Origin of the sequence: Candidatus Clostridium eludens (assembly GCF_045310515.1) — a bacterium.
GTDB classification, from domain to species: Bacteria; Bacillota; Clostridia; order Clostridiales; family Clostridiaceae; genus Clostridium_B; species Clostridium_B eludens.
This window is the reverse complement of record NZ_JBJHZX010000001.1, coordinates 115,344-173,014: the sequence shown is the minus strand read 5'-3', so window position 1 is coordinate 173,014 and position 57,671 is coordinate 115,344. Positions and strand designations below refer to the sequence as shown.

General features: G+C 30.2%; 50 protein-coding genes, 1 pseudogene and 2 riboswitches (2 of these 53 cut by a window edge). Of the genes and pseudogenes, 43 read left to right on the top strand and 8 right to left on the bottom strand.

The window, feature by feature from the left end; genetic code table 11:
• A protein-coding gene (locus ACJDU8_RS00725) for an AraC family transcriptional regulator (protein WP_406790240.1) crosses the window boundary here: on the bottom strand, positions 1 to 100 show its 5' portion. It extends 752 nt beyond the left edge of the window; the window shows 100 of its 852 coding nt (coding positions 1–100); it begins with the start codon at positions 98 to 100; its stop codon lies off the left edge, out of view.
• Between the two features lie 134 nt (positions 101 to 234).
• Between ACJDU8_RS00725 and ACJDU8_RS00720 the strand changes: the two genes are divergently transcribed.
• The 6 genes from ACJDU8_RS00720 (at position 235) to ACJDU8_RS00695 (ending at position 7,388) form a co-directional block, all read left to right on the top strand.
• On the top strand, positions 235 to 1,509 hold the full coding sequence (locus tag ACJDU8_RS00720) for a dicarboxylate/amino acid:cation symporter (protein WP_406790239.1): 1,275 nt from the start codon (positions 235 to 237) through the stop codon (positions 1,507 to 1,509).
• 432 nt (positions 1,510 to 1,941) lie between these two features.
• Complete coding sequence (locus tag ACJDU8_RS00715; protein ID WP_406790238.1) at positions 1,942 to 3,618, top strand: formate--tetrahydrofolate ligase; 1,677 nt, start codon at positions 1,942 to 1,944, stop codon at positions 3,616 to 3,618.
• Positions 3,619 to 3,638: 20 nt separating this feature from the next.
• Positions 3,639 to 4,271, top strand: a complete 633-nt coding sequence (locus ACJDU8_RS00710; RefSeq protein WP_406790237.1) for a cyclodeaminase/cyclohydrolase family protein — start codon at positions 3,639 to 3,641, stop codon at positions 4,269 to 4,271.
• An 87-nt stretch (positions 4,272 to 4,358) separates the two neighbouring features.
• Positions 4,359 to 5,213, top strand: a complete 855-nt coding sequence (locus ACJDU8_RS00705) for a bifunctional 5,10-methylenetetrahydrofolate dehydrogenase/5,10-methenyltetrahydrofolate cyclohydrolase (protein ID WP_406790236.1) — start codon at positions 4,359 to 4,361, stop codon at positions 5,211 to 5,213.
• A gap of 205 nt (positions 5,214 to 5,418) precedes the next feature.
• Positions 5,419 to 6,681, top strand: coding sequence for an NAD(P)/FAD-dependent oxidoreductase (locus ACJDU8_RS00700; RefSeq protein ID WP_406790235.1), 1,263 nt, complete (start codon positions 5,419 to 5,421; stop codon positions 6,679 to 6,681).
• Positions 6,682 to 6,767: 86 nt separating this feature from the next.
• Complete coding sequence (locus tag ACJDU8_RS00695; RefSeq protein ID WP_406790234.1) at positions 6,768 to 7,388, top strand: DUF1836 domain-containing protein; 621 nt, start codon at positions 6,768 to 6,770, stop codon at positions 7,386 to 7,388.
• Positions 7,389 to 7,447: 59 nt separating this feature from the next.
• On the opposite strand, the gene ACJDU8_RS00690 is transcribed toward ACJDU8_RS00695, so the two are convergent.
• Positions 7,448 to 8,080, bottom strand: coding sequence for a RusA family crossover junction endodeoxyribonuclease (locus ACJDU8_RS00690; protein WP_406790233.1), 633 nt, complete (start codon positions 8,078 to 8,080; stop codon positions 7,448 to 7,450).
• A 155-nt stretch (positions 8,081 to 8,235) separates the two neighbouring features.
• On the opposite strand from ACJDU8_RS00690, the gene tsaD reads away from it, so the two are divergent.
• The 6 genes from tsaD (at position 8,236) to ACJDU8_RS00660 (ending at position 18,710) form a co-directional block, all read left to right on the top strand.
• A complete protein-coding gene (gene tsaD / locus ACJDU8_RS00685) occupies positions 8,236 to 9,261 on the top strand; it encodes a tRNA (adenosine(37)-N6)-threonylcarbamoyltransferase complex transferase subunit TsaD (protein WP_406790232.1) in 1,026 nt (341 codons plus the stop codon).
• 474 nt (positions 9,262 to 9,735) lie between these two features.
• Positions 9,736 to 13,185, top strand: coding sequence for a pyruvate carboxylase (locus ACJDU8_RS00680; protein WP_406790231.1), 3,450 nt, complete (start codon positions 9,736 to 9,738; stop codon positions 13,183 to 13,185).
• Between the two features lie 307 nt (positions 13,186 to 13,492).
• Positions 13,493 to 14,347 carry a patatin-like phospholipase family protein gene (locus tag ACJDU8_RS00675; RefSeq protein ID WP_406790230.1) on the top strand — a complete coding sequence of 285 codons (855 nt, stop codon included), beginning with the start codon at positions 13,493 to 13,495 and terminating at the stop codon, positions 14,345 to 14,347.
• 171 nt (positions 14,348 to 14,518) lie between these two features.
• Positions 14,519 to 17,440: an insulinase family protein gene (locus tag ACJDU8_RS00670; protein WP_406790229.1), complete on the top strand. Its 2,922-nt coding sequence runs from the start codon at positions 14,519 to 14,521 to the stop codon at positions 17,438 to 17,440.
• A gap of 140 nt (positions 17,441 to 17,580) precedes the next feature.
• Complete coding sequence (locus ACJDU8_RS00665) at positions 17,581 to 17,871, top strand: thiamine-binding protein (RefSeq protein WP_406790228.1); 291 nt, start codon at positions 17,581 to 17,583, stop codon at positions 17,869 to 17,871.
• Between the two features lie 359 nt (positions 17,872 to 18,230).
• Entirely contained in the window at positions 18,231 to 18,710 is a 480-nt protein-coding gene (locus ACJDU8_RS00660; protein WP_406790227.1) for a response regulator, read from the top strand.
• 83 nt (positions 18,711 to 18,793) lie between these two features.
• Here the strand turns inward: ACJDU8_RS00660 and abc-f are convergent, their stop codons facing one another.
• A complete protein-coding gene (abc-f, locus tag ACJDU8_RS00655; protein WP_406790226.1) occupies positions 18,794 to 20,704 on the bottom strand; it encodes a ribosomal protection-like ABC-F family protein in 1,911 nt (636 codons plus the stop codon).
• A gap of 268 nt (positions 20,705 to 20,972) precedes the next feature.
• On the opposite strand from abc-f, the gene ACJDU8_RS00650 reads away from it, so the two are divergent.
• From ACJDU8_RS00650 to ACJDU8_RS00515, 28 genes and pseudogenes are all read left to right on the top strand, one after another.
• Positions 20,973 to 21,605, top strand: coding sequence for a redox-sensing transcriptional repressor Rex (locus tag ACJDU8_RS00650; protein ID WP_406790225.1), 633 nt, complete (start codon positions 20,973 to 20,975; stop codon positions 21,603 to 21,605).
• Between the two features lie 215 nt (positions 21,606 to 21,820).
• Positions 21,821 to 22,600 (top strand): short-chain-enoyl-CoA hydratase, encoded by a 780-nt coding sequence (locus ACJDU8_RS00645; protein WP_406790224.1) that lies wholly within the window; start codon positions 21,821 to 21,823, stop codon positions 22,598 to 22,600.
• A gap of 187 nt (positions 22,601 to 22,787) precedes the next feature.
• Entirely contained in the window at positions 22,788 to 23,927 is a 1,140-nt protein-coding gene (locus ACJDU8_RS00640) for an acyl-CoA dehydrogenase (RefSeq protein WP_406790223.1), read from the top strand.
• A 16-nt stretch (positions 23,928 to 23,943) separates the two neighbouring features.
• On the top strand, positions 23,944 to 24,723 hold the full coding sequence (locus ACJDU8_RS00635; protein ID WP_406790222.1) for an electron transfer flavoprotein subunit beta: 780 nt from the start codon (positions 23,944 to 23,946) through the stop codon (positions 24,721 to 24,723).
• Between the two features lie 19 nt (positions 24,724 to 24,742).
• Positions 24,743 to 25,747, top strand: coding sequence for an electron transfer flavoprotein subunit alpha/FixB family protein (locus ACJDU8_RS00630; RefSeq protein WP_406790221.1), 1,005 nt, complete (start codon positions 24,743 to 24,745; stop codon positions 25,745 to 25,747).
• Between the two features lie 199 nt (positions 25,748 to 25,946).
• Entirely contained in the window at positions 25,947 to 26,789 is an 843-nt protein-coding gene (locus ACJDU8_RS00625) for a 3-hydroxybutyryl-CoA dehydrogenase (protein ID WP_406790356.1), read from the top strand.
• Positions 26,790 to 27,139: 350 nt separating this feature from the next.
• A complete protein-coding gene (locus ACJDU8_RS00620) occupies positions 27,140 to 28,033 on the top strand; it encodes a sulfide/dihydroorotate dehydrogenase-like FAD/NAD-binding protein (RefSeq protein ID WP_406790220.1) in 894 nt (297 codons plus the stop codon).
• Positions 28,033 to 29,424, top strand: a complete 1,392-nt coding sequence (gene gltA / locus ACJDU8_RS00615) for an NADPH-dependent glutamate synthase (RefSeq protein ID WP_406790219.1) — start codon at positions 28,033 to 28,035, stop codon at positions 29,422 to 29,424. The genes ACJDU8_RS00620 and gltA overlap by 1 nt, the downstream gene beginning before the upstream one ends.
• 108 nt (positions 29,425 to 29,532) lie before the next feature.
• A complete protein-coding gene (locus ACJDU8_RS00610; RefSeq protein ID WP_406790218.1) occupies positions 29,533 to 30,441 on the top strand; it encodes a DNA-3-methyladenine glycosylase family protein in 909 nt (302 codons plus the stop codon).
• A gap of 130 nt (positions 30,442 to 30,571) precedes the next feature.
• Entirely contained in the window at positions 30,572 to 31,291 is a 720-nt protein-coding gene (locus ACJDU8_RS00605) for a TVP38/TMEM64 family protein (protein ID WP_406790217.1), read from the top strand.
• Positions 31,292 to 31,633: 342 nt separating this feature from the next.
• Positions 31,634 to 31,918 carry a co-chaperone GroES gene (gene groES, locus ACJDU8_RS00600; RefSeq protein ID WP_406790216.1) on the top strand — a complete coding sequence of 95 codons (285 nt, stop codon included), beginning with the start codon at positions 31,634 to 31,636 and terminating at the stop codon, positions 31,916 to 31,918.
• A gap of 70 nt (positions 31,919 to 31,988) precedes the next feature.
• Positions 31,989 to 33,620, top strand: coding sequence for a chaperonin GroEL (gene groL, locus ACJDU8_RS00595; RefSeq protein WP_406790215.1), 1,632 nt, complete (start codon positions 31,989 to 31,991; stop codon positions 33,618 to 33,620).
• Between the two features lie 160 nt (positions 33,621 to 33,780).
• A riboswitch (purine riboswitch) is annotated at positions 33,781 to 33,878 on the top strand.
• A gap of 97 nt (positions 33,879 to 33,975) precedes the next feature.
• Complete coding sequence (gene guaB, locus ACJDU8_RS00590; RefSeq protein ID WP_406790214.1) at positions 33,976 to 35,430, top strand: IMP dehydrogenase; 1,455 nt, start codon at positions 33,976 to 33,978, stop codon at positions 35,428 to 35,430.
• Between the two features lie 252 nt (positions 35,431 to 35,682).
• Entirely contained in the window at positions 35,683 to 37,215 is a 1,533-nt protein-coding gene (gene guaA, locus ACJDU8_RS00585) for a glutamine-hydrolyzing GMP synthase (protein WP_406790213.1), read from the top strand.
• 272 nt (positions 37,216 to 37,487) lie between these two features.
• Positions 37,488 to 37,820 (top strand): cupin domain-containing protein, encoded by a 333-nt coding sequence (locus ACJDU8_RS00580; RefSeq protein ID WP_406790212.1) that lies wholly within the window; start codon positions 37,488 to 37,490, stop codon positions 37,818 to 37,820.
• 87 nt (positions 37,821 to 37,907) lie between these two features.
• On the top strand, positions 37,908 to 38,495 hold the full coding sequence (locus ACJDU8_RS00575; RefSeq protein ID WP_406790211.1) for a GrpB family protein: 588 nt from the start codon (positions 37,908 to 37,910) through the stop codon (positions 38,493 to 38,495).
• A 149-nt stretch (positions 38,496 to 38,644) separates the two neighbouring features.
• Positions 38,645 to 39,133 (top strand): GNAT family N-acetyltransferase, encoded by a 489-nt coding sequence (locus tag ACJDU8_RS00570; RefSeq protein WP_406790210.1) that lies wholly within the window; start codon positions 38,645 to 38,647, stop codon positions 39,131 to 39,133.
• 189 nt (positions 39,134 to 39,322) lie between these two features.
• Positions 39,323 to 39,454: pseudogene (locus ACJDU8_RS00565) on the top strand (GNAT family N-acetyltransferase); the annotation flags it as partial.
• A 146-nt stretch (positions 39,455 to 39,600) separates the two neighbouring features.
• Positions 39,601 to 39,906, top strand: a complete 306-nt coding sequence (locus tag ACJDU8_RS00560) for a carboxymuconolactone decarboxylase family protein (RefSeq protein WP_406790209.1) — start codon at positions 39,601 to 39,603, stop codon at positions 39,904 to 39,906.
• 76 nt (positions 39,907 to 39,982) lie between these two features.
• On the top strand, positions 39,983 to 40,687 hold the full coding sequence (locus ACJDU8_RS00555) for an alpha/beta hydrolase (RefSeq protein ID WP_406790208.1): 705 nt from the start codon (positions 39,983 to 39,985) through the stop codon (positions 40,685 to 40,687).
• Positions 40,688 to 40,971: 284 nt separating this feature from the next.
• Positions 40,972 to 41,367, top strand: coding sequence for a hypothetical protein (locus tag ACJDU8_RS00550; RefSeq protein ID WP_406790207.1), 396 nt, complete (start codon positions 40,972 to 40,974; stop codon positions 41,365 to 41,367).
• 934 nt (positions 41,368 to 42,301) lie between these two features.
• Positions 42,302 to 43,138 carry a hypothetical protein gene (locus ACJDU8_RS00545; protein ID WP_406790206.1) on the top strand — a complete coding sequence of 279 codons (837 nt, stop codon included), beginning with the start codon at positions 42,302 to 42,304 and terminating at the stop codon, positions 43,136 to 43,138.
• A 773-nt stretch (positions 43,139 to 43,911) separates the two neighbouring features.
• Positions 43,912 to 44,712: a hypothetical protein gene (locus tag ACJDU8_RS00540; protein ID WP_406790205.1), complete on the top strand. Its 801-nt coding sequence runs from the start codon at positions 43,912 to 43,914 to the stop codon at positions 44,710 to 44,712.
• A gap of 13 nt (positions 44,713 to 44,725) precedes the next feature.
• Complete coding sequence (locus ACJDU8_RS00535; RefSeq protein WP_406790204.1) at positions 44,726 to 45,367, top strand: ABC transporter ATP-binding protein; 642 nt, start codon at positions 44,726 to 44,728, stop codon at positions 45,365 to 45,367.
• Positions 45,368 to 45,870: 503 nt separating this feature from the next.
• Positions 45,871 to 46,002 (top strand): hypothetical protein, encoded by a 132-nt coding sequence (locus ACJDU8_RS00530; protein ID WP_406790203.1) that lies wholly within the window; start codon positions 45,871 to 45,873, stop codon positions 46,000 to 46,002.
• A 363-nt stretch (positions 46,003 to 46,365) separates the two neighbouring features.
• A complete protein-coding gene (locus ACJDU8_RS00525; protein ID WP_406790202.1) occupies positions 46,366 to 47,097 on the top strand; it encodes a hypothetical protein in 732 nt (243 codons plus the stop codon).
• Positions 47,098 to 48,273: 1,176 nt separating this feature from the next.
• Complete coding sequence (locus tag ACJDU8_RS00520; protein ID WP_406790201.1) at positions 48,274 to 49,086, top strand: hypothetical protein; 813 nt, start codon at positions 48,274 to 48,276, stop codon at positions 49,084 to 49,086.
• Positions 49,087 to 49,206: 120 nt separating this feature from the next.
• Positions 49,207 to 49,287, top strand: a riboswitch (ZMP/ZTP riboswitch).
• Positions 49,288 to 49,336: 49 nt separating this feature from the next.
• Entirely contained in the window at positions 49,337 to 50,512 is a 1,176-nt protein-coding gene (locus ACJDU8_RS00515; RefSeq protein ID WP_406790200.1) for a phosphoribosylaminoimidazolecarboxamide formyltransferase, read from the top strand.
• A 389-nt stretch (positions 50,513 to 50,901) separates the two neighbouring features.
• Here ACJDU8_RS00515 and ACJDU8_RS00510 read toward each other — a convergent pair whose 3' ends face one another.
• From ACJDU8_RS00510 to ACJDU8_RS00490, 5 genes are all read right to left on the bottom strand, one after another.
• Complete coding sequence (locus ACJDU8_RS00510; RefSeq protein ID WP_406790199.1) at positions 50,902 to 51,189, bottom strand: hypothetical protein; 288 nt, start codon at positions 51,187 to 51,189, stop codon at positions 50,902 to 50,904.
• A gap of 265 nt (positions 51,190 to 51,454) precedes the next feature.
• On the bottom strand, positions 51,455 to 52,432 hold the full coding sequence (locus ACJDU8_RS00505) for a hypothetical protein (RefSeq protein WP_406790198.1): 978 nt from the start codon (positions 52,430 to 52,432) through the stop codon (positions 51,455 to 51,457).
• Position 52,433: 1 nt separating this feature from the next.
• Positions 52,434 to 53,444 carry a hypothetical protein gene (locus ACJDU8_RS00500; protein ID WP_406790197.1) on the bottom strand — a complete coding sequence of 337 codons (1,011 nt, stop codon included), beginning with the start codon at positions 53,442 to 53,444 and terminating at the stop codon, positions 52,434 to 52,436.
• Positions 53,425 to 54,321, bottom strand: a complete 897-nt coding sequence (locus ACJDU8_RS00495; protein WP_406790196.1) for an ABC transporter ATP-binding protein — start codon at positions 54,319 to 54,321, stop codon at positions 53,425 to 53,427. The genes ACJDU8_RS00500 and ACJDU8_RS00495 overlap by 20 nt, the downstream gene beginning before the upstream one ends.
• A gap of 11 nt (positions 54,322 to 54,332) precedes the next feature.
• Positions 54,333 to 54,740 carry a GntR family transcriptional regulator gene (locus ACJDU8_RS00490; protein ID WP_406790195.1) on the bottom strand — a complete coding sequence of 136 codons (408 nt, stop codon included), beginning with the start codon at positions 54,738 to 54,740 and terminating at the stop codon, positions 54,333 to 54,335.
• 181 nt (positions 54,741 to 54,921) lie between these two features.
• On the opposite strand from ACJDU8_RS00490, the gene ACJDU8_RS00485 reads away from it, so the two are divergent.
• The 3 genes from ACJDU8_RS00485 to ACJDU8_RS00475 all read left to right on the top strand — a co-directional run.
• Positions 54,922 to 55,623, top strand: a complete 702-nt coding sequence (locus ACJDU8_RS00485; protein ID WP_406790194.1) for a response regulator transcription factor — start codon at positions 54,922 to 54,924, stop codon at positions 55,621 to 55,623.
• Positions 55,613 to 57,058 carry a sensor histidine kinase gene (locus ACJDU8_RS00480; RefSeq protein ID WP_406790355.1) on the top strand — a complete coding sequence of 482 codons (1,446 nt, stop codon included), beginning with the start codon at positions 55,613 to 55,615 and terminating at the stop codon, positions 57,056 to 57,058. The genes ACJDU8_RS00485 and ACJDU8_RS00480 overlap by 11 nt, the downstream gene beginning before the upstream one ends.
• An 85-nt stretch (positions 57,059 to 57,143) precedes the next feature.
• Positions 57,144 to 57,671, top strand: partial view of a hypothetical protein gene (locus tag ACJDU8_RS00475; protein WP_406790193.1) — the 5' end (the start) only. The gene runs 828 nt beyond the window's last position; 528 of the gene's 1,356 nt are visible here — the first part of the coding sequence; the start codon lies at positions 57,144 to 57,146; its stop codon lies beyond the right edge, outside the window.

The following is a 57,671-nucleotide window of genomic DNA, read 5'->3' as shown; positions in this document are numbered from 1 at the left end:
GGAATTCAAAGTTCATATCTTTTTTGTCTTTTAAATAAAATATTTGAAAGTCATTTTTTAAATAACCTCTTTTTATTTTTAAAACTTTATTTTCTTCCATTAATAATATACCTCAACATGAATATAGATATATATTAGAGCATTTTTTACAATGTTTCAAGCATTTTTAGCAATAAAAATGGTAAAAAATTAGAATATAATAGTTAGTAGATAATGTAATTGGGGGTAGTGAAAATGAAAGATTTTCTTAGAGCATATAGGTTTTCTATAGTGTTATTGGGTTCAATAATTTTAGGTGCAATTTTAGGTATTTGTCTTGGGAGTAAGGCATTGGTGCTAAAACCTTTTGGAGACTTGTTCTTAAATTTAATGTTTATGATAATAATACCGCTAGTATTTTTTAGTGTTACTTCAGCTATAGCTAATATGAAAGGTATGAAGAGATTTGGTAAAATTATAGCAAGTACATTTATAGTATTCTTGTGTACGGCACTTGCAGCTTCTGTAATAGGTATAATAGGTGCTTTTATAGTAAATCCTGCAAGAGGTATAGATTATATGGCATTAAAACAAATTGTATCTGGAGGTACTGATTCAGTACAACAAGTTAAACAGGTTGGGATCTTGCAGCAACTTGTAAATACTATTACTGTTTCAGAGTTTATATCTTTGTTTTCTAAAAGTAATATGCTGCAGTTGATTGTATTTTCCATACTCTTTGGGATTTCTACGGCAGCACTTGGAGAAAAGGGGGAACCTGTAACTAAATTTTTTACGGCAGCATCTAGTGTAATGATGAAGATGGTTGAAATAGTAATGTATTATGCTCCTATAGGTCTTGGATGTTATTTTGCTGCAGTAATAGGAGAACTGGGACCCAAAATATTACAGGGTTATTTGAGAGCATTTATTCTTTATATAATTATATCTGTTATTTATTATTTTGGTTTCTTCACTTTATATGCTTTTTTATCTGGAGGAAAACATACAATTAAGCTATTTTGGAAAAATGCCGTAGTTCCCACCATTACAGCACTTGCTACTTGTTCTAGTGCTGCAAGCATTCCTGTTAACTTAGAGTTTACAAAGAAGATGGGCGTTCCAAAGGATGTAGCAGAAACAGTAATTCCACTTGGAGCAAATGTTCATAAAGATGGTTCTGTAATTGGCGGGGTTATTAAAATTGTTTTCTTGTTCGGACTATTTGGTAAAGACATGACAAATGTATCATGTATATCATCTATAATTTTTGTATCGTTTTTAGTGGGAGCTGTAATGGCAGCTATCCCAAGCGGCGGTATGATTGGTGAAATGCTTATATTAAGTATATATGGCTTTCCGCAAGAATTGCTGCCTATAGTTGCAGTTATAAGTGTTATTATAGATGCACCAGCCACTGTATTAAATTCCACAGGAAACACAGTATGCAGTATGATGATATCAAGGCTTGTAGAAGGAAAAGGATGGATTCGTGATAAAGCAAATAGTGTAACAAGTTCTAAATATTAAATTAAGATATTTTAAGGTTCAGATGAAGGAAAGCGTTTTTTATGACCAAATTCTATCTGAACCTTAGAATATCTTGAGAAATATATTAAATAAACTATATTTTTTGCAAGCTATTTAGTAATATGTTAATATATAAAATATATTTTGGATAACCAAATATTTATTATAAATATTTGGTTGTAGTATCGTTAAGATTTTAACATTTCTTTATCCGATCGCTACCACTGCTAACACCCCCATCTTCTATCAAAGTGGGGGATAAGCACTGCTACGCGCCTGGATAAGTTCTTCTAAGGTTCAGCTGGAGAAAAGCAGTTCTCATAAGCAAACTCCACCTGAACCTAAGAATCACTTGATACATATTTTAAGAATCCTAAATAATAGGAGCGGTTAAAAACAATAAAAGAAAAAGTAGAGATGGGGGTACTTTAAATGGAGTTTAAATCAGATATTCAAATAGCACAAGAATGCAGCATGGAGAATATAAAAGATATTGCAAAGAAATTAAATATTTCTGAAGATGATATTGAATTATACGGAAAATATAAGGCTAAAGTGGATTATAATCTTTTAAAGACTACTAAGGGTAAAAATGGAAAGCTTATACTATGTACAGCTATAAATCCAACACCTGCCGGAGAAGGGAAAACCACTACATCAATAGGTGTGGCGGATGCACTTGCAAGGCTTAATAAATCTGTTGTTGTTGCACTCAGGGAGCCTTCCATGGGACCTGTATTTGGAATAAAGGGTGGCGCTGCTGGTGGAGGATATGCACAAGTAGTACCTATGGAGGATATAAATTTACATTTTACAGGAGATATACATGCTATGACTGCTGCTAATAATTTGCTGGCAGCTCTGGTAGATAATCATATATATCAGGGAAATAAGTTGAACATGGATCCAAGGAGAGTTGTTTGGAGAAGATGTGTAGATATGAATGACAGACAACTCAGGTTTGTAATTGATGGACTGGGTGGAAAAGTTAATGGAATACCACGAGAAGATGGCTTTGATATAACAGTTGCTTCAGAAATAATGGCTATATTTTGTTTATCAACAGATATAAATGACTTGAAAGAAAGACTTTCTAAAATAGTTGTAGGGTATACTACAGAAGGTAATCCGGTAACGGCTCATGACTTAAAGGCTGAAGGAGCTATGGCGGCACTTCTTAAAGATGCATTGAAACCTAATTTAGTTCAGACCCTTGAAGGAACGCCAGCATTTGTACATGGAGGCCCTTTTGCGAATATAGCTCATGGATGTAATTCAATAATGGCTACTAAAATGGCACTGCATTTTGGTGATTATGTAGTTACAGAGGCAGGATTTGGTGCTGACCTTGGTGCGGAAAAATTCTTGGATATTAAATGCAGAATGGCAGGATTAAAACCAGATGCAATAATAATAGTTGCTACAGTGAGGGCTTTAAAATACAATGGCGGAGTATCAAAGACTGAGTTAAATAATGAAAACTTGGAGGCTCTTGAAAAAGGTATTCCAAATCTATTAAAGCATGTTGAAAATATAACCAAGGTATTTAAATTACCTGCAGTAGTGGCATTAAATGCATTTCCAACAGATACAAAAGCTGAACTTAAGCTGGTAGAAGATAAATGCAGAGAATTTGAAGTGAATGTAAGGTTATCGGAAGTTTGGGCAAAGGGCGGTGAAGGCGGAATAGAAGTTGTTAAGGAGGTACTCAGGCTAATAGATGAGGATAAAAATGATTTTGAATTTGCCTATGATGAAAAATTGCCAATTAGAGATAAGATAAGAACCATAGCTCAAAGAATATATGGTGCTGATGATGTTAATTTTACAAGCCAGGCAGAGAAAGAAATTGATGAATTAGAAAGATTGGGTTTTGGAAAAACCCCGGTGTGTATAGCAAAGACTCAATATTCTTTAACGGATGATCAAAATAAACTTGGAAGGCCAACAGGATTTAAAATTACAGTAAGACAAGTTACAGTTTCTGCTGGAGCAGGTTTTGTAGTTGCAATAACCGGTTCAATAATGAAGATGCCAGGACTTCCGAAGGTTCCTGCAGCTGAAAAAATAGATGTAGATGAAAATGGTGTAATAAGTGGATTATTTTAAGTATTTTCAGGAGGAGTAGCATGAAGCTAGCAGATAAAAGTTGTATTGATTTTGTAGAAGTTCTTGGGTCAAAAGCTGCAGTTCCAGGTGGAGGAAGTGCAGCGGCTCTTGTAGGATCTATAGGAATGGCACTTGGGAGCATGGCTTGCAATCTTACTATAGGAAAGAAGAAATATGAGGAGTATGAAAAAAAATTAGAATCTATATTGAAAAAGACTTATGAGCTGCAGGAAAAACTTTTGAATATGGCTGATGAAGATGCAAAATGTTTTCTTCCCCTTTCTAGGGCATACGGAATGCCAAAATATACAGAACAGGAGAAAAGACTAAAGGAAGAAACTTTGGAGAAGTGTTTAAAAGATGCGTGTGAAGTTCCTGTAAATATTATTAGGCAAGCCTATAATGCAATTAAACTTCATGAAGCTTTAGTGGATAATTGTTCAAAACTTGTGATAAGCGATGTAGGAGTGGGTGTCCAGTGTCTAAGAGCTTCAATTATTGCAGCAGAACTAAACGTGATAATCAACATAAATTCCATAAAGGATGCGGAGTATGTTGAGAAGATAAAATCAGAAATAAAACCTTTAGTTGAAGAAGGTATTGAAGTTGCAGATAAAGTGTACAGTAAGGTGGTACAGATACTTTCTAAATAAGAATGTTGTATTTTTATTATTAATATATTTGTATGTGAATTGTAATTTATTGTGCAGTGAATTTTAAATATGAAGGAGAGTATAAGTGTGGGGCGAATAATTAAAGGTAAACCTGTGGCAGATGCTATAACTGAGACTTTGATTAAAGAAGTAAGTAATTTGAAAATACAGGGTGTTATTCCTAACGTTGTTATAATAAGGGTTGGAGCAAAGGGAAATGACCTTGCTTATGAAAAGGGAATATTAAAAATATGTAGTAAAATTGGAATAAAGGTATATGTTAAAGAATTGCCGGAGGATGTATCACAAAATCAATTTATTCAGGAATTAAAGAAGTTCAATGAAGATAAAAGTGTAAATGGGATAATGGTATTTAGACCTTTACCAGAACACTTAGATGAAAGTATTATAAAATATATAATTGAACCTGAAAAAGATGTAGATTGTTTCAATCCTATAAATTTAGCTAAGATAATGTCAGAAGATAATACTGGTTTTGCACCTTGTACGCCCTGTGCAGTTATGGAAATACTGAAGTATTACAATATTTCTATAGAAGGAAAGCTTTCTGTAGTGATTGGAAGGAGTATGGTAGTTGGAAAGCCAATGTCAATGTTGCTTTTAAATAAAAATTCCACAGTTACAATATGCCATTCAAAAACTGTTGATTTATCAAAAGTTTGTTCCCAGGCAGATATATTGATAGTAGGCATAGGAAAAGCTAAAATGATAGATTCAAGGTATATTAAGGATGGAGCTGTAGTTATAGATGTAGGAATAAATGTAGACGAATATGGAAATCTATATGGAGATGTAGATATGGAAAGCTGTGAATTAAAGGATCCGGTTATAACGCCAGTTCCAGGGGGAGTAGGATCAGTCACTTCTTCTATATTGGCACAACATATTGTAAAAGCGTGTAGACATCAAAACAACTTATAGAAATTAAAAAAGTATTATATGTGCTAAAGAGAGTCAAATTTTGAGATATTAGTCTTAAATAGACTCTTTTTTAAATATTAGTTTTTTTAGCATAAAATATGATAAAGTAATATATGGTGTGGAATTTTTTTGATTACTATATAAGCAAACTCCACATAAATCTAAGGATCACTTGATAAATTTAGAATGATTGGAGGTTATATATATGCAAAAGTATGATGTAGTAATAATAGGCGGAGGACCGGCAGGGCTCGCAGCAGCTATAACCGCCAAAGAAGAAGGTATAGATAATATATTAATACTTGAAAGGGAGAACCAGCTGGGAGGAATATTAAATCAATGTATTCATAACGGATTTGGATTTCATATCTTTAAAGAAGAACTGACAGGTCCAGAATATGCCGGAAAATTTATTGACAAAGTAAAATATATGAAAATTCCATATAAATTAAATACTACGGTATTTAATTTAAGTAGAAATAAGATTATAACTGCTGTAAATGAGGAAGACGGTATAATTCAGATAAAAGCTAAAGCTATAATTTTATCTACGGGCTGTAGGGAGAGACCCTGGGGTACTATGAATATACCAGGAAGCAGATGTGCGGGTATATTTACGGCAGGTTCTGCCCAGAAATTTATAAACCTAGAAGGGTATATGCCCGGAAAAGAAATTGTAATACTGGGTTCTGGAGATATAGCGCTCATAGTGGCCAGGAGAGTTACATTAGAAGGTGGAAAAGTTAAAGCAGTAATAGAGAGGCAGCCCTATTCCAGTGGACTTAAAAGAAATATAATACAGTGTCTGGATGATTTTAAAATTCCTTTGAAATTAAATCATACTATAATAGATATAAAGGGAAAGGACAGGGTAGAAGGAGTAACTGTCATTCAGGTAGACAGAAACAGGAGAACTATTAGAGGTACTGAGGAATATATTCCTTGCGATACTTTACTTTTATCTGTAGGATTATTTCCAGAGAATGAACTTCCAAGAAGTGCTGGGGTGAGGTTATCCAATATAACTGGGGGGCCTGTAGTAGATGAGAGTTTAGCTACCAATGTAGATGGAATGTTTGCATGCGGTAATGTACTTCATGTCCACGATTTAGTTGACAATGTTACTTTAGAAAGTATAAATGCAGGGAAAAATGCAGTAAAGTATGTAAAAGGTAAAAAGTTTAATGGAAATAAAATAAAAGTTTTAGCTCTTGATGGAGTTAAGTATACAGTTCCACAGTATATAAATGCTGAAAACGTAGAAAAAACAATAAATATTATGTTTAGGGTTGCAAATGTATTTAAAGATAGGTTTATATCAGTATATTTTGATGGCATTAGAGAGATACACCTTAAAAAGAAAATACTTACTCCAGCAGAGATGGAAGAAGTTAAATTTAATAAGGAGATATTGGAAAAATACCCAAACTGTAAACAAATAACAATAAAGGTACAGAGAGAATATTGAAGGAAACTTTTTAATATATTGGAGTGTGTTATAATACTAACAATGAAAGCTGATCTATACTTGTGGTGAAACTAGGAGGATATTGTATGGATGAAAATACACTGGAAAAATTGATAGGGGAGTTTGGTGATTTTACACAGTTAAAACTTGAGAATATACCAGATATAGATTTATATATGGATCAGGTTACTACCCTTATTGAAGAAAAGTTAGGATATTTAAAAAGGAAAGAAGGAGAAAGTACTCTTACTAAAACTATGATAAATAATTATACTAAATCAGGAATACTTATGCCTCCTAAAAAGAAAAAATATTCTAAACAGCATATTATATTAATTATATTGACATATTATTTAAAACAAATTTTATCTATAAGTGATATAGAAAGATTATTTTCTCCCATAGTAAAATCTATACTGGCAGGAGAAGATCATAAAGAAGATTTAAATAATATATATGAAAACTTTTTAAAAATAGAGAAATGTGAAGTGCAAAATTTTACAAAGGATTTTCAGTATAAAATTGGAATGTTCAATGATTTAAGCATAGAAGATGATAGCAAAGAGCCAGGGATTGAAGCTAAACCCCAATTTAAAGGGGAAGAGGATGTGGCTCAGCTTATAATAATTGTGATTATGTTAATTGTAAAGGCCAATATAGAAAAGAAAATGGCAGAGAAGATAATTGATAGTTTTTTCACAAAATAGAAATATACATAAATTTTTTCACATAACATGGAAGCAAATCTATGTATATTTTTATGCAGTTATTTGAATAGTTTGTTAAAACATTGCTTACAAATTATGGTTTTGCCTTTATTTGCGGATATTGTATCATCTTGATGTACTGTTTTTCCGCAAATTTCACATTTGGTTTTAATATGTTGTCCACTAAAATTTAATACTTTTTTTGGACTTTTAAGTTTGTCTTTCTTGTTGGGAGGTGATGAGTAATTTATAGGTTCTTCTATTATATCATTTTCTGAAATTTTATATTCTATATTATAAGAACTTTCCCCAAATAGTTCCAATTCGAATCTGGGGTTATTTTTATCATAAAATTCTTCTATAATTATTTTGCGTATTTGAGCATCATTTACTATTAATCCGCTTTTTTCAACTCCGTCAAATATACTTTTCGTTATATTATTTGTATCAGGGTGCCTTTTTGCACTTTTATAATATACTTTCAGCAGAGCTATTAAAGATTCAGATATAACTATTCCAGGATTTTGATTTCTGCATTCATAGGCTATTTGTTCTTCATATAAAGCATATCTATCGTGGTACTTTCCAGAATTGTAAGGTAATATAGCTCTTCCACGTATGTTGAATAATTTAAAATTTGATTTTGATATAGGGGAACCGTTAATAACTATTTTTGCATAAGGTTTATTCATTTTTTTATCTCCAGTATTATTAATTAGTTATTTAATAATAAATATATCATAATTTCATTTGTTATGGGTGGGGGATTTTAATGTATTAACTTGTGTTTTTAAGAAACTAATACTAAAATAAGTACAGTTAGATAACATAGAAAGGTAAAAAGGTTATGGATAAAGATGTAAAAATACTCGCTATTGAAAGCAGCTGTGACGAAACTTCTGCAGCTATAGTAGTTAATGGTAGAGATGTATTGTCTAATATAATATCTTCGCAAATAGATACTCATAAAAAATTTGGAGGGGTAGTACCAGAGGTAGCTTCAAGAAAGCATATAGAAGTTATAAGTATAGTAGTACAACAAGCTTTAGAAGAAGCTAGAATAACATTTAAAGATATAGATGCAATAGGAGTTACTTATGGTCCTGGACTTGTAGGTGCACTTCTTGTAGGACTTCAATATGCAAAGGCATTGGCTTATGCCTTGAATAAACCTTTAATAGGAGTAAATCATATAGAAGGCCATATAAGTGCAAATTTTATACAGTATAAGAGTTTAAAACCACCTTTTGTATGCCTAGTAGTATCTGGAGGACACACTTATTTAGTGTATATGAAGGATTATGGAAAATTTGAAGTGCTAGGTCAAACCAGGGATGATGCGGCAGGAGAAGCATATGATAAAGTTGCAAGAGCTATTGGTCTTGGATATCCAGGGGGACCTAAAGTTGATAAAATAGCTAGGCAAGGGAATCCAGATTCCATTAAGTTTCCAAGGGCAAATTTTCATGATAACAATTCATTGGATTTTTCTTTTAGCGGGTTAAAATCAGCAGTACTTAATTATTTAAATCAAAAAGAAATGAAAAAAGAGCATATAAATAAGGCTGATGTAGCAGCGTCTTTTCAGAAAGCTGTAGTTACTTTCCTGGCAGATAATGCATTTAGGGCATGTAAATTAAAGAATGTAAATAAAATAGCTGTGGCAGGTGGGGTGGCTTCCAATACATGTCTTAGGGAAACCTTTAAAAATCAAGGAAACAAAAATAAGGTGGAGGTTTTATTTCCTGAGCCTGTACTTTGTACCGATAATGCGGCTATGATAGGAAGTGCAGCTTATTTTGAGTATATAAGGGGAAATACAAGTTCTTTAACTTTAAATGCTATTCCAAATTTAAAGTTAGGAGAAAGATAATATGCAAATACTGTAGCTTTATTGCAAGATTTATATTAAAATAATTCAAGAAAAAGTAACATATATCACATTAAATTTAATGTGATATATGTTATTATTATAATAATATTTTAATATAATATAATATAGAGTAGCATAATTGTTATATATAATACACTATTTACAAAAGCTATTATAAGATATATAATAATTTGTGTTGAGATTGATTTTTTATATGAAAAGAAGTTGCAAATGTTACTTTGATTTATAACTTTAGGCAGTAAGGAATAAAACTATAAGTTTGCTTAAGTATAATGCAGTATGTATAACACAGGGACATTTTGGAGTAATTAGTTATAATTAATATATGCAAGGATAAAAAAAATAAAATTCAATTGAAATAATTTTAATACTTATATATAATAGTACTATATTGTCTAAATTTAATACTAGCTGTTAATAAATATGCAAAATATATATTTTTTATAAGAGGGGATGATGGACTTGGCAAGTAAGTTTAAGAGAGTTCTTGTAGCCAATAGAGGAGAAATTGCCATAAGAATATTTAGAGCATGTGAAGAATTAGGAATTACTACTGTTGCCATATATTCAAAGGAAGACAAGAGAGCTTTATTTAGAACTAAGGCAGATGAATCTTATCTGTTAAATAGTGAGAAAGGCCCTATTGAAGCATATTTGGATATTGATGAAATAATAAATATAGCTCTAACTAAAAACGTTGATGCAATACATCCAGGATATGGATTTTTAGCAGAAAATCCTGAACTAGCGAGAAAGTGTGAACAAGCAGGTATCGAATTTATAGGACCTACTTCATCTATGATGGAAATGCTTGGAGACAAGATAAAATCAAAAATTGTTGCTAAAAAGGCACAGGTGCCTACAATACCGGGAATACAGGAACCTATAAGAACAGAAGAACAGGCTTTAGAATTTGCTAAATATTGTGGATATCCTGTTATGGTTAAAGCAGCTGCTGGCGGCGGCGGCAGAGGAATGAGAATAGTAAGGGAAGAAAAAGATCTTTTAGAATCCTATAATAGCGCTAAAAGTGAATCTAAAAAAGCATTTGGATCAGAAGATATATTTATTGAAAAGTATATTGAAAGTCCAAAGCACATAGAAGTTCAGATTCTTGGAGACAAACATGGAAATGTGATTCATTTATATGAAAGAGACTGTTCTATACAAAGAAGGCATCAGAAGGTAATAGAATTCACACCATCTATAGCGTTATCAGATGAAAAAAGAAAAGAGATATGTGAAGATGCATTGAAGATTGCAAGAACTGTAGGATATAGAAGTGCAGGTACTTTGGAATTTTTAGTAGATAAACATGGAAATCACTATTTTATAGAAATGAATACCAGAATTCAGGTAGAGCATACAGTAACCGAAATGGTTACTGGAATAGATTTAGTTCAAGGCCAAATACTTGTTGCTGAAGGGTACGAGCTTGGTTCTAAAGAAATAGGAATAAAATCTCAAGATGACATAAAGCTGAATGGATACGCTATTCAGTGTAGAATTACCACAGAAGATCCATTAAATAATTTTGCTCCAGATACTGGAAGAATTGATATGTATAGAACTGGTTCTGGTTTTGGTATAAGACTTGACGGAGGTAATGGATTTACAGGAGCTGTTATAAGCCCTTATTATGACAGTTTGCTGGTAAAAAATATATCATGGGCAAGAACCTTTGAAGATGCTATAAGAAAGTCAGTACGTTCTATAAAGGAAACTATTATATCTGGAGTAAAAACTAATAGTGATTTTATAATTAATGTGTTAAAACATGAAAGATTTATTAAAGGAGAATGCGACACTAATTTTATTGCAGATACTCCAGAGCTATTTAATATAACTCCGAAGCTTGATGCAGAGCTTAGTATAATGAAATACATAGGAGAAAAGGTAGTAAATGAAACCCGTGGGAAAAAGCCATCATTTAATGTACCGGTGGTTCCTAAGGTAGATGTAAGCCTTAAGTCAAAAGGTACAAAACAGATATTAGATGAACAAGGTCCAGAAGGACTAGTTAAGTGGATAAAATCCCAGAATAAGCTTTTGATTACAGATACTACTATGAGAGATGCTCATCAATCCCTTATGGCAACTAGAGTTAGAACTAGAGATATGATGAAAATAGCAGATGCTCAGTCAGTTTTAGCTGGCGACTTGTTTTCCATGGAAATGTGGGGAGGAGCAACTTTTGACGTAGCATATAGATTCTTAAAAGAATGTCCATGGGAGAGACTTGAAAAGCTTAGAGAAAAAGTACCTAATGTATTATTCCAAATGCTTTTAAGAGGAGCTAATGCAGTAGGATATAAGAATTATTCAGATAATGTTATAAGAGATTATATAACAGAATCTGCAAAATCCGGTATTGATGTATTTAGAATATTTGACTCATTAAATTGGCTAAAAGGAATGGAAGTTGCTATAGATCAGGTATTAAAAGAAGGTAAAATAGCAGAGGCATGTATGTGCTATACAGGAGATATACTTGACAGCAGTAAAACTAAGTATAATTTAAAATATTATGTAAATTTAGCTAAGGAAATAGAAAAGACTGGAACTCATATTTTAGGAATAAAAGACATGTCTGCATTATTAAAACCTTATGCAGCATATGAACTTATAAAGGCTCTTAAAGACGAAATATCTATACCAATACACCTTCATACTCATGATACAACAGGTAATGGAGTGGCAACTATACTTATGGCAGCTCAAGCAGGAGTGGATGTAGTGGATCTTGCATTTAATAGTATGTCAGGACTTACAAGCCAGCCTGCATTAAATTCTGTGGTAGCAGCATTACAAAATACAGAAAGAGATACTGGTCTTAATCCAGATAATCTTCAAAAATTAGCTAATTATTGGGAAGATGTAAGGCCTGTATATAGTCAATTTGAATCCGGTCTTAAATCTAGTACTGCAGAAATATACAAATACGAAATTCCAGGGGGGCAGTATTCTAACTTGAAACCTCAAGTTGAAAGTTTTGGGCTTGGTGATAGATTTGAGGACATAAAAGAAATGTATAAAAAAGTAAATGCCTTGGTAGGAGATATAGTTAAGGTTACCCCTTCTTCTAAAATGGTAGGAGATTTAGCTATATTTATGGTGCAGAATAACTTAGATGAAAATACTATATATGAAAAAGGAAAAAGTTTGAATTTCCCTGATTCTACAGTTTCATATTTCCAAGGCATGATGGGCCAACCTATGGGAGGATTGCCTGAGAAATTACAAAAATTAGTATTAAAGGGAGAGGAACCTCTAAATGGAAGGCCAGGAGAATTTCTTCCACCTGAGGATTTTGAAAAGATAGAAGAATATTTAACTAAAAAGTTTAAGAGAAAGTTTAATAAGAAAGAACTTTTAAGTTATGCTCTTTATTCTGATGTATTTGAGAATTATTTGAAATTTATAAACGAATATGGCGATCTTAGCCGTATGGAAAGTGATGTATTTTTCTATGGACTTACTGAAGGAGAAATGTGTGAAGTTGAAATAGGTGACGGAAAGAGCTTATTTATGCAGCTGCTTGACATTACCAAAGTTAATTCTGAAGGATGCAGGTTCTTGGTATTTGAGGTTAATGGAAATAAGAGGGACATACAGGTAAAAGATAAGTTAGCTTTCGCTGGGGGGGCTGCAGTTCAGGAAAGTGCAGCAGTTATGGCTGATGAAGACAATGAAAAAGAGATAGGAGCAAGTATACCTGGGAGTGTTATTAAAGTAATTGCAAAAGCAGGAGATGAAATTGAAGAAGGACAGACTTTAATTGTAATAGAAGCAATGAAGATGGAAACTAACGTTACTTCAACTGTTTCGGGTGTTGTTGAAGGAGTTTTTGTAAAAGAAGGTCAAAGAGTTAAAACTGGTGAACTTTTAGTTAAATTAAAATAGTATTGTGACTTGATTATGTAAATAGAGTGCTGTTAAAAATTTTTCCAATTGAGAAGTTTCTAACGGCGCTCTTTTTTATTTTTTGTAAGATGTCTTATATATTTTCTATAAAGTTTAACTTTGGCATAACTTCACTAACTTAACTAGTTATGTTAAAATATATTAACAATAAAAGTTTCATAATAAAGGATATTTGATCATCAAGTTATTTTGTTATACTAAAAATGGTTATTTTAATATAATTATAGATAAGATAAAATTTTTGATCTGAGGATATAAAATTATTGTTAAACGAGGTGGAGAATACATGGAAGATATAGGTTTGGTTTTAGAAGGAGGAGGTATGCGAGGATTATATACTGCGGGAGTGCTAGACTTTTTCATGGAAAAAAATTTATATTTTCCATATGTTATAGGAGTTTCCATGGGAGCCTGCAATGCATCCTCATATATTTCAAGACAAAAGGGTAGAAATAAGAATATAAATATTAATTACGTAGGCGATCCTAGATATTTAAGCTATAGAAACTTAATATTGAAAAAGAGCATATTTGGAACAGATTTTATATTTGATGAGTTAGCAAATAGGTTAGAAATATTCGATATGGATTCTTTTAACAGGGCCAAGGAGAAATTCGTGGTGACTGTTACGGATTGTGACAATGGTAAACCAGTATATTTCGAAAAAAGTGAATGTGAGAATAAAGATATATTTGATGTCATAAAAGCTTCTATTAGTCTTCCCTTTATGGCCCCTATGGTAAAGTTCAGAGGATTGAATTTATTAGATGGAGGGGTTTCAGATCCAATACCTATAAAGAAGTCTATAAAAGACGGAAATAATAAAAATGTAATTATCTTAACTAGGAATAAGGGTTATGTAAAAAGGTCTTTTAAGATGAAATTTTTGGCACGAAGAATATATTCCAAGCATAAAGGCCTGGTAAATGCTATGTTTGATAGATATAAAAAGTATAATAATACTTTGTCATATATAGATAAATTAGAGGAGGAAGGCAAGGCATTTGTTATGAGACCTGAAGAAAGTTTAAAGGTTAGAAGAATAGAAAGGAATAAAAATAAGCTTGTAGAATTATACAATCAGGGGTATAAAGAAGCATCACAGTGTTATGATAAATTAAAAGAATGGATTAAACAATAAAAGTAAATTATATAATATAACTATAGTTTTAACTTCTTAAATTAATGATTATTTTAAGTTTTGATGTTTAAATAAATGCACATAAATATTTCATAGTTTTGTAAAGAAGTAATAAAAACTTTAGTTAATAATAATACTGCAATATATAAAATTATAGGAGAGAATTTAAATATGGATTTAGGAAAAATATACAGTGGTTTTAAACTATTAAAGAAAAAAAATATAGAGGAAATAAACTCTATAGGAATGCTTTTTCAACATGAAAAAAGTGGTGCCAGATTATTTTATTTGCAAAATGAAGATGATAACAAAGTATTTTCAATAAGCTTTAGGACTCCACCAGATGACAGTACAGGAGTTCCACATATACTTGAACATTCTGTATTATGTGGTTCTAGAAAATTTCCGGTGAAAGAGCCTTTTGTGGAATTGGTAAAGGGTTCCCTTAACACTTTTCTAAATGCAATGACTTTTCCTGATAAAACTATGTACCCTGTAGCTAGTGTGAACCATAAAGATTTTTTAAATCTTATGGATGTATATTTAGATGCAACTTTTTATCCTAATATATATAAGTATCCAGAAATTATGATGCAGGAAGGATGGCATTATGAGCTGGATAGTAAAGATAAGGAAATAACTTATAAAGGGGTAGTTTATAATGAGATGAAGGGAGCTTTTTCATCTCCAGAATCTATATTGTTTAGGAAAATATCAGAATCCCTATATCCAGATACCCAGTATGGTGTGGAATCTGGGGGAGATCCAGATATAATACCGGAGCTAACCCAACAGCAGTTTTTAACATTTCATAGTAAATATTATCATCCGTCTAATAGCTATATATATTTATATGGAGATATGGATATACTGGAGAAACTGGAATTTATAGATAGAGAGTATTTAAGTAATTTTAGCAAAAGATCTGTGGATTCTATAATATTAGAGCAAACTCCTTTTGATTCCCAGAGAGAAATGCTGATAAAGTATCCAATTTCAAGCGCTGAGAAAGAAGAAGATAAAACTTTTTTGAGTATCAATTATTCAATAGGGAAAGTTGTAGATAACGAACTATACTTAGCCTTTGATATACTGGAACATTTACTTTTAGAAACACCTTCTTCTCCACTTAAAAAAGCTTTAATTAATGCCAATATAGGAAAAGATGTATTTGGAGTATTTGAAGCTAGTATGCTTCAACCTATATTCGGAATAGTAGTTAAAAATTCCAATGAGAGTGAGAAGAATAAGTTTAAAGAATTGGTGGAAAAGACTTTAAAGGATATTGTAAATAATGGCATTGATAAAAAATTGGTGGAGGCCTCTATAAATATAAAGGAATTTCAGCTCAGAGAGGCGGATTATAAAGGATATCCTAAAGGATTAATATATGGAATGAAGTGTATGGACAGTTGGTTATATGATGAAGAACCATGGGTACATCTTACTTATGAGTCAGTATTAGATAAAATAAAATCACAAATGAACAATAACTATTTTGAAAATCTTATAGATAAGTATATTTTGGGAAATAACCACAGCTCCATGGTAATAGTTAAACCAGAAAAGGGATTAGCGGAAGAAAGAGAAGCTGCCTTAAGTAAGAAATTAAAGGATTTTAAGAAAAGTATTTCAGATGATGAAATAGATGAGATAATTAAAGATACTTTGAAATTAAAAGAAAGACAAAGTATTAGAGACAGTAAGGAAGATTTGATGAAAATACCTCTTTTAGGCATATCGGATATAGATCCAAAGCCTAAAAAACTGGAACTTGTGGAAAAGAATAAAGATAAGGTAAAGTTATTGTTTTATCCCATATTTACAAATGGTATTTATTATGTAAACTCATATTTTGATACTCAAGGATTAGAAGAAAATTTAATACCATATATATCACTTTTAAGTGCTGTACTTGGAAAAGTCAGTACGGAAAATTATAACTATGAAGATCTTACCAAGGAAATAAATATATACACCGGAGGAATAGGTTATTCGCCACAGATATTCGGAGAAAATAAAAGTAATAAAGAATTTTATCCTAAATTTGTAGTTAGGTCAAAGGTTTTGGCAAATAATCTGGAAAAATTAGTTTCAATATTAGAAGATATAATGAATCATACTAAGTTTGATGAAAAAAAGAGATTGAAGGAGATAATCCAGGAAACTAAATCTAGAATGGAAATGACTATGTTTCAAAGGGGACATATAGTAGTTGCAAACCATGTATGTTCATATTTTTCACCTATGAGTAAATATGAAGATATATTAGGAGGATTAGAGTTCTATAAATTTATATGTAATTTAGAAAAGAATTTTGGAGATAAGGTAGAGGAGATAAGTAAAAATCTAAAAGAGGTTTCCGATAAGGTATTTAATAAGAAAAATTTAATTATCAATGTAACCTGTGAAGAAAAAGATTATAATGCTTTTGAAAACATAATAGATAATTTACTTTTTCAATTAAAGAATGAAGAAATACCTAAAGTGGAGTATAAATTTAATTTACAGGCTAAAAATGAAGGACTTATAACTTCTTCCAAAGTTCAATATGTGGCAAAAGCATATAATTACATGGATCTTGGGTATTCCTACAGCGGAAGAATGTTAGTTTTAAAAGCTATAGCTAACTATGAGTATTTGTGGAACCAGATAAGAGTTCAAGGAGGAGCTTATGGAAGTTTTGCTTCTTTTCAGAAAAATGGAAATGCATTTTTTACATCCTATAGAGATCCTAATTTAAAGCGTACTATTGAGGTCTATAATAATGCAGGAGAATTTTTTAGAAATTTTAAAGCGGATACCAGGCAGATGACTAAATATATAATAGGAACTATATCAGATTTAGACTTTCCACTATCACCTTCTATGAAAGGAGAGCGTGCTACAGAATATAATATAAAGCATGTGAGTTACGAAGATTCGGAAAAGGAAAGAGAAGAAATATTAAATACTAAAGAGGAAGACATAGTTGCTTTTGCAGATTTGATTTCTCATATTATGGATAAAAATAATGTATGTGTTATGGGAAATGAACAGAAAATACGCGAAGATAAAGATGTATTTAAAGATTTAGTGAATTTATTTGAATAAGCTTTTCTAAAAGGATATAAGTATAAAAATCCACAGTGTAAAAAATTTTTTTAATACATTGTGGATTAAATTTATTCAAACTGAAATCCATATTTGAATATAATTTTACTTAAATATAAGTGATTTTGGAGGAGGGACTTATGGTATTGACAAATGTGAGCATACAGGTTTTGCCTGTAGTGGAGGAAATAAATTTATATAAAGTGGTAGACAAAGTTATAGAATATATAGATTCTTGTGGGGTGAAGTATGAGGTAGGGCCCATGGAGACTACCATGGAAGGTGAACTGAGTGAACTTTTAAGAATAGTAGAAGCTGCACAGAAAATATGTATAGAATATGGTGCGTCAAGGGTAGTATCTGTGGTAAAGATAGATTATAAACCGGGTAGAATTACTATGGAGGAAAAAGTTAAAAAATATAGAAAATAAGTAAATTCCACAAGTTTTTCAGGGTACTTACATACTTAGAATTAAAAATGAAGATAAGTATAATATAGGTTTCATTTATCCGAACGCTACCATTGCTAATACCCCCATTTTCTTCAAAGTGAGGGATAAGCACTGCTACACGCCTGGATAAGTTCTTCCCCTAAAGGATAACGTATTCTAAGTGCTAAAGACACTAAGAATACTGTTAATAAGGTTCAGATGGAGAAAAGCATTACTTATGAGCAAACTCCACCTGAACCTAAGAATCACTTGATGTAATTAATGCTAAAATTTAGGTTGAAAAATAGCAGCTTATGATTTAATATATAGAGTATATTAAGAGATATGGTGGTGAAACCATGAAAAGAATACTATTGGTAAACGATTGTAAATTTGAAAGCATCATTATGAAGGATAAGTTAATAAATATAGGATATGAAGTAGAAGTTTCTAATGAATACGGTGCATCTTCAAAAATTAATAAGTTTAATCCCGACGTTATCATAGTTAACTTTGTAATGAAGGATATTACCGGAGACAAGCTTATAGAAAAAATAAAAGCTGAAAGACCTAATATTGCTTGTATACTTTCATCTTGTGATAAAATAAATCCAGGAGCTTTTACAGGAAAGGGTGTAGATGATATTATAAATACACCTATAGATGAGGAAAAACTTTCTGAGGTAATAAATAAGGCTATATTAAAATATCAGACTAAACATGGCAATACAAACTTTAGATTTAAAAAGGCAATGTTATTTTGCCCATACTGTGGCGGGGAATTTAACCACACAAATAACTCTTTTGCATTTTGCCCATACTGCGGTGGGGAGTTATAGTAACAATTGTGCAGGAGAAATGGTAGATATGTAATTAAATTCAAACCTGCACAATTGTATATACAATAATATGAATAAATACCTTAAAACATTTCTTCCCATGTGCTATATAAAGTTTCCACTTCTTTTTGTGCAGCTAAAATCTGCTTGTGTATTTCACTGCTTTTTTTAGAATCAGAATAAACTTCTTCTAGACATAATTTTTCCTGTAATTTTAATATATAATCTTCTAACTTTGATATTTCTTCCTCTATAGTTTTTATCTCAAGATTCTTTTTTCGTTTGTTTTTTTCTAGTTCTTTTTTTCTTTTTTTCTCCTGATATATTTGAGTTTTAGTTTTTGAAGTACTTACTTCCTCCTCAAATCTCAATGGATTTTTTTTCTTTTCTGTATAGTAAACATAGTTGCCTAAATATTCTTTTGTCTCAGTTTGACTTAATTCATATATTTTACTTATGCATTTATTTAAAAAGTATCTGTCATGAGATATTACCAGTATAGTACCATCGTAATCTAGTAAAGCCTCTTCTAAAGCTTCGCGGGAAGCTATATCTAAATGATTTGTAGGTTCGTCTAAAAGTAAAAAATTGGATTTAGACAGCATAAGTTTTAATAGATTTATTCTACATTTTTCTCCACCGCTTAAGGGTGAAATTTTCTTAAATACATCATCCCCTGTAAATAGAAAACTGGCTAAAGCATTTCTAATTTCTGTAGTGGTAAGCTCAGGAAATCTGGTCCACACTTCGTCTATGATAGTCTTTTCAGGGTCTAAATCAGATTGTTCCTGGTCATAGTAGCCTATTACAACATTTTTACCCAATTTATAAATTCCTGTATAGTCTTTTATTTGCCCAAGGATTATTTTAAAGAGGGTAGTTTTACCACAACCATTTTTACCGATAAATGCTGTTTTCTCGCCTTTTCTTATTTGAAAATTTAAATTTTTAAATAGTAATTTTTCATCAAAACTTTTACTTAGGTTTTCCACGTAGAGTACGTCATTGCCGCTATTTATTTGAGCTTTAAATATTATATTTTTAATTTTTATGTCTTTATCGGGAGGGGGTACTCTATCCAGTTTATCTAACATTTTTTGTCGGCTTTCTGCTGCCTTGATACTTTTTTCTCTATTAAAAGATCTGTACTTTTCAATAATTTCTTCTTGTTTTTTTATTTCTGTTTGTTGTATGTTATATGCTTTTAATTGAATTTCATAGTTTTTCTTTTTTAGTTCCAGAGAAGTAGTATAATTTCCATTGTAAAAATTCACATGACCGTTTATAAGTTCCATAGTTGAGTGTGTTATGGTATCTAAGAAGTATCTGTCGTGGGAAATTATAATTATAGTTCCTTTGTAGGCCTTTAAGTATTCTTCTAGCCATTCTATAGCTTCCAAATCCAAATGATTGGTAGGTTCATCTAATAAGAGTATGTCAGGTTTTGTTAATAGCAATTTGCAAAGGGCAACCCGTGTTTTTTTCCCTCCACTTATTATGTTTATGGAATCACAAAATTCATTCTGAGAAAAGCCTAGACCTGCTAGGACTCTATTTATTTCTGCTTTATAGGTATACCCGCCTCTGTTTCTATAGAGTTCTGAACATATGGTATAATTATCAATCAATTTATTTTGATAGTTTTCATTTTTAGAATTATAGGGCTCGTTCATTAAAGTTTCCAGCTTAATTAATTTATTTTCTAAGTCAATTATATCTTGAAATACAGTAAGCATTTCATCGTATATTGTATTTGAAGAATCTAGTGATAGATGTTGGGTTAAATAGCCTATGGTTTTAGTTTTATCTACAAATAGCTCTCCACTGTCATGGCTTATCTTATTTGTTAGAATTTGAAATAGGGTAGACTTGCCGGCTCCGTTTGGTCCTATTAGTGCTACTCGGTCTCCTTCATTTATATTGAAAGTTACATTTTCTAATATAACATCTATTCCATAGTTCTTATGAATATTTTTACAGCTTAAAATGATCATAGAATAACACCTTCCTTAACTTATTAATATTTTACTATGTAAAGAGATTTTTTTGTAGACCTTATTTAGAATATAATAATGATTTACATAATATATATAATATGGGTATTATAAAATTGAAAAACCTTAATAAAAATACAAAATAATAAAAAAGAGAGTATTAACATATGTTATAATTAGATAATACTATATAATGATAAAATGGAATTATAGTAGAATTTATTTTAATATATAATTAAAACATATAGTTATAGATATGAGGTGCGGTATGGATAAGAAAAAAGATATATCAATGTCTGTCATAAAGAGATTGCCCAAATATCATAGATATTTAGATAATTTAATGAGAAATGACGTAGATAGAATATCTTCAAAAGAGTTAAGTGAAAAAATAGGATTTACAGCTTCTCAAATACGGCAAGATTTAAATTGCTTTGGAGATTTTGGTCAACAGGGATATGGATACAATGTAAGTGAATTATACAGTCAAATATGTAATATACTTGGACTTACAAAATTGTATAGAGAAGTTATAATAGGAGCAGGTAATATAGGTCAAGCTATATCTAATTATACTAGATTTGAAAAACTGGGTTTTGAATTAAAAGCTATATTTGATATAAATCCAAAACTTATAGGTATTAGAATTAGGGATATAGAGATAAGAGACATAGATTATTTAGCTGACTACCTGAAAGAAAATGCTATAGACATAGGTGTAATATGTGTGCCTAGCAATAATGCCCAGAAGGTTTGTAATATTTTGGTCAAAAATGGAGTGAAGGGTATATGGAATTTTGCTCCAGTGGATCTTATTGTACCAGAAGATGTGAAGGTGGAAAATGTTCATTTAAGTGATAGTTTACTGACGTTGAGTTGTCTTTTAAATGATATAGAGTAAAACCTAAAGGTGTATGTTTTTACTGTAAATGTTAAAATAAAATATTAAATAAAATTTATTTGATATTTGTGCTAATTTATTATTGAAATATATAAGCTTAAGGTATATAATAAGAAGTGAAGTGAAAAACTTCAATTATTTTTAAGTGTATTTGTGATATTATTAACAATACTTTGTTAATGTTGCTTTCAAAAGGTTTAGGAGGGAGGAGTAATATGGAATTCAAAAATATCATTCTTGAAAAGGATGGCAAGGTAGCTTTGCTAACAATAAATAGGCCTAAAGCATTAAATGCTTTGAACTCAGAAACACTAAAGGAAATTGATGCTGCGGTAGATAATATTGCTGCAGATGAAAATGTGTATGCTGTGATACTTACTGGTGCGGGTAAGGCTTTTGTAGCAGGAGCGGACATAACTGAAATGAAGGATCTCAATACAGTTCAGGGAAGAAAGTTTGGGACACTTGGCAATAAAGTATTTAGAAAATTGGAAAAATTAGATAAGCCAGTTATAGCAGCCGTAAATGGTTTTGCACTTGGCGGAGGCTGTGAATTATCATTGGCTTGTGATATAAGAATAGCTTCATCAAAAGCTAAGTTTGGTCAGCCAGAGGTTGGTCTTGGAATTACTCCAGGATTTGGAGGCACTCAAAGACTTCCAAGAGTAGTAGGCGTTGGTATGGCAAAAGAACTTATATACACTGCACAAATAATAAATGCTGAAGAAGCTCTAAGAATAGGATTGGTAAATAAAATAGTTGAACCAGATAAGTTGTTAGAAGAAGTTAAAAATCTGGCAAATACTATAGCTAGTAATGCACCTATAGCTGTTCAATTATGTAAAGCGGCTATAAACCAAGGAATTCAGTGCGATATAGACACAGCTGTAGCTTATGAAGCAGAAGTATTTGGGGAATGTTTTGCTACAGAAGATCAAAAAGAAGGAATGACAGCATTTGTAGAAAAGAGAGATAAATCTTTTAAAAACAAGTAATTGATGATATCGTATAAATCAGGTCAATAACTTAAATATAAAATTTAAGATTATAATTAATAACTTAGGTTCAGTAAATTGTGATCTTTATTTTCTTTAAAGGTTTACAAATAAAGGTTTACAATGAATGATATAAAAAAAGATATAAGCTATATTTAGTATGAAAACTATTTAGGAGGTAAAATAAATGGATTTTACATTAACAAGAGAACAACAATTTGTAGAACAAATGGTAAGTGAATTTGCAGAAACTGAAGTTAAACCTCTAGCTGCAGAAGTAGATGAAACAGAAAGGTTTCCTCAAGAAACAGTAGAAAAAATGGCTAGATATGGAATGTTGGGTATACCATTTCCTGTTGAGTATGGCGGAGCAGGTGGAGACACACTCTCTTATATATTAACAGTAGAAGGACTTTCAAAAGTTTGCGCTACAACAGGTGTTATAGTTTCAGCACATACTTCACTTTGCGCAACACCTATTTATCAATTCGGTACAGAAGAACAAAAACAAAAATACTTAATTCCACTTGCAAAAGGAGAAAAACTTGGAGCATTTGGTTTAACTGAACCTAATGCAGGTACTGATGCTTCTGGACAGCAGACAACAGCTGTTTTAGATGGAGATAATTATATATTGAATGGACAAAAAATATTCATCACAAATGGTGGAGCAGCAGATACTTTCGTAGTATTTGCAATGACAGATAGAAGCAAGGGAAATCACGGAATAACAGCATTCATAATTGAAAAGGGAATGCCTGGTTTTTCAATAGGAAAACTTGAAGACAAAATGGGAATAAGAGGATCATCAACTACTGAGCTTATATTTGAGAATTGCGTAGTTCCAAAGGAAAATATGTTAGGAAAAGAAGGAAAAGGTTTTGGTATAGCAATGAAGACTCTTGATGGAGGAAGAATTGGTATAGCATCCCAAGCATTAGGTATAGCAGAAGGTGCTTTAGATGAAGCAGTTGCATACTTGAAAGAAAGAAAACAGTTTGGAAAGGCACTTTACAAATTCCAAGGATTATCATGGTATGCTGCTGAATTAGATACTAAAATACAAGCTGCAAAATATCTTGTTTACAAAGCAGCAGTAAATAAGGATAAGGGTGTTCCTTATTCAGTAGATGCTGCAAGAGCTAAGTTAGCTGCAGCTACTGTAGCTATGGAAACTACAACTAAGGTTGTACAACTCTTTGGAGGATATGGATACACTAAAGATTATCCAGTAGAAAGAATGATGAGAGATGCTAAGATAACTGAGATATATGAAGGAACTTCAGAAGTACAAAAGATGGTTATCGCAGCAAATTTATTTAAATAAATAGGAGGAGTTCATAATGAAGATAGTTGTTTGCTTAAAGCAAGTACCAGATACAAATGAAGTTAAAATCGATCCAAAAACAGGAACATTAATAAGAGAAGGCGTTCCATCAATAATAAACCCAGATGATAGAAATGCACTTGAAGAATCAATTGCTTTAAAAGAAAAAGTAGGCGGTACAGTTACAGTAGTAAGTATGGGACCTCCACAAGCAGAAGAGGCACTTAGAGAAGCTCTAGCTATGGGAGCTGACGAAGCAATATTGGTTTCAGACAGAGCTTTTGCAGGAGCGGATACTCAAGCTACTTCTTATGCATTGGCAGGAGCACTTAAAAATTTAGAATATGATTTAATATTTGCAGGAAGACAGGCAATAGATGGAGATACTGCACAGGTTGGACCTCAAATAGCAGAAAAATTAGATATACCTCAGATAACATATGTAGAAAAAGTTGATGCAGACGGAGATACTTTAACAGTTAGAAGAGCTTGGGAAGATGGATATGAAGTAGCAAAAATTAAAACTCCATGTATGTTAACTGCTATAAAAGAATTAAATGAACCAAGATATATGAACATAAAGAACATATTTGAAGTTTTCAAAAAAGAAGTTAAGATATGGAGTGCTGCTGATTTAGAAGTAGAGAAAGATAAACTTGGACTTAATGGTTCTTGCACAAAAGTTAAGAGATCACATACAAAAGAACCAAAGGGTGCAGGAGAAATTGTTAATAAACCAGTAAAAGAAGCAGTAACGTATGCAATTTCAAAATTAAGAGAAAAACACGTTATTTAATATATAGGAGGGGTTTAGAATGAGCATAGCAGATTACAAAGGCGTATGGGTATTTGCTGAACAAAGAGATGGAGAACTACAAAAAGTAGCACTTCAATTAGTTGGAAAAGGAAGAGAATTAGCGGACACTTTAGGAGTAGAATTAACTGCTTTATTACTTGGTAGTGGTGTAGATGAGGCAGCAAAAGAACTTATTGCACATGGAGCAGATAAGGTTTTATATGCAGATAGTCCTCTTTTGAAACACTATACTACAGATGGATATACTAAAGTAATAAATGAGCTTATAGATGAAAGAAAACCAGAAATATTACTTATCGGAGCTACATTTATAGGAAGAGATTTAGGACCAAGAGTTGCAGCTAGAACTGCTACAGGCCTTACAGCAGACTGTACAGGACTTGATATAGATCCTGAATCAAAAAATTTAATGATGACAAGACCAGCTTTTGGTGGAAACTTAATGGCAACTATAGCTTGCGAAAAAACAAGACCACAGATGTCAACAGTAAGACCAGGAGTTTTTGATAAGCTTCCAAGAGATGCTTCAAGAGCTGGAAAAATAGAAAAGGTAGCTGCAAATGTTGCTGCTAGTGACATCAGAATTGACGTAATTGAAGTAGTTAAGTCTGCTAAAGATACAGTAGATATCTCAGAAGCAGATGTAATTATATCAGGTGGAAGAGGACTTGGCGGTCCAGATGGATTCAAAGTTCTTAAAGAGCTTGCAGATTTATTAGGTGGAACTATAGGTGGTTCCCGTGCGACTATAGATGCTGGCTGGATAGATAAGAGTTACCAGGTTGGACAAACAGGAAAAACAGTAAGACCAGGCCTTTATGTTGCATGCGGAATATCAGGTGCAATACAGCATTTAGCAGGTATGCAAGATAGTGGATTTATTGTAGCTGTAAATAAAGATGAAAACGCTCCAATAATGCAAGTAGCAGATCTTGCTATCGTAGGAGATTTATACAAAGTTGTTCCTGAATTAACAGCTCAAGTTAAAGCTTTAAATCTTTAATTGATTTGTAAATTTATATAAACTATATAAATAGTATTTTCTATGTTAAAAACCTCCCTGCAGCATGCATTGTGCTGTAGTGGAGGAAAATATAAATGTATAAATGCTTGTTATTTTAAGCATACTAGTTTTAATTAAATTAGGTGCTTAATATAATTTGAGCACATTAAATTTTAAAGAAGGAGTGACATATATGAGTATTAAAAGTGTAGCAGTTTTAGGTAGTGGAACTATGTCTCGTGGAATTGTGCAGGCTTTTGCAGAAGCAGGGATAGATGTAATTATCCGTGGAAGAACTGAAGGTAGTATTTCAAAAGGTTTGGCAGCAGTAAAAAAATCTTATGACAAAAAAGTATCAAAGGGAAAAATATCCCAAGAAGATGCTGATAAAATAGTTGGAAGAGTAAGTGTAACAACTGAACTTGAAAAATTAGCTGATTGTGATCTTATAATAGAAGCAGCATCTGAAGATATGAATATAAAGAAAGATTATTTTGGGAAATTAGAAGAAATATGCAAACCTGAAACGATCTTTGCTACTAATACTTCTTCATTATCTATAACTGAAGTAGCAACAGCTACAAAGAGACAGGATAAATTTATAGGAATGCATTTCTTTAATCCAGCAAATGTTATGAAATTAGTTGAGATCATAAGAGGCATGGCTACTTCTCAAGAAACTTTTGATATTATAAAAGATCTTTCTGTTAAAGTAGGAAAAACTCCTGTAGAGGTAGCAGAAGCTCCAGGATTTGTTGTAAATAGAATATTAATACCAATGATAAATGAAGGAGCAGGCATTCTTGCAGAAGGAATAGCTTCAGCAGAAGATATTGATACAGCTATGAAATTAGGAGCTAATCATCCAATGGGTCCTCTAGCATTAGGCGATCTTATAGGATTAGATGTATGTCTTGCTATCATGGATGTACTTTATAATGAGACTGGAGATTCAAAATACAGGGCTCATCCATTACTTAGAAAATATGTAAGAGCAGGTTGGTTAGGAAGAAAATCAGGAAAAGGATTCTTTGCTTATTAAAAATTATATGATTTAGTTAAATTTAAATTATAATAATTAAAAAGAATTTTGGGCTAATTAATGATTAGTCTAAAATCTTTTTTTAATTATGTAGTTTTTTGCAGTTATAGCAATAAATGTATCTTTGGGCAAAATTCAGTACATATTTCAAATATAATAATATGCTTGAAAATATGGATGTTATGTAAATATTTTTGCACAAAACTTTTTCACAGTAACTTTCTTATAGTAGTGCAATTATTTTGTTATTATGATATAATACAATAAAGGGCTTATGTTTGAAGTGAAATTTAAGTCTTGGATTTAAACGTTTTATAAGTTTTATTAGTTTTTCAGATGGGGTGAATGGAATGTATAAAATTGTAGACAAACAGGCTCTTGCACCTAATATATATTCAATGGATATAGAGGCGCCAAGGGTAGCTAAGTCCTGTCTTCCAGGACAATTCATTATAGTTATAATAGATGATAAGGGTGAGAGAGTGCCTCTTACTATTTGTGACTATGATGCAGAAAAGGGAACAGTAAAAATAGTGTTTCAGACAATGGGTGCATCAACAAAGCAATTGGCAAAATATGAAGCAGGAGATTATATTAGAGACTTCGTAGGGCCTTTAGGAATGCATTCAGAATTTGTGGACGAGGATCTAGAAGAACTTAAGAAAAAGAATATTATATTTGTAGCGGGTGGAGTAGGAACAGCTCCAGTTTATCCACAGGTGAAATGGTTAAGTCAGCATGGAGTAAAAGCTGATGCTATAGTAGGCTGTAAATCTAAAGCTCATTTACTTTTAGAAGAAGAGATGAAAGCTGTTACAGACAATTTGTATATAGCTACTGATGACGGAAGCTATGGATTTAAAGGATTTGTTTCAGATAAACTTAAAGAACTTCTTGATAACAAAGAAGGAAAGAAGTATGACTGTGTAGTTGCTATAGGACCAATGATTATGATGAAGTTTTTGTGTAAACTTACAAAAGAATATGGAGTAAAAACTATAGTAAGTGTAAATCCAATAATGGTAGATGGAACTGGTATGTGTGGAGCTTGTAGGCTTACAGTAGGTGGAGAAGTAAAATTCGGATGTGTAGATGGACCAGAATTTGATGGACATTTAGTAGATTTTGATGAAGCAATGAGAAGACAAGCTATGTATAAAACAGAAGAAGGAAAAAAGATTCTTCAAGCAGAAGAGGGAGATACCCACCATGCTAAAGGATGTAAGTGCGGAGGTGACAAGTAATGGCTGTAGATAGAATGAAGAGAGTGCCAATAAAAGAGCAAGATCCACAAGTTAGAGCAACTAACTTTCAGGAAGTATGTCTTGGATATACTGAAGAAGAAGCAGTAAATGAGGCATCAAGATGTTTGAATTGTAAGAAACCAGGATGTGTTTCAAAATGTCCTGTTTCAATAAGTATCCCAGAATTTATTGACAAAGTTAAAAATAAAAATTTTGAAGAGGCAGCTAAGGTTATAGCAAAATCCAGTGCACTTCCTGCAGTCTGTGGAAGAGTATGTCCACAGGAAAGTCAATGTGAATCAAAATGTGTGCTTGGAATAAAAGGAGAAGCTGTTGCTATAGGAAAACTTGAAAGATTCGTAGCTGACTGGTCCAGAGAAAATAATGTAGATCTTTCAGATAAAAAACCATCAAATGGTAAAAAGGTAGCAGTTATAGGAAGTGGTCCTTCAGGACTTACTTGTGCAGGAGATTTAGCAAAACTTGGATATGACGTTACTATATTTGAAGCACTTCATGAAGCAGGCGGAGTTTTGGTTTATGGAATTCCAGAATTCAGACTTCCAAAGGATAGTGTAGTAAAACATGAAGTTGAAAATGTAAAAAAATTAGGTGTTAAAATAGAGACAAATGTAATAATAGGAAGAACTATTACGATAGATGAGCTTGTAGAAAATGAAAGCTTTGATGCTGTATTCATAGGTTCTGGTGCAGGACTTCCAATGTTTATGAACATACCAGGAGAAAATTTAAATGGTGTATTGTCAGCTAATGAGTTCTTAACTAGAAGTAATCTTATGAAGGCATTTAAAAATGATTATGCTACACCAATAAAAGTTGGTAAGAAAGTTGCAGTAATAGGTGGAGGAAACGTTGCTATGGACGCAGCTAGAACTGCATTAAGATTGGGATCAGAATCATATATAGTATACAGAAGATCAGCAGAAGAAGTTCCAGCAAGGGCAGAAGAAGTTCATCATGCTAAAGAAGAAGGAGTACAATTCCATCTTTTAACTAACCCTATAGAAATATTAGGTGATGACAAGGGTTGGGTTAAAGGTATGCGTTGTATAAAGATGGAACTTGGAGAACCAGATGCATCAGGCAGAAGAAGACCGGTTCCAATAAAGGGTTCAGAATTTGAGTTAGAGGTAGATACAGTAATAATGTCACTTGGAACATCACCAAATCCATTAATAGCATCTACAACAAAAGGACTTGAAATGAACAAACGTAAGTGTTTAATAGCAGAAGAAGAAACTGGATTGACTACAAGAGAAGGAGTATATGCAGGAGGAGATTCCGTAACTGGAGCTGCTACTGTTATACTTGCTATGGGTGCAGGTAAAAAAGCTGCAAAGGCTATAGATGAATATTTAAGCAAGAAATAATTACTGAAAAGCTGTATTAGGGTAACCTAATACAGCTTTTTAATATTTAGGAGATAATTAATGAACTATAGTGTATAATGATATTAAAAATTTATAAGGAGTAGTTGTATGGACTTTAATTATATAGAAGATTTTGAGCAGGGAATCATAATAAAGGATGTACGAAATTTTGAATTGTCTCATATATTTGATTGCGGTCAATGTTTTAGATGGAATAGGCAAAAAGGCGGAAGCTATATAGGTGTAGCTTTTGGAAAAATTATTGAAGTAGAAAAAAAGGACAATGATATATTGATATATAATACATCCGAAAAAGATTTTAAAGAAATATGGTGTGAGTATTTTGATTTAAACCGTGACTATAGCGAAATAAAGACTATACTAAGCAAAGATCCCATTTTAAAAGAAGCTGTGGAATTTGGCTGTGGAATTAGGCTTTTAAAACAGGATCCTTTTGAATTGGTTGTTTCCTTTATAATATCAGCTAATAATAGAATTCCTATGATAAAAAGGACTATAGAAAATATAAGCAAAAAATGGGGAGAAGCTTTGGAGTTTAAAGGTAAAGTTTACTATGGCTTTCCTAAATTAGACAAATTAAAAGAAGCTACATTGGAAGAGCTTGAATCCTGTGGAACAGGTTTTAGAGGTAAGTATATTAAGGACACTGTATCAAAAATTTATGATAATGGCACAGAGGGTAAAGAAAGTTATGATAGATTGTATGATATTAGTTGGATTAAGATGCAGCAAGATGAAATTTGCCATAAAGAACTACAAAAATTTATGGGGATAGGTCCTAAAGTGGCGGATTGTATTATGCTTTTTTCTATGCAAAAATATTCTGCTTTTCCTGTAGATGTGTGGGTTAAAAGGGCTATGAATTACTTTTATCTGGCACCGGATGTATCTTTAAAGGGCATAAGAGATTTTGGAATAAAAAAATTCGGCAAGTTATCAGGCTTTGCCCAACAGTATTTATTTTATCATGCAAGGGAAAATAATATAAAAGTTTAATAAAATAAAGTAAATATTTCAAATAACTATTCCATATTAGGTTAAAATATATATAGCAGTTTTTAGAGTATAGGATAGTGAATTAATCATAGTTAATATTAAAATATAAAATTGTTAAGAGGATAGTTATATGTTGAAACATATTAAGAAAAATTTAAAAGAGTATAAATTTTATGGACTGTTGCTAATTGTATTTACTGTTTTTATTATTTCAGCTTATGAATATTATAGTAAGTATATATGTTTGTTTACAGAACCTCATAAGATAAAAAATATAGTAATGTCTTATGGCAAATATGGTGTGATTGTATTTGTATTTATTCAAGTTTTACAGGTTGTTGCTTTTTTTATACCTGGAGAGATTGTTCAAATTGCAGGAGGCTATATATATGGAGTATTTGGAGGAAGTGTTGTATCTATTCTAGGTATAACTTTAGGTAATTTAATTGCCTATGGTGTATCTAGAATTTATGGAAGGCCTCTTGTAAATAAAATAATATCTTATAAGAATTTAAAGTTTTTTCAAACAATATTGGATTTGGGTAGTGTGAATTTTATAGTATTTATATTGTATTTAATTCCTGGAATACCTAAAGATATTTTAGCTTACATATGTGGTATATCTAGAATAAAATTCAAAAATTTTGTATTTTATTCTACATTGGGAAGATTACCTGGAATAATTATTTCTGTCTATTTTGGTTCAAAAATATATTCGGGAGATAAAATAATAATTATAAGCATAGCCTTAGTAAGCATATTTTTGTTTATTGTAGGAATTTTCAAAGGAGAAAAAATACTAGTGAAGATCTTAAAAGATAAGAATTCACAAAGCAATGAACAACTTTAGTTCAGTGGTGTAGGTGCTTTATGTAATGGCTATACTTTGGATTTATAATATGTTAAATCAAAGTAAATTATAATAATTTTGTATATATAAATTTAATAGGAAAATACTAATAATGTATATTATATATGAAATTATTAGCAATAAGGTGAAATAAGGACATAATTAAAGTATATGCTGTATTTTTTACCATAAATAGTTCAATAAGTGTGAAATTTAAATTTGAAAATATAAAGGCTATTCATTATTATAATAATTGTATTAGCACTCATGGTTGATGAGTGCTAACAATAAAGTGAAAAATAATTTAAAATAAATTAAAAGTATTTTTAAGGAGGGGTTTAGATGAAAATTAGACCACTTGGAGACAGAGTTGTAATTAAAAAAATTGAAGCTGAGGAAACTACCAAAAGTGGTATTGTTTTACCGGGAAGTGCTAAAGAGAAACCACAAGAAGCAGAAATTGTGGCAGTAGGACCTGGTGGAGTAGTAGATGGCAAAGAAATTAAAATGGAAGTTAAAGTAGGAGACAGAGTATTATTCTCTAAATATGCCGGAAATGAAGTTAAAATAGATGGTGTGGAGTACACTATTTTAAGACAGGATGACATACTTGCTATAGTTGAATAATTAGTTAAAGAATGTAATTTAAAAAAGAAATAAGTATTTTATATAACAGAAGTTGTAAGGAGGTTTTTTTATGGCAAAGAGTATTCTATTTAGCGAAGATGCTAGAAGAAAAATGCAAGAAGGTGTAGATAAATTAGCAAATACAGTGAAGGTTACCCTAGGACCTAAGGGAAGGAATGTAGTGCTTGATAAGAAATTTGGTTCACCGCTCATCACAAACGATGGAGTTACAATAGCAAAGGAAATAGAATTGGAAGATCCATATGAAAATATGGGAGCTCAACTTGTAAAGGAAGTTGCTACAAAGACCAACGATGTAGCCGGGGACGGAACAACTACAGCTACATTACTTGCTCAAGCTATAATAAGAGAAGGATTAAAAAATGTTACAGCTGGAGCAAATCCTATGCTTATAAGACAGGGTATAAAATTAGCAGTAGATAAAGCTGTAGAGGAAATAAAGAAAGTTTCAAGAACTGTAAAGGGCAAAGAAGATATAGCAAGAATTGCAGCTATATCAGCTTCTGATGAAGAAATAGGTGAGTTAATAGCTGATGCTATGGAAAAAGTAGGTAATGAAGGAGTTATAACTGTTGAAGAGTCAAAAACTATGGGAACCGAGTTAGATGTAGTTGAAGGTATGGAATTTGACAGGGGTTATTTAAGTGCATATATGGTGACTGATACAGAAAAGATGGAAGCTTTATTAGATGATCCTTATATTTTAATCACAGATAAAAAAATAGCTACTATTCAAGATATACTTCCATTGTTAGAGAAAATGGTACAACAAGGAAGAAAATTACTTATAATAGCTGAAGATGTTGAAGGAGAAGCCCTTACGACTTTAGTTGTTAATAAATTAAGAGGAACATTTACTTGTGTGGCAGTAAAAGCACCGGGTTTTGGTGATAGAAGAAAGGAAATGCTCCAGGACATAGCAATACTTACTAATGGTAAGGTAATATCAGAGGAGCTGGGAAGAGATTTAAAGGAAGTTTCCTTAGAGGATCTCGGAAGAGCAGAGTCAGTAAAGATTGATAAAGAAAATACTACTATAGTAAACGGAAGAGGAGATAAGAAATCTATAGAAGATAGAATATCTCAGATTAAGGTACAGATAGAAGAAACTACTTCTGAGTTTGATAAAGAAAAACTACAAGAAAGACTTGCAAAACTTTCCGGTGGAGTAGCTGTAATAAAAGTTGGAGCAGCAACAGAAACTGAACTAAAAGAGAAAAAGATGAGAATAGAAGATGCCCTAGCAGCAACAAAAGCTGGTGTGGAAGAAGGTATGGGACCAGGTGGTGGAACAGCATATGTAAATGCAATTCCAGAGGTTTCAAAGCTAACTTCAGATACACCAGATATAAAAGTTGGTATAGATATAATAACAAAGGCACTAGAGGAACCGGTTAGACAAATAGCGGCTAATGCAGGCGTAGAGGGTTCAGTAATAATTGAAAAAGTTAAAAGTAGTGAAGCTGGCATAGGATATGATGTACTAACAGATAAATATGTAAGTATGATAGACAATGGAATTGTAGATCCTACTAAAGTTACAAGATCAGCACTTCAAAATGCAGCGTCTGTAGCAGCTACTTTCTTAACTACTGAAGCAGCAGTTGTAGATATTCCAGAAAAAAATAATCCAGCTTTACCAGGAGCACCAGGAATGGGCGGAATGGAAGGAATGTATTAATTGCATGATTTCAAATCAACCTAGTATCTATTTAGATACTAGGTTGATTTTTAGTTTAAGAATATTATAAATTCACGTTGACAAAAACTAAAAAATTGAATAAAATAGTGTAAATAGTTAATAGGATAGATAGAAATGTATTAAAATTCATAAAAAAGTAAATAGATTTTTTTATTCAATTCATATATACCCCAGTGTGCTGGGGAAATATCTACAGAAAACCGTAAATTGCTCACTATGAGTGGAATTATTATGGTAAAGTCATATTAATTTTCTTTAAATGAATTTAATATGTTTTTTTTATTAGCGTATATTTTATTAAAATACTATAATTTAAGAATGGGAGTGGTTTAAATTGGCAAAGATTCTAAAAGAGGCGTATACTTTTGATGATGTACTTTTAGTACCAAATAAATCTGAAGTTTTGCCAGGAGAGGTTTTATTAAATACTAATTTAACTAAAAATATAAAATTGAACATACCTCTTGTTAGTGCTAGTATGGATACAGTTACGGATTCAAAGATGGCTATTGCTATGGCAAGAGAAGGCGGCATTGGAATTATACATAAGAATATGTCTATAGAACAACAGGCTATGGAAGTAGACAAGGTAAAAAGACAAGAAAATGGAGTAATAACAGATCCATTTTATCTTTCACCAGATAATAGTATAAATGAAGCATTGGCACTTATGAGTAAATATAGAATATCCGGAATCCCTATTACCGTAAATTCTAAATTAGTAGGTATAATTACTAATAGAGATATAATCTTTGAAACGAATTATGATAGGAGAATTTCAGAGGTTATGACCTATAAAAACCTTATAACAGCTGCAGAAAATACTACTATTGAGCAAGCTAAAGAAATATTAAAGGCTCATAAGATAGAAAAATTGCCATTGGTAGATGAGAAAAATAATTTGAGAGGACTTATAACTATAAAAGATATAGAAAAAGTAAAAAAATTCCCAAATGGAGCAAAAGATATAAAAGGTAGACTTCTGTGTGGTGCTGCTGTGGGGGTAACTAAAGACATGATGGACAGGGTGAGTGCCTTAATTAAAGTGGGAGTGGATGTAATAGCTGTAGATACGTCACATGGACATTCACAAGGAGTTTTGGATGCAGTAAGTGCTATAAAGGAAAAATATCCTGATATAGAAATTATTGCAGGAAATGTTGCAACTGCAGAAGGTACTAGAGATTTAATTAAAGCTGGGGCAGATTCAATAAAAGTAGGAATAGGACCAGGCTCTATATGTACTACAAGGGTAATAGCAGGAGTAGGGGTACCACAACTTACAGCAGTAATGGATTGTGTAGAGGAAGCTAGTAAGTATGGTATTCCAATTATTGCAGATGGAGGAATAAAGTATTCAGGGGATATAGTAAAGGCACTGGCAGCAGGAGCAAAGGTAGTTATGATGGGTTCAATGTTTGCGGGCTGCGAGGAAGCACCAGGTGAAACTGAGATATATAAAGGAAGAAGCTATAAGGTGTATAGAGGAATGGGTTCTTTAAGTGCTATGGCCTGTGGAAGCAAAGATAGATATTTTCAGGAAGGAAATAAAAAATTAGTTCCAGAAGGCGTTGAAGGAAGAGTACCTTATAAAGGTCCTGTGGCTGATACCATATTTCAGCTTTTAGGAGGAATACGTTCAGGTATGGGGTTATTAGGGGCACCTACTTTAAAGGATTTATATGAAAGGGCCACTTTTGTAATTCAATCTTCTGCAGGTCTTAGGGAAAGTCATCCTCATGATATATCTATGACAAGAGAAGCACCTAATTATAGTATTGCACAGTAGCATAGTAAAGCATATAATTGTACATGTAGGCTAATTAAGTATTATAATAATATAAAGAATTGTCTGTCAATTCTACAATATGGTAATTTTTTGAATAATAAGAATGTATTTAAGTTATGTGCAGCAGGTACATAACTAATCATAAGTATTAATAGTTATGTAATATAAGAATAAACTATAGTTATTTTTCACAAAATATAAAGATGAATCTAAATAAAAGCAGTTAGCAAATTTTACATTGGGAGGACACTAATGGAAAGAGAGTTAGTTATAGTAGTTGATTTTGGAGGACAATATAATCAGCTTATAGCAAGAAGAGTTAGAGAGAATAATGTATACTGTGAAATAGTTCCTTATACCTGTTCTATAGATAAAATAAAAGAGAAAAATCCTAAGGGAATAATATTTACAGGAGGTCCTAATAGTGTATATGATAAAAGTTCTCCTAAAATAAGTGCTGATATATTCAAAATGGGGGTACCAATTTTAGGTATATGTTATGGACATCAACTTATATGTAGTAGTTTAGGTGGAAAAGTTGAAACTGCACAAATAAGAGAATATGGTAAAACGGATATTGTTCTTAATAATAGTAGTGATTTATTCTCTGGTATAGATAAAAATGAAAGCTGCTGGATGAGCCATACGGACTTTGTGTCACAGCCTCCAGATGAATTTAAGATAATAGCTAAATCTGGAGAAGCTCCTGTAGCTGCTGTGGAAAATATTGAGAAGAAGATATATGGAGTTCAATTTCATCCAGAAGTACAACATACACCTTTCGGAAAAAAGATGCTTTCTAACTTTTTGTTCAATATATGCAATTTAAAGGGAGATTGGTCTATGTCTTCTTTTGTAGATGAAAAAATAAAATCAATAAAGGAAGAAGTTGGAGATAAAAAAGTCATATGTGCCATGTCTGGCGGGGTAGATTCTTCAGTAGCAGCAATGATTGTACATAAAGCCATAGGAAAACAGCTTACCTGTATATTTGTAGATCATGGTCTTCTGAGAAAAAATGAAGGAGATCAGGTAGAAAATGTATTTAAGAAGCAATTTAACATGAATTTTATAAGAATAAATGCGGAAGAAAGATTTTTACAAAAGTTAAAAGGTGTATCAGATCCAGAAAGAAAGAGAAAAATAATAGGAGAAGAATTTATAAGAGTATTTGAAGAAGAAGCTAAAAAGTTAGGAGAAATAGCTTTTTTAGTTCAGGGAACTATATACCCAGATGTAGTAGAAAGCGGATTTGGAACTTCTGCTACTATAAAAAGTCATCATAATGTAGGTGGATTACCAGAAGATATGGATTTTAAGCTTATAGAACCTCTTAGAGAGCTGTTCAAAGATGAGGTCAGGGCAGTAGGTGAAGAACTTGGTATACCACATAAATTAGTATGGAGACAACCTTTTCCAGGACCGGGGCTTGCCATAAGAGTTTTAGGAGATATTACAGAGGAAAAACTTGAAATAACAAGAGAAGCAGATGCAATATTTAGAGATGAAATAGCAAAAGCTAATTTAGATGAAACTATATGGCAGTATTTTGCCTGTCTTCCAAACATACGCTCTGTAGGAGTAATGGGAGATGAGAGAACGTACTGTTATACTATTGCACTAAGGGCTGTTATATCCACAGATGCAATGACTTCTGACTGGGCTAGAATACCTTATGATGTTTTAGATAAGGTTTCAAGAAGAATTGTTAATGAAGTTAAAGGAGTAAACAGGATTGTTTACGATATAACCTCAAAACCTCCTGCTACTATTGAGTGGGAATAGACTTGAAATGGCTTAAACCCTAGATATATCAATAGAATAAGTTAATAAAAGTGTTTATGAAAAGTGTTATTAAATTAGTTTTTCATAAGCACTTTTTTGATGCTTTTTAATAAGAAATAAGGAAAATTGAAAATACGGACGATGTTCTTTGAAAATAGATATATTCATGTTTTTTACAAAATATATAAGTAATAATATGGTATAATTCTTATAGAAGTTAAGTCGAAACTGTAATTAAAAGCGTTACAAATTATAAGATAGGAGAGGTCCAAATGAAAACAATATTTCCTGAACCAATATTAAATCTTCCCCAAGCGGATATTCCAATTAAAGGCGGTAGTGCTTATTTATCACAAAGCAATAATCACCAGATTATCTTTATGGAATTTGCTGAAGACGTTGATTTGCCTGAACATTCTCATGTAAGTCAGTTGGGAATAGTTCTTGAAGGTAAAATTGATTTAATAATAGATGGTATTAAAAATACCTTTCAAAAAGGAGATAGATACTTTATACCGAACGGGGTAAAACATTCGGGAAAAATATATGCTGGCTATGCAGACATTACATTTTTCAATCAAAAAGATAGATATGCTGTAAAATAACATTTTAGACTACACAAATTTCTTATTGATCGTCACTTTATTGTGAAGTAAAAATTATTTGTATTTTTGGGGTGGAGGAATGTAAATATGGGAAAAGAATTGTCGGAAATGACGCTGGAAGAATTATGGAGGTTATTTCCTATAGTTCTAAAAAAGCATAATGCAGTTTATACAGATTGGTATGAAATTGAAAAACAACAAATTTTAAGTTGTATTGATACAAAAAATATTATGCGTATTAACCATATAGGAAGTACCTCAATTAAAGGTTTAATTGCTAAACCAACAGTAGATATTTTATTGGAAATAGGTAATGAAAGTAATATTGAAAAATTAAAAGATACTTTAATACATAATGGTTGGTTATTGATGGCATCTGAAAATAAACCTTGTATGAAAATGGTATTTAATAAAGGATATACAAAAGAAGGATTTGCAGAAAAAGTATATCATTTGCATGTTCGCTACTATGATAACTGGAATGAATTGTATTTTAGAGATTACCTCATAGAACATGAAGAAGTTGCTAAAGAATATGGTAAACTTAAATTAGGATTGATAAAAAAATATGAGCATGACAGAGATGGATATACAAATGCTAAATCTGATTTCATTTTGAAATATACTCAAAAAGCTAAAGAAGAATATGCTGACAGATATAATCCAAGTAAATAAGTATAATTTAAAGTAAATTTATTACACAATCTTCTCATATTGTTGGTTAATCGTGATTCTACGATATTTAAATAATAATAAGTTATTATGAGATAAATATTATTCATATATAACTTAGTAATGAAGATTTAATACATATGGGGGCTAGTATGGTATTTGATATAAATAGAATAGTTTTTGAAAAGGCAAAATTAGATGATGTTAATAAATTGCTGCACATTATACATAGATGTGTAGAAGAGGTGAATAGTAAGAATTATGAATCTTGGGAAATCAAAAAATTTTTGAATGGATTTAATACAGAATGGTTGAATGATATTGTATTTAATAGACACTCTTACTCTGTTAAATATAATGGAGAAATAATAGGTATGGGAGCTGTCAGTCGAGATGCAAGCCAAGAAAATCAAAGTTACTTTACAGCAATATTTATAAATCCAGATTATCATAAACGAGGAATAGGAAAAAAACTTATAAGATTTCTAGAACAAGATGAATGGTGTTTAAATAGTAACCTCATAGAAGTACCTTCCTCAAAAAGTTCACACAAATTTTATCATAAGTTAGGATACGAATATCGTACCAATCCACCTGTATTTAAAGAAGATGGTTCAACTATTATGTATAGATACAAATAGAGTAAAAATAAATTTAGGCAATGATGATATAATTCAAGTATATTAATTCTTTGAAATCTATTACAGAGGAAAAGCTCGGAGGATTTTTTGTTGAATTGCCAAACCCTTCAACAGCTCAAAAGTATATTAATATCCCAGAAAATAGTAGTTATATTTGGTTAGCAAAAAGATAATTCTACAGGAAATGTAGTAGGCTTCATAAATTCTATTTCCGATAAGACATTATGTGAATATATTCTATTATTAGAAGTTTTGCCAGAATATCAAGGGAAAGGAGTTTGTTTTAAATTAGTGAGACATATGTTAGATACATTAAATTAAAATATTATTACATGATAGATGTAATTTGAAGAAATATATATGTTGTGCAAGTGTAATTTTATTGCATTAATATAATTTAGATAGAACAACATAAAGAAGTATAAGGTATTTTATAAAACATTATAATATTTAAGGAGGATAACTTTATGAGTATAAGTAATTCATTTATGACATTTATAGAGGAAGCACCAGAACAACAAAAGGCATGGAGTGAGTTTATTGTAAAGTTAGATAATGCTTGTAAGCTTGACAAGAAAACAGAAGCACTTGCATATCTAGCAGTATTAGCTTCTACTCGACATGAAAGTGGCATACCCTTTCATGTAAAACAGGCTAAAGAGTTAGGAGCTTCAAGAGAAGAAATCATGAGTAGTATTTTGGTGGGATTCCCGGCTGTTGGGAATGTTGTTATTCAATCATTACCTATTGCATTAGCTGCATTTGATGAATAATACATCTGAATTTATACTGTAAATGTAAATTATCACAAATGATAAATTATTTATAATCCATGGAGGACAAATTATAATGATAAACCATAATTTTAAAATACAAGGTATTCCAGCAATTTTGTGGGGCGATAAATCAGATAAACTGTTTATAGCAGTTCACGGTAATATGTCAAATAAATCAGATGATGTTATTGTTGTATTTGCAGAAGAAGCAATGGCAAAAGATTATCAAGTTCTTAGTTTTGACTTGCCTGAGCATGGCGATCGTAAGGATAGCTCATATGCTTGTAAAGTTCAAAACTGTGTTCAAGACCTTAGTATTGTTATGCATTATGCAAGATCTCTATCAAATAACATAGGCATATTTGCTTGTAGTATGGGGGTATATTTTACTTTACTTACATACAAATATGAATCATTAAAGCAGTGTTTATTTCTCTCCCCTGTAGTAAATATGGAACGTATCATAAATAATATGATGACATGGTTTAATATAAATGAGGACAGTTTAAAATTAGAAAAAGAAATTTCTACCCGTGATGGACAAACTCTCTATTGGGATTACTATTGCTATGTAAAAGAACATCCTGTTGATGCCTGGAATATTCCAACTTCAATTCTCTATGGTTCAGAAGATAATCTATGTGAATTTAATGTGGTATCTTCATTTGCAAAACGTTTCAACTGTAATTTGGAGGTAATGGAAAAAGGAGAACACTATTTTCATACTAAAGAACAGTTGAAATACTTTAGGCAATGGCTAAAATATAATATGCATTAGATAATAAAAAATGTGATAATTTTAAAGGGCTTTAGGCTTTTTTATTTTAAAGATATATGTGTTTTATCAATATAAATTGATAAATTATTTAAATGTCAATACAAAAAGCATGAAATAGTGATTTTGGGGCATGAAAAGTTGTTATTATTTATATAATATATTTTTCATGCCTGTTAATTGGCATTTCATGCTTTTTGTATTGAATATTAAAGCTATGTCTGTATAATTTTAAACACAGGCTGTTTTTAAATTAATTTCGAAAAAATAAGAAAGGAGAATTAAAAATGTTAAAGTCAAAAATATTAAGGAAAAAGATTTTTGGAGTTTCTATGCTATCAATGTTGTTAGTGGGTGCTACTACTCAAGTATTTGCAACACCACGAACCTATTCAGATTATATTTTGCCTGTAAAGCAGGGAAATAATTATACTGGAGTGCATATGTGTGGAGGTGATGCCATATCTAATAAAGTTACTGGTCTCTCAGGTACTGATCAAGTTACTATGTGGGTTGCTAATGTTAATCATGTACAAACCAGCAATGATTATTACTTTAAGAAAGGGTCCCAACAGGAGATGTGGGGTTATCTATCTGGTGACGAAGCTTGTGTAGGAATGGAGAATTCGCATTATTATAACTATACTAATGGATGGGTAAGTGGTTCAGCAGATTGGAAATAGTAGCCATAAAATAATAAAAAACTAAATATACTTAGATGTTAAATAAACAAAAATTATAAAAATAAATAAGCCATTCGTTTATGATATAATGATTTTGATAAAAACAAATAAATCATATAAGGATGGCTTGTTATGATTATAACATTTAAATATAGAAAGTCAAAACAATTATTATTACTATACGTTGAGAAAATTTCATAATACATATTCACAGAGGAAAGAACATAAGAAATAGAGATGAATTTTACATTTTGTTATGTAAATTAGTTTGCGAAAGATTTTAACAACCTGTAAAGATATTATAAATACCCATCTTAAAAGGGGTACCACCTATTGGTACATTAAAAACTAACATAGTGATTTACCCAAAAGGATTTAAAATTCAAGTTAAGGATTTTGTTCGTTACGTTGAAAAAGATGATATACTTGGACTTAATGCTTACCGGGTAGATTCTACCAAATCTATTGATAGAGTATTCGTTTTAATCTTTTTAGCGTACCTTTACTTTTCCATATAAGAGAACGCTAATGATTCTTTGGCAAAGGTTTATTGACCAGCAGAGCGTATTAAGAAAATAAGCTTAAAGTCCATAAGAAACATTAATGCAAAATACTTATGGAGAACATTAGCAGGAAAAATAAGTGGGTACTATGAATACTTCAGTATTAGTGATAATAGTAGGAGTATTGAAAATTTCTACTTTAAAGTCATGAGTTTTATATAAATATAGGGAATTAGTAAGTATTAATAAAGAGCCCGATGTGAGAAATCCACAAGTCCGGTTCTGTTCAACTAAATAATATGAAAAATTCTAAAAATAAATAATATAATACTCATTTTAAAAAAGATTTTAAAGTTTTTTGTAGAGTTATATATGTTATTTAATGAAAAATAATACAAATTAAAGTTAAGTATAAAAAAGTGAGGTTAAAAATGAAAAATATACTTATTTTAGAATTTAAAAACTGTATAGCAAATGTAAAATTTAAAATAGTATTAATGGTACTACTTTTAATGTCAATATTAGGTTATTTAGTAAATTGCTATAGTAGTTATAAGTTACCTCTAAGTCAAGTAAGAGGAGCTTATGAGGTTAGTCTAATCCAAGGTATCCAATCATCAAATATACTAGGAATTATGATAGTCTTTATTCCATTACTTTCTAATATTGTATATTCTGATTCATATTATGTAGATTCTCATACAGGTGTTTACAAAAATATTATAACCAGAGTAAATAAGAGACATTATATAATTTCTAAAGCAATAGTTATATTAACTGTTACATTTTTTGTATTTTTTATTCCATTATTGTTAAACCAACTGTTATGTTTAATCACTTATCCAGTAGAAGGAATCGATCATAATTACTGTTTTCCTGCATATGATATTGGATATCAAAATTATACAGCAAATTGGCTATTTGAGTTAACTAGATTTAATAATCCATTTTTATACAATGTAATTTATATGATTATAATTAGTATATTTGCTTCATTATTTGGTTTAATAGGATATATTATATCGCTAATTTATAATAAAAAAAGATTTATTATAGTTATAGCTCCGTTTATTTTAAATATAGTAATAGAAATTTTTATTGATATATTAGGAAGAATCTTTAATTTTGAATCTTATAGATATGTTATTTCAACGTTCTTTCGTCCTAGCACCGCTTCTATATATGTTTTATTATTTTATATAATAACAATTCTTATAATAAATATACTGATATTAACAAAAAATTCAAATAATGAAACAATTATTTAACTTAAAATAAAGGTGTGATGAAAAATTAATATGTTATTAATTGATGAATTAAAAAATAACAAAATTATATATATATTAACATTAATGTTTTTGTATATATATATAAAGACCACTTATGAATTATCAAATATACTAAGTGCCATAAATAAAAGTAATTTAAATATAAAAATTGCTTCATATACATTATATAGTAATATATATAATAAAGAAATTATACAATATTTAATATTACCATTTTTCCTAATAACAATTTCTTATAATTGTGTAATGTATAATAAAATAAATCTATTTTTAAAATTTAAAAGTATACAAAATTGGTGGAATTTAAAAATGAATAGAATTATGCTATGGTCTATTATATGTTCATTATCATTAAATATATTTATTATTATATTTATATTTTTAAAGGGTTTAATTAGTTACCTTAGTATCCAGTTTTTTGTTAGGTTAATATTATGTAGTGTATTCCAATTTTTGGGGTTATGTACAATGGCATTAATAACAGAATTAGTAGTATTAAAGTGTAATAATAATATATACTGGGGTTATGTTATAAGTTTATTTATCATTTATTTAATTGAAGCTATAGTGAATACTTTTAAATTAAACATTCTTACTTTACCTAAATATATATGTTTTTGCATTTTTTATGAAGAAAAGCTTATAGGGAATATAAATATATTTACCTTGTTATTAGTAATTTTAAATACTTTATTATATTTTATAGGATACTTTTTATTAAAATATAATGATATATATTGGAGAAATTAAATATGAAATATAATAATTATAGTAATAAGAATATTTTTAAAGTAATATTTATATCCATATTAATATCAATAATTATATATCTGAATTCTAAAGATGTTATTATGGAAAGTAAATGTAATTATTTAGATGCATTATTTATATTTACCTATGGCTATATGGATATAAAAAATATTATAAAGTACATATCCAATGTTTTTATACAAATGCTACCTTTAATTTATATAACATATATTTTGGGAGATTATATTTTTTTAGATTTAGATAAAAGAGGAGTCTATATTTTTACAAGAACGAATAAAAGAACAAACTGGTTTTTAAATAAAATTTTGAAATTATTAAAGTATGTAAGTCTTTTTTATTTCATTCAATTAATTACTATATATATAATAGGGATAATTATTGGTTTTAGAAGTACTAATTATACTATACAAATTATATTTTGGGAATTTACATTAAATGTTTTAACCTCTTATTTTATAATATTATTTATAAATGTTATATCTCTTAAATTAAATGTAATTTATACCTATATTATAGGTATTGGTATTTACGTTTCTTCGATATTTATATCAGGCTTTGTGTATCAATTATACAATTCGAAGATTTGGTTGTTGAAATATTTTATTATAGGCCAAGAAATTTTAACTTGGCATTGTGAATCTTTTTTAAATGGATACAGAAATATAGCTGATTTTTATATAAACAACTTAAATATAAAATACTCTATATCTTATTTAAGTATAGTATGTATTATTATGGTATTTTATGGATTTTATGTTATAAATAATAAAGACATTACTTAGGAGGAGAAAGTTAATGAATATAATAGAAATTAAAAATTTAAATAAAGAAATTAAAGGTAATAAGGTATTAAAAAATATAGATCTTGAATTAGAACCTAATAAAATATATGGATTTTTAGGAACAAATGGCTCAGGTAAAACAATGTTATTTAGAGCTATATGTGGATTGATAAAGCCAACTACTGGAGAAATTAAAATTAATAATAGAACATTACATAAAGATATATCATTTCCCCCTAGTGTAGGTGTAATAATTGAAATGCCAGGATTTTGGGACTACTATTCGGGATTTGAAAATTTAAAGATATTATCATCTATAAAAAATATAATTGATGATAATCAAATAAGAAATTCAATAAAAAGGGTTGGTCTTGATCCTGACGATAAAAAAATATACAAAAAATATTCCTTAGGGATGAAACAAAGACTTGGAATTGCCCAAGCTATAATGGAAAAACCAGAGCTAATAATATTAGATGAACCCACAAATGCGCTAGATGAAGATGGTATAAATATTATTAGAAAAATTTTACTAGAAGAGAAAGAAAGAGGAGCAACTATATTAATAGCAAGTCATAATAAAGAAGAGCTGAATTTATTGTCGGATTATAAATTTAAAATGCAAGATGGAGAACTTAGGAAATTTATAAAATAAATATTGTTAATATATCTATTAGATAATGCCGACAAAACATACAAGAACATAAATAAAAGTTTTACCTATACTTTATTTATAAGTGATTTTCAGTCTTGAAACTATTTCCACAAAAAAAGTATCAAAATAATTCTAGCACAAATATTATGATATTATTTGTAAATGCGCGAGATGTGAAACAGTATGCTAAAGTGTGGTGTTTCCCCTTGGAAATAGAAGCAATTCAGTTTTCATTAGTGAATTGATAATTCCTAGTAGGAGGATCCTACTAGGTGATATTTAACCAGCAGTCTGTACCAAGTCCTCGGAGTTGAAATGATAATATTAGGTTAAGCTTAGGACAGGGAGTAACAGGGCCGAAAACATTTGTTGAAGTGATTGAGCCACGAAATAATAATAAATTAAAGAGATCAATTCTGTGTATGAAGTATCAGACAATACTATATAAATTGTTATGGTGACATTCATATAGATATTCTGCGTTTGAGAACTTGGCGAGGTTGATGATAAATAAGTTATTAGAACAGCTAAGATTCTATGGTATCTGGCAAATCAGTATGGCAGTACAAACAAGTAAGGCTAACATAACCATAGAAAGTCCGACTAACCATAGCATAGTACCAGAGAAGCTGTAAAAACAGATGGAGGGAAGGGGTTAGCATGTTGCAGATTCAAGTAGTTTCAGGCGTTATAGACTGAGCGCTGATAGATATGCGATATGTCTTGTTATGTGTTTAGTAACTAAGTAATGCAACATGAAGAGTCGTATACCTTAATAGGGCAAGTATGGTTTTGTACAGGAATATAGGCGTTACCACCTGTATTTACCCAAGAAAGAAAAAAGCTTTTTATGTGTCAAGGCTTAATCTTAGTATAGCAGTGCATATAGAATAGTATAACAAATAAAAAGTTAATATTATTCAACATTTTAGCTTGATGATTATATGATACTATCTTTATACAAAATGATTTTAAATTAGTGAATTAGGAGGAAATTTATGAAAAAAAGTAAAATAGTTATATTAATATTGATTATATCAATCATTGTTTCTTCTATATATTTTGGAGTAAAAACTAAACAAAGTTTTAAAGATGATATGAATTTCAATAATATAACATGGATAGATGATATGAATGTAAATATCCTATATGAACCTAATGATAATACAGATATGTCTTTTGCTAATATTTATTACAATGATAAAATTGACACAGTTAATGATCTTAATGAAAAGTCTATTTTAATTGCAAAAGTAAGACCAACAGATCCCAATCAAAGGTTAAATCTTCTTCAAACAATATTAACAAAAGTTGAAATTTTAAATGTTTATAAAGGTAATTACAAAAAAGGAGAAAAAATATACATATATGAACCTTCTTATATTTCATTATTATACAAGACAAAACAAAGTACATATGCCTCTTTTAATTGCTATAATTTAATGTTAAATGACAAAGAATATATAGTATTTTTAAAAAAGCCTAAATATCCTAATGGATATAAATTAAAAGATAGAGAAAAAATCAGCTTTATGTTTATTAATCCATTATTAGGAAAATATAGTGTTGATTCAGATAAAAATACATCACTACTATCAAAAGAAGAATTAAATAAGATAAAATATGGATCTATTAAAAAATATGACATAGTTACTACAAGTAAAGAAACTTTAGATAAATATAATATATTTAGAGATGGTATTGAAAAACAATATATTATAAATCAGTAATGTATTTTATTATAAATTAAGAAGTTATGATTACAAAGCCGTAGCCATCAAGCTAAGAAAAATAAAAACACATTAAGTTTTTGAATTTTATATATGGTAGTTATTTACTAATTCTTAAAGTGGCTTAAAAAATCAATATTTAGCTTATTGAAAAGGAAAGTAGTGCATTATGCAGTTATTTAAGATATTTTTATTAAAATATGAGTGTTATTCTGCTCAATGGTGTTAACGTCATGTGAATTTCCCTTAAATTTATAAATTAGATTGCTGAGGAATTTATTAACTCATATTTCGCACAATGATTTTTAAATTTTCGTATTAAATATTGATTATATAATGAGAAAATCAGCTTACAAATATATTTAATATTTGTAAGCTGGTACTAAATATTAAAAGTAAGCAGTATCAAAGTATAAAAACTCTTGATTAAATATATTAATTGAGTGGGAATAGACTTGAAATGGCTTAAACCCTAAATATATCAATAAGGTAAGTTAATAAAAGTGTTATTAAATTAGTTTTTCATAAGCACTTTAATGTAATATGCATTAGATAATAAAAATAGTAACGCATGATCCTAATATAACTGGTAGATGTTCAAAAGTAATTAATATGAAAGATGGTATTTTTATATAAAATTAATTAACAATGTTCTTAGTTTAAAAATGCACTAATTTGGCAGAGGTGCATTTTTAATTTTTTTCTTCGGTATTTATAGTTATTTCACATTAAATTACGGTTGCAATTTATTTCCCAAATAACAGTATTACCAGGTGTATATAATTGCCATCTGCGTATTTATAATATCCCCATATTCCACAAAATGGAAATATATTGCTTGAAGCTGTGAAAGCTAGATTAAAAGCAATTAAAGGAAGTTATTAAGGGACTAGGTTAATTAAAAAAACATTTTAATGTTGAGGATAATGGCACAAGTAAATGTATATCTTAAAAATAGGATAGCTTTAAAAATAATATAGTATAATTTTACAATACTAATATAATAGTGTAGCTTAGTTCAATCCATAAAGAGGTATTGAAGCTGTGGAAGAAAAAAATATAAGCTGTGATTAAAATAAATTGTCTCCAAAAGAGATACGGAAGGTTGAAGGAGACTTAAAAAATATCCCTATTGGCAGGGATACAGAAATATTATAAAGTTGGGATGATATTATCATGAATTTTATTTGTAATATAATGAAAAGCAGTATTATGGAAGATTTAATATTAGGTTTTTTATATTCTGCTATTATAGGATTGGTTATTTTTGTATTAAGTTACTTAGTAAATAAAAGAGATTCTTTAAAGGATTTATTAATTGATTTAATTAAAGTGGTGCTTGCTTTAACTTTAATTAAGAGTTCCATTAATAAAATATGCGAATTGAATGGTAAAGAATATGGAGAATTTTTCATTAGCGTATTGGACAAAAAGGAAATCAAACCAGAAGAATTTAAAAGTGTTAATGAATTTATTATATATGACAAAATATCATATTTACCTAATTTAAATAATTATTTAGTTGATAAATTCTATGATAAATTTAATGATAAAGATGGTATTGAAATAGGAGAATTAAATGAATTGCTGGGAGAATCGAAAGATGAAAAAGATAAATATATTAAAAAAAATAGTGAATGTGTAGTATCAATTTATGAGTATATCAATAATAAAATAACAAAAATAAATAATATGCTGGATTATTATAAAAAGTTAACACTGGAAATGATTAATATTGATTTTGATAATTTCAAAGAAGAAATTTCTGCCGCTGAAAATAAATATAGGGTTTTTAAAATATGTGTAGATTCATTGATTGAAGAATGTAAAACGTTAAACGAATTATTGAGTTTATTAACAGTTACAATAAAAGAAAATAGACAAAAATTAGAAAAAGAACTTTGTTACATTAAAAAAATATTAAGATATATGGTCATAATATTCATTGTTATAATTATAATTTCTTTGCTTTTATTAATCATTGCTTGAAAAAGTGTCTATGCTCCCCAGAACGCGTTAAAAATTAATGATTTTAAAATACTTAATTCCCAAGTTTCTTGAAATTTGACGTAAACATATATTTAACCTATAATTTAATTAAAATGAATAATTTCATCATGTGACCGGCGGAAATGGTTTACCATGGGGGAGCATGATTGAAGAAAAATATCCACCGCCTGGGTAAATATAATTTTTATCTAGGTGGTTTTTATATTGAATTATTTTGGAGGTTGTACTGATGAAAAATTCCGAAGTTATACTCAAATATGGATGTAATCCACATCAAAATCCGGCAAGAATTTATGTGAAAAATAAAACACTACCATTTGAAATTCTAAATGGTAAACCAGGTTATATTAATTTTATGGATGCTTTTAATTCATGGCAATTGGTGAAAGAATTGAAACAAACACTAGGATTACCTGCTGCAGCATCTTTTAAGCATGTAAGTCCAGCAGGTGCAGCAATAGGTCTTCCTTTAAGTGATGTATTAAAAAAAGCATATTTTGTTGAAGATATTGAACTGTCTCCTGTGGCTTCGGCTTATGCGAGAGCTAGGGGGGCAGATAGAATGTCTTCTTATGGTGATTGGGCAGCTATAAGTGATATTGTTGATGTACCTACTGCAACAATTTTAAGTAGATCTGTTTCAGATGGAATAATTGCTCCGGGATATACAGATGAAGCCTTAAAACTTTTAATGAAAAAGAAAAAAGGGAATTATTGTATTATTAAAATGGATTATGATTATGAACCTGAAGATATAGAAAAGAGAGAGATATACGGCATAATATTTGAACAGAAAAGAAATGATGTTCTTTTAAAACATGACATGCTTAATAATATAGTAACACATAATAAAAATATTACGGATGAAGCAAGACGAGACTTACTTATTTCAATGATCACCTTGAAGTACACCCAATCTAATTCTGTTTGTTTTGCCTTAAACGGTCAGACCATTGGTGTTGGTGCAGGACAGCAATCTCGTGTACATTGCACAAGGTTGGCCGCATCAAAAGCAGATATATGGCATTTAAGGCAACATCCTGCTGTCCTCAGCTTATCTTTCAAAGAAGGCGTTTCAACACCGAACAAAGATAATATTATAGAGCAATACCTCAGAGATGATATTACTTCAGTAGAAATGAAAGAATGGAGTAAAGTGCTTGATAATATACCTGATAGATTAACAAAAGAGGAAAAAACTGCATGGCTATCTAATTTGTCTGGAGTATGTTTGGGTTCAGATGCATTCTTTCCATTTAGAGATAATATCGATAGAGCATTTCAAAGTGGTGTAAAATATATTGTCCAGCCTGGTGGTTCATTAAGAGATGATATAGTAATAGAGGCATGTAATGGATATAATATAGTAATGGCTTGTTCAAACATAAGATTATTTCACCATTAAAATTTTTAAAATTATATATTGTTAATACTTTAAGTTTTATAACTGATGATTTTTTGCATTTTAAAATAAGTATATGCTTATTACAAGATAATTAAGTGTAAAAAGGATGGTGGCTACTGCGACGCTAAATAGAATACCTGAAGATATGAGGAAAGGTTATATTTTACATGAGATATGTATTTGAATATTCAATAATGAAAATGGTACAATAAATAAAAAGGTGCAGGTCTAAAACCTTGATTTTTTAAAGGGTTTTAGGCTTTTTTGTTTAGTAGAATGTTACTAAATATAAATGTGAAAAAATAAGCACTGGTGGGAACTAGTGCTTATTTTTATTTGAAATTTGTACCAGTTACACTAAGTACATTTACGGAGTTTGCAATACTCTTTTAATACCAATCCCAATAGCATGGGTAAGGTGGGTAAGGTCTGCATCTTCTGCGCCTGCGTCTACGTCTTCTACGCCTGCGTCTTCTGGGATCCCTTTGCCTATAGAAGTCATCATCGTCAAAATCATCATCATCATCAAAATCATCATCTATATATGAATCTAAATATTCATCATCTATTGATCGATTATAAGGTGTTGATAAGTATGGACAATATATAGGAGTGTTAAAATCATAGGAATTCTCAATTGTTTTGTTATCTTTGTCACTAGAGTTGCTAATGCTCATGAAGTACCTCCGAAAATTTATTTACAGTGTTATACTATGAATCAAATGGTAAATTTGTGAGTAAGAGTTAAAAATGTATTAGAAGATGTAGATAAATATTGAAGTTAGGGCATAACATGAGGAGGTCTAATGGGATGTAGGGGGTGATGTATATAAAGCAACAGAAACTTTATCTGTAAAGGTTTGAGGTTTAAACATGTAAGATAAATTTTAAACACGCCAAAATATACTTAAATTTTTTGGGACATTTCCAAAGTTATTCTTTCTATACTTCACCATCTACATATTTTACAATTTTTCCAATAACCAAGTATAAAATTATAAAACATGCAATTGTAAATATTGTAATAACTATACTGGCATTTTTACCCCAAAATGATTCACTAACTATATCAGTTATCAAAAGTGTAAATGTAACTGAAACAAATATTATAAATACACTAGAAATTTTAGGATATATACTTATGTTACCAATGTTTTCAATAGGAGCTAAATCATGAATCTTTACCATTAGTATAAAAAGCAAAATAGTAAATAAAATTAATATGAATATTTTATATATAGGATTATGTCCATGAACAGTATTATAATATGGTAAACTATAAAGCTCACCAATAGGTCCACCAAATACAATATTAATATGATAAATATTTAAAAAACCTGCCACAAGTTCTTTTCCAACAACCCACATAAGTAGTACAAGTCCATTTAAAAATGCTCCTGCTAGCTTGTTTCCAAAAAATAAATCCACAAACATCACAAAGGTTATAACAAATATATACGTGAATATACTCAAAATCATCCACATTAAGAACTCAGTATAATTATTGTAAATTCTCATCTTATCATAATTTACAAAATACATTATATTTAATACTATAAAATTTATAATAAGAGGTATCATAAAACATATAACAATTCCAAGCCACTTGCTTATTATTAGTTTCTTTTTACTGAATGGCATTGTGCTGATTAATTCCTGCTGATTATTCAAATTTTCCGCAAATCCCATAACAAATGTTATAAAAATGATTAATAGTATACTTATATATGCGTAAAATCCACTGATTGAAAAATAATGTACAAAACTGTAATCAATATACCCATAGCTGGTTCTTACTGAACACCTTAAATTGTCTATATATTCAGCAAACATTTGAGAATTTGAAATCAAAAGAATAAAGGTTACAAGAAACATCAGCCACTTTCCATATATCCATTCTTTCCATAAAAGCTTCTTCAATTTATTCACCCCTCATATAGTTACTTAATTTAATCACTTTATTTATTTGTGAATATGCAAAGTAAACTGCTATAATAAAAATTATATTTACTAAAATAGCATAAATTGATAATGGCTCTTGCCTATGCAAAAGTCCCGATAAACCTTTTGCCGCAAATATTCCTATACTTATAGAAGAAAATACTTTAAAAACTTTTTCTTTTTTAGGAGATGTCTTAAGCATCATACCTTCACCAAACTTCACTCTTTTTATAAACAAAATGAATAACATGCATATAACAGCTAGGATTATAATTAACTTTATAATTGACGGTACAAATTTATATCCCGTAATATACTCCTTATTATTTATAATCTTAGAGTTTAGAGGCAAACTTAAGTAATGCCTAATTGTTAAAGAATTAAGTTGATAAGTAAATCTATAAAATCTTACACGAAGAAAATAATATAATAACTCCCCCATAAAAACTGGTAAATTCAAGATTGCTGCTGCTAAAACCACACCAAAAATTTCATTTTTACAAAGGCATTGTACATATACAAATAAAATGTATATTATTGTGTAAACAAGAAAACTTATAATTAAATAAAACGTAATATATTCAAATCTAATTTCCTTACCTAAATGACCAATATTACCTTCATACATAATAGTATTTATTATAAATCCCATAAGGCATGATAAAAATATGACAAATTCTCCTACTGCTATTCTTGAAACCATCCTTTGTTTTATATTAAATGGCATATAGCTTATTAAATCTCTTGCACTGTCTTTTCTGTCAACATTCATCATTATGTATGACATTAAAATAACAAGAATTATAGTTATATAATTTGATATACCCATTTGAAAAAATATTCTATAGGCTAATTCATCTTGTACCTTTGCCTGATTAATTAAAAGGGAAATCATAAAAGCCTTTGAACTAAACAAAATAAGAGGAGTTAAAATCCAATATGTTACCTTCCATTCCTTATAAATAAGTGCTCTATTTAAGTATTTCTTCATATTCAAGTCCACCTCCAACAGAATATATAAACATATCTTCAAGGCTCATTCCTATGTCCTCTTTAAATGAAATGCCGCTGTCATCAAGTTTCTTTTTAAAAGCTTCATCATACTTATTGGTTATTAGGTTATATACTCGTCCTACCTTTTCAACCTTAATTACCCCTTCCCATTTTTCAATATCTTCTGGAGTCTTTTCTTTAAATACAGTTTGTACTTTTTTTATAGTCCTTTTTATTTCATCAACAGAATTCATGTACTTTATTTCCCCTTCAGACAAAATGCCAATGCTGTCACACATTCTTTCAAGATTATTTAAGTTATGAGAAGATATAAATACGGTGGTTTCTCTCTCTGCCACTTCATCAAGTATTATATTTATAACCTGCTTTTTTGCAATTGGATCAAGTCCTCCTGTTGGCTCATCCAGCACAAGTACCTCTGGTCTTATACTTAAACTAAGCATTAAAGCCAATTTCATTTTCATACCCTTAGATAGCTTTCTAACTAAAGTATCAGTTGGAATTTTTAATATTTTATTTAAATCATTAAATCTGTCCATATCAAAAGCTTCATAGGTCATAGAATAAAATTTTATTAGACTTTTTATATTAAAATAGCTAAAAAAATCATTTTGATCAGCAACATATCCAATATGCTTTTTTACCTCTGGATTGTTAAAGACCTCCTGACCAGACAAATTTATTTCTCCTGAATCTGCTTTATATATACCTGTAAGACATTTTATAAGTGTTGTCTTGCCAGCTCCATTAGGTCCAATAAGTCCAAAAATAGTACCCTTTGGCACTTCTACATTTACGTTTTTAAGAACGTCCCTTTTCCCAAGCTTCTTATTCAAATTTTTTATGCTAATCATAAATTTCACCCTTACTTTCTTGAATAGTTTTCATCAAAGCTTTCACTGCCAATGCTATCATAAGTGTTATTTATCATCTCTACCATTTTTTCTTTTGAAAGTCCCATGTACTTGGCTTCAACTATTATTTTCTTTATATTTTCTTTTAAGTTTTCCATTCTCTCCTCCTCCATAACAGGCTTATATTCAGATGTTACATAAGTACCTTTTCCCCTTATTGTTTCTATTACCTTTTGCCTCTCAAGTTCACTGTAAGCCCTACTTATAGTATTAGGGTTTGCCATAATTCTCGAAGACATTTCCCTGACAGACGGAAGTTTATCTCCCCCTTGAAGTATTCCTTTTAATATTTCTTCTTTAATTTGATTTACAATTTGCTGGTATATAGGAGTACTACTTCTATTATCGATATTAATCAAAAATTTCCCTCCTTAGTTCCATGTGTATTAAGTGTATTAATTCAATTAGTACACTTATAATATATTACTATTTTTTTACTGTGTCAACATAAAATTTCAGTTTTGTTGTTGATTTATGATAATGTTTTAGTATAGCATATTAATAGAATGACCAAAGGTTATAAATACGGAGGAATAAAAAGTGAATGAAATAATACTTTTAGTAGATGATGAAAAGACCATTTTAGACGTACTAACCTATGCACTAAAAAAAGAAGGATATTTAGTAGAAAGAGCTTATGATGGTGAGGAAGCACTCGATAAAGTAGATATTTTTAATCCACATGTAGTAATATTAGATTTAATGCTCCCTGTAATAAATGGATACGATGTTTGTAAGAAGTTAGAAGGCAAAAATATTGGAATTATCATGCTTACAGCAAAAGAGGATATTGTGGACAAGATACTTGGCCTTGAACTGGGAGCAGATGATTATATAACAAAACCTTTTGATATGAGAGAACTTCTTGCAAGGGTTAAGTCTCTTGTAAGGAGACTTAATAAAACTACTGATGAAAAAAAGGACAGCAGCGTCATAAATATAAATGATCTCAATATCAGTAAAAAAAGGAGAACTGTAAGTATAAAAAATGTTCCAATAGAGTTCACACCTATGGAATTTGAACTGTTGTATTTACTATTTTCAAATCCAGGTATAGTATACTCACGTGAGCAGCTCTTAAGCATGATATGGAACATGAATTATGTTGGCGGAACACGAACTGTAGATACACACATTCAAAGGATAAGAAAAAAGTTGGGCAATAATTATCAAGATTTAATACAAACTGTGTATGGTATTGGATATAAAGGAGTTGACGAATTACTTGAAAGTGGGAATTAAATTTAGACTCATATCTTTTACAGCTTCACTTTTATTGATTGTCATATTGTTTTTAAGCTTTTTAGTGCTCAATGGAATAAAAAGTTACCAAAGTAAAGAAATCGAATATATTTTATTTAAACAAAAGGATATGTTTGAAGAATACTTTGGTGAACGCATGAGCTTGAATAAGGATAGTAATTATGGAAGCTTAGCTAGAGGCAGTATTTTTAATAAGGCATGGCTAAGAACTATACCTGCAAATATATATAATACAAAAGGTGAGCTCCTTTCAGGATTTAAAACAGATGCAAAGGTAAATGAAAATGATGAGAAAAAAGTCATGATAGACTATGCCATTAGAGGTAAAGTATCTTATAGAGAAATTAACGATGTTATATACTTTTATTCACCAATCAAGTATAGAAACAATATATCAGCAATTTTGGAACTGGAGTATTCAATTAAAGAAAATAATTCATTTTACAGTAATATAAAAAATTTGTTTTATGGTACAGGTTTTTTGACGCTGATGCTTGGTATAGTTGTGGGAATCTTTTATTTTTCTAGGCTGACCAGAGATATATATATAATGAAAAATTCAGTAGAAAGCATTCAAAAGGGTGAATTTAGTAAAGTAGATAAAGTTAATCGAAATGATGAATTGGGAGAATTGAGCAGAGGTCTGGTATTTATGAGTAATATCATAGAAAAAAATATTGAGGACCTTAAAGTTGAAAGGGATTCTTTAAGTGTGGCCGTAGATAAATTAAAAAGGATGGATAAGCAGCAAAAAGAGTTTATAGGAAATGTGACTCATGAATTTAAGACTCCAATCACCAGCATAAAGGCCTATTCAGATGTGATTGGAATGTATATGGATGATTTAAATTTAATTGAAGAAGGCACTTTAAGTATATCAAAAGAATGTGATAGACTTTCAAGTATGGTGGACAATGTATTAAAGTTATCTGCTCTTGAGGAGTATGATTTTGAAGTTAAAAAAAATGAAGTGAATTTAAAAAAGGTATTTAATGAAATATGTAAAGGAATGAATGCAAAGATTAAAAAAAACAACTTGATTTTAGAATGTGATGTGCAAAACGTTGATATTACCTTAGATGAAAAGAGCTTAAAGCATATTATTATCAATTTAATTGATAATGCTATAAAATATAATAAGCAAAATGGCAGTATACAAATTGAATGTTATAAAAATGATAAAGATAAGATAACTATAAGTATTTCAGATACTGGAATAGGTATGAGTGCAGAAGTACTTCCTAAAATTTTTCAACCATTTTACAGGGCAGACAAGCATAGAAGTCGTGAAGCAGGAGGAGCTGGAATAGGATTAGCTTTAGTTAAAAAACTAGTTGAAAAACAAGGAGGAACTATAAAGGTAATTTCCAAATTAAATGAAGGTACCACTTTTTATATTGAATTTTCTACATAAAGTTTACAAGATTGTGACATCTGTTTATAATTTCGTGAACAAGTTTTGATAATATGAATTTATCAAGAAAAAGGAGGAAAGTTCAATGGTGAGTAAGAAAATCTTGTTTGTAGTTTTAGCGGTGGGAGTAGCAGGAGGTATAAGCACATTTGAATTAACTCAGCATACTCTTGCTAAATCTACCCAAGATATAAAGGTAATGGAATATAAACCTTCTGCCAAAGTTAATGAAAATGGATATCAAATTGACAAGTATCAAAATATTGAGAGTGTTGCGTGGATAAATGAAAATGAAGTGTTGACCTTAACTAGAAAAAGTGAATTTAAAAATGCCGATTCCATTAGAACCATAAGATATTGCAGTATATATAATTTAAATACAAAAAGCTCTAAAGATTTTAAGAATGTAGATATAGATGAATTTTTAGGGGTATCACCAGATAAGAAATATGTTCTTTATGCAGAAGCAAGAAACATTCCCAAAATCGAAAGTCAAGAGTGGAAAGATGCTCTTGCTTCAGGAGACTTACTTCACAAAAATGTAAAATTATTAAATTTGTCTACAGGTGAAATTACAGATATAAATACAGAAAAGTTAAACAGTGATGCTCAG

What these genes read in the sequence shown, in the direction of transcription:
- ACJDU8_RS00720 (WP_406790239.1), top strand. Translation starts at nt 235, where the DNA reads ATGAAAGATTTTCTTAGAGCATATAGGTTTTCTATAGTGTTATTGGGT.
- ACJDU8_RS00715 (WP_406790238.1), top strand. Translation starts at nt 1,942, where the DNA reads ATGGAGTTTAAATCAGATATTCAAATAGCACAAGAATGCAGCATGGAG.
- ACJDU8_RS00710 (WP_406790237.1), top strand. Translation starts at nt 3,639, where the DNA reads ATGAAGCTAGCAGATAAAAGTTGTATTGATTTTGTAGAAGTTCTTGGG.
- ACJDU8_RS00700 (WP_406790235.1), top strand. Translation starts at nt 5,419, where the DNA reads ATGCAAAAGTATGATGTAGTAATAATAGGCGGAGGACCGGCAGGGCTC.
- ACJDU8_RS00695 (WP_406790234.1), top strand. Translation starts at nt 6,768, where the DNA reads ATGGATGAAAATACACTGGAAAAATTGATAGGGGAGTTTGGTGATTTT.
- ACJDU8_RS00690 (WP_406790233.1), bottom strand. Translation starts at nt 8,080, where the DNA reads ATGAATAAACCTTATGCAAAAATAGTTATTAACGGTTCCCCTATATCA.
- tsaD (WP_406790232.1), top strand. Translation starts at nt 8,236, where the DNA reads ATGGATAAAGATGTAAAAATACTCGCTATTGAAAGCAGCTGTGACGAA.
- ACJDU8_RS00680 (WP_406790231.1), top strand. Translation starts at nt 9,736, where the DNA reads ATGATGGACTTGGCAAGTAAGTTTAAGAGAGTTCTTGTAGCCAATAGA.
- ACJDU8_RS00675 (WP_406790230.1), top strand. Translation starts at nt 13,493, where the DNA reads ATGGAAGATATAGGTTTGGTTTTAGAAGGAGGAGGTATGCGAGGATTA.
- ACJDU8_RS00670 (WP_406790229.1), top strand. Translation starts at nt 14,519, where the DNA reads ATGGATTTAGGAAAAATATACAGTGGTTTTAAACTATTAAAGAAAAAA.
- ACJDU8_RS00665 (WP_406790228.1), top strand. Translation starts at nt 17,581, where the DNA reads ATGGTATTGACAAATGTGAGCATACAGGTTTTGCCTGTAGTGGAGGAA.
- ACJDU8_RS00660 (WP_406790227.1), top strand. Translation starts at nt 18,231, where the DNA reads ATGAAAAGAATACTATTGGTAAACGATTGTAAATTTGAAAGCATCATT.
- abc-f (WP_406790226.1), bottom strand. Translation starts at nt 20,704, where the DNA reads ATGATCATTTTAAGCTGTAAAAATATTCATAAGAACTATGGAATAGAT.
- ACJDU8_RS00650 (WP_406790225.1), top strand. Translation starts at nt 20,973, where the DNA reads ATGGATAAGAAAAAAGATATATCAATGTCTGTCATAAAGAGATTGCCC.
- ACJDU8_RS00645 (WP_406790224.1), top strand. Translation starts at nt 21,821, where the DNA reads ATGGAATTCAAAAATATCATTCTTGAAAAGGATGGCAAGGTAGCTTTG.
- ACJDU8_RS00640 (WP_406790223.1), top strand. Translation starts at nt 22,788, where the DNA reads ATGGATTTTACATTAACAAGAGAACAACAATTTGTAGAACAAATGGTA.
- ACJDU8_RS00635 (WP_406790222.1), top strand. Translation starts at nt 23,944, where the DNA reads ATGAAGATAGTTGTTTGCTTAAAGCAAGTACCAGATACAAATGAAGTT.
- ACJDU8_RS00630 (WP_406790221.1), top strand. Translation starts at nt 24,743, where the DNA reads ATGAGCATAGCAGATTACAAAGGCGTATGGGTATTTGCTGAACAAAGA.
- ACJDU8_RS00620 (WP_406790220.1), top strand. Translation starts at nt 27,140, where the DNA reads ATGTATAAAATTGTAGACAAACAGGCTCTTGCACCTAATATATATTCA.
- gltA (WP_406790219.1), top strand. Translation starts at nt 28,033, where the DNA reads ATGGCTGTAGATAGAATGAAGAGAGTGCCAATAAAAGAGCAAGATCCA.
- ACJDU8_RS00610 (WP_406790218.1), top strand. Translation starts at nt 29,533, where the DNA reads ATGGACTTTAATTATATAGAAGATTTTGAGCAGGGAATCATAATAAAG.
- ACJDU8_RS00605 (WP_406790217.1), top strand. Translation starts at nt 30,572, where the DNA reads ATGTTGAAACATATTAAGAAAAATTTAAAAGAGTATAAATTTTATGGA.
- groES (WP_406790216.1), top strand. Translation starts at nt 31,634, where the DNA reads ATGAAAATTAGACCACTTGGAGACAGAGTTGTAATTAAAAAAATTGAA.
- groL (WP_406790215.1), top strand. Translation starts at nt 31,989, where the DNA reads ATGGCAAAGAGTATTCTATTTAGCGAAGATGCTAGAAGAAAAATGCAA.
- guaA (WP_406790213.1), top strand. Translation starts at nt 35,683, where the DNA reads ATGGAAAGAGAGTTAGTTATAGTAGTTGATTTTGGAGGACAATATAAT.
- ACJDU8_RS00580 (WP_406790212.1), top strand. Translation starts at nt 37,488, where the DNA reads ATGAAAACAATATTTCCTGAACCAATATTAAATCTTCCCCAAGCGGAT.
- ACJDU8_RS00575 (WP_406790211.1), top strand. Translation starts at nt 37,908, where the DNA reads ATGGGAAAAGAATTGTCGGAAATGACGCTGGAAGAATTATGGAGGTTA.
- ACJDU8_RS00570 (WP_406790210.1), top strand. Translation starts at nt 38,645, where the DNA reads ATGGTATTTGATATAAATAGAATAGTTTTTGAAAAGGCAAAATTAGAT.
- ACJDU8_RS00560 (WP_406790209.1), top strand. Translation starts at nt 39,601, where the DNA reads ATGAGTATAAGTAATTCATTTATGACATTTATAGAGGAAGCACCAGAA.
- ACJDU8_RS00555 (WP_406790208.1), top strand. Translation starts at nt 39,983, where the DNA reads ATGATAAACCATAATTTTAAAATACAAGGTATTCCAGCAATTTTGTGG.
- ACJDU8_RS00550 (WP_406790207.1), top strand. Translation starts at nt 40,972, where the DNA reads ATGTTAAAGTCAAAAATATTAAGGAAAAAGATTTTTGGAGTTTCTATG.
- ACJDU8_RS00545 (WP_406790206.1), top strand. Translation starts at nt 42,302, where the DNA reads ATGAAAAATATACTTATTTTAGAATTTAAAAACTGTATAGCAAATGTA.
- ACJDU8_RS00540 (WP_406790205.1), top strand. Translation starts at nt 43,912, where the DNA reads ATGAAATATAATAATTATAGTAATAAGAATATTTTTAAAGTAATATTT.
- ACJDU8_RS00535 (WP_406790204.1), top strand. Translation starts at nt 44,726, where the DNA reads ATGAATATAATAGAAATTAAAAATTTAAATAAAGAAATTAAAGGTAAT.
- ACJDU8_RS00530 (WP_406790203.1), top strand. Translation starts at nt 45,871, where the DNA reads ATGATAAATAAGTTATTAGAACAGCTAAGATTCTATGGTATCTGGCAA.
- ACJDU8_RS00525 (WP_406790202.1), top strand. Translation starts at nt 46,366, where the DNA reads ATGAAAAAAAGTAAAATAGTTATATTAATATTGATTATATCAATCATT.
- ACJDU8_RS00520 (WP_406790201.1), top strand. Translation starts at nt 48,274, where the DNA reads ATGAATTTTATTTGTAATATAATGAAAAGCAGTATTATGGAAGATTTA.
- ACJDU8_RS00515 (WP_406790200.1), top strand. Translation starts at nt 49,337, where the DNA reads ATGAAAAATTCCGAAGTTATACTCAAATATGGATGTAATCCACATCAA.
- ACJDU8_RS00510 (WP_406790199.1), bottom strand. Translation starts at nt 51,189, where the DNA reads ATGAGCATTAGCAACTCTAGTGACAAAGATAACAAAACAATTGAGAAT.
- ACJDU8_RS00500 (WP_406790197.1), bottom strand. Translation starts at nt 53,444, where the DNA reads ATGAAGAAATACTTAAATAGAGCACTTATTTATAAGGAATGGAAGGTA.
- ACJDU8_RS00495 (WP_406790196.1), bottom strand. Translation starts at nt 54,321, where the DNA reads ATGATTAGCATAAAAAATTTGAATAAGAAGCTTGGGAAAAGGGACGTT.